At 62.4% G+C, this 56,571-nt stretch carries 54 protein-coding genes (1 of these 54 only partly in view); 19 read left to right on the top strand and 35 right to left on the bottom strand.

What is annotated here, in order from left to right; all coding sequences use genetic code 11:
* From atpD to rpmH, 18 genes are all read right to left on the bottom strand, one after another.
* Positions 1-1,346: the 5' portion of a F0F1 ATP synthase subunit beta gene (atpD, locus tag KUV81_RS19220; protein WP_222545523.1), read on the bottom strand. Its footprint begins 37 nt before the window's first position; only the first 1,346 of its 1,383 coding nucleotides appear in the window; it begins with the start codon at positions 1,344-1,346; its stop codon lies off the left edge, out of view.
* Positions 1,347-1,379: 33 nt separating this feature from the next.
* On the bottom strand, positions 1,380-2,243 hold the full coding sequence (gene atpG, locus KUV81_RS19215; protein WP_222545522.1) for a F0F1 ATP synthase subunit gamma: 864 nt from the start codon (positions 2,241-2,243) through the stop codon (positions 1,380-1,382).
* Positions 2,244-2,263: 20 nt separating this feature from the next.
* Positions 2,264-3,805, bottom strand: coding sequence for a F0F1 ATP synthase subunit alpha (atpA, locus tag KUV81_RS19210; protein WP_222545521.1), 1,542 nt, complete (start codon positions 3,803-3,805; stop codon positions 2,264-2,266).
* 14 nt (positions 3,806-3,819) lie between these two features.
* Positions 3,820-4,353 carry a F0F1 ATP synthase subunit delta gene (atpH, locus tag KUV81_RS19205; RefSeq protein ID WP_222545520.1) on the bottom strand — a complete coding sequence of 178 codons (534 nt, stop codon included), beginning with the start codon at positions 4,351-4,353 and terminating at the stop codon, positions 3,820-3,822.
* Positions 4,354-4,371: 18 nt separating this feature from the next.
* On the bottom strand, positions 4,372-4,842 hold the full coding sequence (gene atpF / locus KUV81_RS19200) for a F0F1 ATP synthase subunit B (RefSeq protein ID WP_222545519.1): 471 nt from the start codon (positions 4,840-4,842) through the stop codon (positions 4,372-4,374).
* A gap of 76 nt (positions 4,843-4,918) precedes the next feature.
* Complete coding sequence (gene atpE, locus KUV81_RS19195; protein WP_222545518.1) at positions 4,919-5,149, bottom strand: F0F1 ATP synthase subunit C; 231 nt, start codon at positions 5,147-5,149, stop codon at positions 4,919-4,921.
* Positions 5,150-5,195: 46 nt separating this feature from the next.
* Positions 5,196-6,017: a F0F1 ATP synthase subunit A gene (atpB, locus tag KUV81_RS19190; protein ID WP_222545517.1), complete on the bottom strand. Its 822-nt coding sequence runs from the start codon at positions 6,015-6,017 to the stop codon at positions 5,196-5,198.
* Positions 6,018-6,035: 18 nt separating this feature from the next.
* Positions 6,036-6,416 (bottom strand): ATP synthase subunit I, encoded by a 381-nt coding sequence (locus KUV81_RS19185; protein WP_222545516.1) that lies wholly within the window; start codon positions 6,414-6,416, stop codon positions 6,036-6,038.
* A gap of 284 nt (positions 6,417-6,700) precedes the next feature.
* Complete coding sequence (locus KUV81_RS19180; RefSeq protein WP_222545515.1) at positions 6,701-7,600, bottom strand: ParB/RepB/Spo0J family partition protein; 900 nt, start codon at positions 7,598-7,600, stop codon at positions 6,701-6,703.
* 10 nt (positions 7,601-7,610) lie between these two features.
* Entirely contained in the window at positions 7,611-8,408 is a 798-nt protein-coding gene (locus KUV81_RS19175; protein WP_222545514.1) for a ParA family protein, read from the bottom strand.
* Positions 8,409-8,418: 10 nt separating this feature from the next.
* Complete coding sequence (gene rsmG / locus KUV81_RS19170) at positions 8,419-9,051, bottom strand: 16S rRNA (guanine(527)-N(7))-methyltransferase RsmG (protein WP_222545513.1); 633 nt, start codon at positions 9,049-9,051, stop codon at positions 8,419-8,421.
* A gap of 87 nt (positions 9,052-9,138) precedes the next feature.
* A complete protein-coding gene (mnmG, locus tag KUV81_RS19165) occupies positions 9,139-11,028 on the bottom strand; it encodes a tRNA uridine-5-carboxymethylaminomethyl(34) synthesis enzyme MnmG (protein ID WP_222545512.1) in 1,890 nt (629 codons plus the stop codon).
* A 427-nt stretch (positions 11,029-11,455) separates the two neighbouring features.
* Positions 11,456-11,896, bottom strand: coding sequence for an FMN-binding protein MioC (gene mioC / locus KUV81_RS19160; RefSeq protein WP_222545511.1), 441 nt, complete (start codon positions 11,894-11,896; stop codon positions 11,456-11,458).
* A gap of 116 nt (positions 11,897-12,012) precedes the next feature.
* Positions 12,013-13,380, bottom strand: a complete 1,368-nt coding sequence (mnmE, locus tag KUV81_RS19155) for a tRNA uridine-5-carboxymethylaminomethyl(34) synthesis GTPase MnmE (protein ID WP_222545510.1) — start codon at positions 13,378-13,380, stop codon at positions 12,013-12,015.
* Positions 13,381-13,450: 70 nt separating this feature from the next.
* A complete protein-coding gene (gene yidC, locus KUV81_RS19150) occupies positions 13,451-15,070 on the bottom strand; it encodes a membrane protein insertase YidC (RefSeq protein ID WP_222545509.1) in 1,620 nt (539 codons plus the stop codon).
* Between the two features lie 3 nt (positions 15,071-15,073).
* Entirely contained in the window at positions 15,074-15,328 is a 255-nt protein-coding gene (gene yidD / locus KUV81_RS19145; protein ID WP_222545508.1) for a membrane protein insertion efficiency factor YidD, read from the bottom strand.
* Positions 15,292-15,651 (bottom strand): ribonuclease P protein component, encoded by a 360-nt coding sequence (gene rnpA / locus KUV81_RS19140; RefSeq protein WP_222545507.1) that lies wholly within the window; start codon positions 15,649-15,651, stop codon positions 15,292-15,294. Before rnpA ends, yidD begins: the two co-directional genes overlap by 37 nt.
* Positions 15,652-15,673: 22 nt before the next feature.
* Positions 15,674-15,808 (bottom strand): 50S ribosomal protein L34, encoded by a 135-nt coding sequence (rpmH, locus tag KUV81_RS19135; RefSeq protein ID WP_013347301.1) that lies wholly within the window; start codon positions 15,806-15,808, stop codon positions 15,674-15,676.
* A 428-nt stretch (positions 15,809-16,236) separates the two neighbouring features.
* On the opposite strand from rpmH, the gene dnaA reads away from it, so the two are divergent.
* Genes dnaA through gyrB form a run of 4 tightly spaced genes read left to right on the top strand, consistent with a single transcriptional unit; the run spans position 16,237 to position 22,222 of the window.
* Entirely contained in the window at positions 16,237-17,607 is a 1,371-nt protein-coding gene (dnaA, locus tag KUV81_RS19130; protein WP_409995578.1) for a chromosomal replication initiator protein DnaA, read from the top strand.
* A gap of 13 nt (positions 17,608-17,620) precedes the next feature.
* Complete coding sequence (gene dnaN, locus KUV81_RS19125; RefSeq protein WP_222545506.1) at positions 17,621-18,721, top strand: DNA polymerase III subunit beta; 1,101 nt, start codon at positions 17,621-17,623, stop codon at positions 18,719-18,721.
* On the top strand, positions 18,721-19,788 hold the full coding sequence (gene recF, locus KUV81_RS19120) for a DNA replication/repair protein RecF (RefSeq protein ID WP_222545505.1): 1,068 nt from the start codon (positions 18,721-18,723) through the stop codon (positions 19,786-19,788). The genes dnaN and recF overlap by 1 nt, the downstream gene beginning before the upstream one ends.
* A gap of 16 nt (positions 19,789-19,804) precedes the next feature.
* A complete protein-coding gene (gene gyrB, locus KUV81_RS19115) occupies positions 19,805-22,222 on the top strand; it encodes a DNA topoisomerase (ATP-hydrolyzing) subunit B (protein WP_222545504.1) in 2,418 nt (805 codons plus the stop codon).
* 63 nt (positions 22,223-22,285) lie between these two features.
* Here the strand turns inward: gyrB and KUV81_RS19110 are convergent, their stop codons facing one another.
* The 4 genes from KUV81_RS19110 to glyQ form a co-directional block, all read right to left on the bottom strand.
* A complete protein-coding gene (locus KUV81_RS19110) occupies positions 22,286-23,515 on the bottom strand; it encodes a cytochrome-c peroxidase (protein ID WP_261389516.1) in 1,230 nt (409 codons plus the stop codon).
* Positions 23,516-23,749: 234 nt separating this feature from the next.
* On the bottom strand, positions 23,750-24,787 hold the full coding sequence (locus tag KUV81_RS19105) for a GMP reductase (RefSeq protein WP_222545502.1): 1,038 nt from the start codon (positions 24,785-24,787) through the stop codon (positions 23,750-23,752).
* 228 nt (positions 24,788-25,015) lie between these two features.
* The gene (gene glyS / locus KUV81_RS19100; protein ID WP_222545501.1) at positions 25,016-27,109 is read right to left on the bottom strand and encodes a glycine--tRNA ligase subunit beta; all 2,094 of its coding nucleotides are present in this window, start codon (positions 27,107-27,109) and stop codon (positions 25,016-25,018) included.
* 7 nt (positions 27,110-27,116) lie between these two features.
* Positions 27,117-28,028, bottom strand: coding sequence for a glycine--tRNA ligase subunit alpha (glyQ, locus tag KUV81_RS19095; protein ID WP_222545500.1), 912 nt, complete (start codon positions 28,026-28,028; stop codon positions 27,117-27,119).
* Positions 28,029-28,146: 118 nt separating this feature from the next.
* Between glyQ and KUV81_RS19090 the strand changes: the two genes are divergently transcribed.
* On the top strand, positions 28,147-28,719 hold the full coding sequence (locus tag KUV81_RS19090; protein WP_222545499.1) for a DNA-3-methyladenine glycosylase I: 573 nt from the start codon (positions 28,147-28,149) through the stop codon (positions 28,717-28,719).
* Positions 28,720-28,766: 47 nt separating this feature from the next.
* Here the strand turns inward: KUV81_RS19090 and KUV81_RS19085 are convergent, their stop codons facing one another.
* The 4 genes from KUV81_RS19085 to fadB form a co-directional block, all read right to left on the bottom strand.
* Positions 28,767-31,976: an amidohydrolase family protein gene (locus KUV81_RS19085; protein ID WP_222545498.1), complete on the bottom strand. Its 3,210-nt coding sequence runs from the start codon at positions 31,974-31,976 to the stop codon at positions 28,767-28,769.
* Positions 31,977-32,093: 117 nt separating this feature from the next.
* Positions 32,094-32,339 carry a sulfurtransferase TusA gene (tusA, locus tag KUV81_RS19080; RefSeq protein WP_222545497.1) on the bottom strand — a complete coding sequence of 82 codons (246 nt, stop codon included), beginning with the start codon at positions 32,337-32,339 and terminating at the stop codon, positions 32,094-32,096.
* 148 nt (positions 32,340-32,487) lie between these two features.
* The gene (fadA, locus tag KUV81_RS19075) at positions 32,488-33,651 is read right to left on the bottom strand and encodes an acetyl-CoA C-acyltransferase FadA (protein WP_222545496.1); all 1,164 of its coding nucleotides are present in this window, start codon (positions 33,649-33,651) and stop codon (positions 32,488-32,490) included.
* 11 nt (positions 33,652-33,662) lie between these two features.
* Positions 33,663-35,816: a fatty acid oxidation complex subunit alpha FadB gene (gene fadB / locus KUV81_RS19070; RefSeq protein ID WP_222545495.1), complete on the bottom strand. Its 2,154-nt coding sequence runs from the start codon at positions 35,814-35,816 to the stop codon at positions 33,663-33,665.
* A gap of 174 nt (positions 35,817-35,990) precedes the next feature.
* Between fadB and pepQ the strand changes: the two genes are divergently transcribed.
* The 4 genes from pepQ to hemG (KUV81_RS19050) are packed head-to-tail and all read left to right on the top strand — an operon-like array spanning position 35,991 to position 39,977.
* Complete coding sequence (gene pepQ, locus KUV81_RS19065; protein WP_222545494.1) at positions 35,991-37,310, top strand: Xaa-Pro dipeptidase; 1,320 nt, start codon at positions 35,991-35,993, stop codon at positions 37,308-37,310.
* Positions 37,310-37,930 carry a YigZ family protein gene (locus KUV81_RS19060; RefSeq protein WP_222545493.1) on the top strand — a complete coding sequence of 207 codons (621 nt, stop codon included), beginning with the start codon at positions 37,310-37,312 and terminating at the stop codon, positions 37,928-37,930. Before pepQ ends, KUV81_RS19060 begins: the two co-directional genes overlap by 1 nt.
* A gap of 53 nt (positions 37,931-37,983) precedes the next feature.
* Entirely contained in the window at positions 37,984-39,441 is a 1,458-nt protein-coding gene (locus tag KUV81_RS19055) for a TrkH family potassium uptake protein (protein ID WP_222545492.1), read from the top strand.
* Between the two features lie 11 nt (positions 39,442-39,452).
* Complete coding sequence (gene hemG, locus KUV81_RS19050; RefSeq protein ID WP_222545491.1) at positions 39,453-39,977, top strand: menaquinone-dependent protoporphyrinogen IX dehydrogenase; 525 nt, start codon at positions 39,453-39,455, stop codon at positions 39,975-39,977.
* On the opposite strand, the gene KUV81_RS19045 is transcribed toward hemG (KUV81_RS19050), so the two are convergent.
* Positions 39,972-40,295 (bottom strand): ArsR/SmtB family transcription factor, encoded by a 324-nt coding sequence (locus KUV81_RS19045; RefSeq protein WP_222545490.1) that lies wholly within the window; start codon positions 40,293-40,295, stop codon positions 39,972-39,974. The genes hemG (KUV81_RS19050) and KUV81_RS19045 overlap by 6 nt on opposite strands.
* A 190-nt stretch (positions 40,296-40,485) precedes the next feature.
* Between KUV81_RS19045 and hemG (KUV81_RS19040) the strand changes: the two genes are divergently transcribed.
* Positions 40,486-41,031 (top strand): menaquinone-dependent protoporphyrinogen IX dehydrogenase, encoded by a 546-nt coding sequence (gene hemG / locus KUV81_RS19040; RefSeq protein WP_222545489.1) that lies wholly within the window; start codon positions 40,486-40,488, stop codon positions 41,029-41,031.
* Between the two features lie 7 nt (positions 41,032-41,038).
* Here hemG (KUV81_RS19040) and KUV81_RS19035 read toward each other — a convergent pair whose 3' ends face one another.
* Genes KUV81_RS19035 through def form a run of 5 tightly spaced genes read right to left on the bottom strand, consistent with a single transcriptional unit; the run spans position 41,039 to position 46,698 of the window.
* On the bottom strand, positions 41,039-42,481 hold the full coding sequence (locus KUV81_RS19035) for a TrkH family potassium uptake protein (RefSeq protein ID WP_222545488.1): 1,443 nt from the start codon (positions 42,479-42,481) through the stop codon (positions 41,039-41,041).
* 28 nt (positions 42,482-42,509) lie between these two features.
* Positions 42,510-43,910, bottom strand: a complete 1,401-nt coding sequence (trkA, locus tag KUV81_RS19030; RefSeq protein ID WP_222545487.1) for a Trk system potassium transporter TrkA — start codon at positions 43,908-43,910, stop codon at positions 42,510-42,512.
* A complete protein-coding gene (gene rsmB, locus KUV81_RS19025; protein WP_222545486.1) occupies positions 43,907-45,232 on the bottom strand; it encodes a 16S rRNA (cytosine(967)-C(5))-methyltransferase RsmB in 1,326 nt (441 codons plus the stop codon). Before rsmB ends, trkA begins: the two co-directional genes overlap by 4 nt.
* The gene (gene fmt, locus KUV81_RS19020; protein WP_222545485.1) at positions 45,229-46,173 is read right to left on the bottom strand and encodes a methionyl-tRNA formyltransferase; all 945 of its coding nucleotides are present in this window, start codon (positions 46,171-46,173) and stop codon (positions 45,229-45,231) included. The genes rsmB and fmt overlap by 4 nt, the downstream gene beginning before the upstream one ends.
* A gap of 9 nt (positions 46,174-46,182) precedes the next feature.
* Positions 46,183-46,698, bottom strand: a complete 516-nt coding sequence (gene def / locus KUV81_RS19015; protein WP_222545484.1) for a peptide deformylase — start codon at positions 46,696-46,698, stop codon at positions 46,183-46,185.
* A 135-nt stretch (positions 46,699-46,833) separates the two neighbouring features.
* On the opposite strand from def, the gene KUV81_RS19010 reads away from it, so the two are divergent.
* Genes KUV81_RS19010 through KUV81_RS19000 form a run of 3 tightly spaced genes read left to right on the top strand, consistent with a single transcriptional unit; the run spans position 46,834 to position 49,491 of the window.
* Entirely contained in the window at positions 46,834-47,931 is a 1,098-nt protein-coding gene (locus KUV81_RS19010) for a LysM peptidoglycan-binding domain-containing protein (RefSeq protein ID WP_222545483.1), read from the top strand.
* Positions 47,924-49,018, top strand: coding sequence for a DNA-processing protein DprA (gene dprA / locus KUV81_RS19005; protein ID WP_315900107.1), 1,095 nt, complete (start codon positions 47,924-47,926; stop codon positions 49,016-49,018). The genes KUV81_RS19010 and dprA overlap by 8 nt, the downstream gene beginning before the upstream one ends.
* Positions 49,018-49,491: a DUF494 family protein gene (locus KUV81_RS19000; RefSeq protein ID WP_222545482.1), complete on the top strand. Its 474-nt coding sequence runs from the start codon at positions 49,018-49,020 to the stop codon at positions 49,489-49,491. Before dprA ends, KUV81_RS19000 begins: the two co-directional genes overlap by 1 nt.
* A 36-nt stretch (positions 49,492-49,527) precedes the next feature.
* On the opposite strand, the gene KUV81_RS18995 is transcribed toward KUV81_RS19000, so the two are convergent.
* Complete coding sequence (locus KUV81_RS18995; RefSeq protein WP_222545481.1) at positions 49,528-51,216, bottom strand: collagenase; 1,689 nt, start codon at positions 51,214-51,216, stop codon at positions 49,528-49,530.
* A 113-nt stretch (positions 51,217-51,329) separates the two neighbouring features.
* Between KUV81_RS18995 and KUV81_RS18990 the strand changes: the two genes are divergently transcribed.
* Genes KUV81_RS18990 through hemF form a run of 4 tightly spaced genes read left to right on the top strand, consistent with a single transcriptional unit; the run spans position 51,330 to position 53,961 of the window.
* Positions 51,330-51,896: a type I DNA topoisomerase gene (locus tag KUV81_RS18990; RefSeq protein ID WP_222545480.1), complete on the top strand. Its 567-nt coding sequence runs from the start codon at positions 51,330-51,332 to the stop codon at positions 51,894-51,896.
* A 50-nt stretch (positions 51,897-51,946) separates the two neighbouring features.
* Positions 51,947-52,453 carry a 5-(carboxyamino)imidazole ribonucleotide mutase gene (purE, locus tag KUV81_RS18985; protein WP_222545479.1) on the top strand — a complete coding sequence of 169 codons (507 nt, stop codon included), beginning with the start codon at positions 51,947-51,949 and terminating at the stop codon, positions 52,451-52,453.
* 9 nt (positions 52,454-52,462) lie between these two features.
* The gene (locus KUV81_RS18980) at positions 52,463-53,026 is read left to right on the top strand and encodes an L-threonylcarbamoyladenylate synthase (RefSeq protein ID WP_222545478.1); all 564 of its coding nucleotides are present in this window, start codon (positions 52,463-52,465) and stop codon (positions 53,024-53,026) included.
* A gap of 20 nt (positions 53,027-53,046) precedes the next feature.
* Positions 53,047-53,961 carry an oxygen-dependent coproporphyrinogen oxidase gene (hemF, locus tag KUV81_RS18975; protein ID WP_222545477.1) on the top strand — a complete coding sequence of 305 codons (915 nt, stop codon included), beginning with the start codon at positions 53,047-53,049 and terminating at the stop codon, positions 53,959-53,961.
* On the opposite strand, the gene KUV81_RS18970 is transcribed toward hemF, so the two are convergent.
* Positions 53,958-54,401 (bottom strand): group II truncated hemoglobin, encoded by a 444-nt coding sequence (locus tag KUV81_RS18970; RefSeq protein ID WP_222545476.1) that lies wholly within the window; start codon positions 54,399-54,401, stop codon positions 53,958-53,960. The genes hemF and KUV81_RS18970 overlap by 4 nt on opposite strands.
* Before the next feature lie 26 nt (positions 54,402-54,427).
* Here KUV81_RS18970 and aroE point away from each other — a divergent pair, with 26 nt between their 5' ends.
* Together aroE and KUV81_RS18960 are read left to right on the top strand one after the other, a co-directional pair.
* The gene (gene aroE / locus KUV81_RS18965) at positions 54,428-55,252 is read left to right on the top strand and encodes a shikimate dehydrogenase (protein ID WP_222545475.1); all 825 of its coding nucleotides are present in this window, start codon (positions 54,428-54,430) and stop codon (positions 55,250-55,252) included.
* The gene (locus KUV81_RS18960; protein ID WP_222545474.1) at positions 55,249-55,524 is read left to right on the top strand and encodes a DUF1488 domain-containing protein; all 276 of its coding nucleotides are present in this window, start codon (positions 55,249-55,251) and stop codon (positions 55,522-55,524) included. The genes aroE and KUV81_RS18960 overlap by 4 nt, the downstream gene beginning before the upstream one ends.
* A gap of 1 nt (position 55,525) precedes the next feature.
* Here the strand turns inward: KUV81_RS18960 and KUV81_RS18955 are convergent, their stop codons facing one another.
* A complete protein-coding gene (locus KUV81_RS18955; protein ID WP_222545473.1) occupies positions 55,526-56,065 on the bottom strand; it encodes a gamma carbonic anhydrase family protein in 540 nt (179 codons plus the stop codon).
* Between the last annotated feature and the right edge of the window lie 506 nt (positions 56,066-56,571).

Here is a 56,571-nt window from a genome sequence, read left to right as displayed (position 1 = left end):
GAACCGACCATGTAGAAGGCCTGCTCCGGCAGGTGATCGTACTCACCGGCCAGGATGCCTTTAAAGCCACGGATGGTTTCCTTCAGCGGAACGTACTTACCGGGGGCACCGGTGAACACTTCCGCAACGAAGAACGGCTGAGACAGGAAACGCTCGATCTTACGGGCGCGGGCTACGGTCTGCTTGTCCTCTTCGGACAGTTCGTCCATACCCAGGATGGCAATGATGTCCTTCAGCTCTTTGTAGCGCTGCAGTACGGACTGCACGCCACGAGCCACATCATAGTGCTCCTGACCGATGACCAGGGGATCCAGCTGACGAGAGGTGGAATCCAGCGGGTCGATCGCCGGGTAGATACCGCGAGCGGCGATGTCACGGCTCAGTACCACGGTCGCATCCAAGTGGGCGAAGGTGGTGGCCGGAGACGGGTCAGTCAAGTCATCCGCGGGAACGTAAACGGCCTGTACGGAGGTGATGGAGCCGGTCTTGGTAGAAGCGATACGCTCCTGCAGAACGCCCATCTCTTCCGCCAGGGTCGGCTGGTAACCTACTGCGGAGGGCATACGGCCCAGCAGTGCGGATACTTCAGTACCGGCCAGGGTGTAACGGTAGATGTTGTCCACGAACAACAGTACGTCACGACCTTCGTCACGGAACTTCTCAGCCATGGTCAGACCGGTCAGGGCCACGCGCAGACGGTTACCCGGCGGCTCGTTCATCTGACCGTATACCAGAGATACTTTGTCCAGTACGTTGGACTCTTTCATCTCGTGGTAGAAGTCGTTACCTTCACGGGTCCGCTCGCCCACACCGGCGAATACGGAGTAGCCGGAGTGCTCGATGGCGATGTTCCGGATAAGCTCCATCATGTTAACGGTCTTACCCACACCCGCGCCGCCGAACAGACCAACTTTACCGCCCTTGGCGAACGGACAAACCAGGTCAATTACCTTAACGCCGGTTTCCAGCAGCTCAGTGGCGCTGGATTGGTCTTCGTAGCTCGGAGCCTCGCGGTGGATGGACCAACGCTCTTCTTCACCGATATCACCGGCTTCGTCGATGGGCTCACCCAGCACGTTCATGATGCGACCCAGGGTCGCAGTGCCCACCGGCACCTGGATGGTGTTACCGGTGTTGATTGCTTCCAGGCCGCGACGCAGACCTTCGGACGCACCCATTGCGATGGTACGGACTACGCCGCCGCCCAGCTGCTGCTGAACTTCCAGCACCAGGCTGGCACCATCATTGGATACGGTCAGGGCGTCATAGACCTGAGGAACGGCGTCTTGCGGGAATTCCACATCGACTACCGCCCCGATCACCTGAACAACAGTACCTGTGCTCATGATTAATCCTCTGATTCTGTCTTAACCGTTGCCTTAAACCGCTGCGGCACCGGCACAAATCTCGCTAAGCTCCTGAGTAATGGCAGCCTGACGAGCCTTGTTGTATACCAGTTGCAGATCGTCGATCAGGTTACCCGCGTTGTCGGTTGCGGCTTTCATCGCAACCATTCGGGCGGCCTGCTCAGACGCGACGTTTTCCACCACACCCTGATACACCACGGACTCCACGTAGCGAACCAGCAGCTTGTCCAGCATCGGCTGGGGCTCTCCGGGCTCGTACAGGTAGTCCCAGGTATGGGGCTTTTCGGGCGCGTCCATCTTGGGCAACGGCAACAGTTGATCGATCACCGGATCCTGTTTCATGGTGTTCACGAACTGGTTGTACACCAGATACAGGCGATCCAGCTTGCCCTCATCGAAGGCATCCAGCATCACTTTCACGGAACCGATCAGGTCGGTCAGGCTCGGCTCATCGCCGAGACCGGACACCTGAGCGGTGACTTTCCCGCCAAAGGTTTGGAAGAACTGGGCGCCCTTGGAACCAACGGCAGCGAACTGCACCTTGGCCCCTTTGGCTTCCCAGTCTTTGGCGGACAACATCACCTGCTTGAACAGGTTGACGTTGAGACCGCCACAGAGGCCACGGTCGGTGGACACGACAACGTAGCCCACGTTCTTGACCTCACGATCTTCCAAGTAAGGATGCTTGTACTCGAGAGAGCCCTGCGCGATGTGACCGATCACCTTACGCATGCTATCGGCGTAGGGACGGCTGGCGTTCATGCGCTCTTGCGCACGACGCATCTTGGATGCGGCCACCATCTCCATCGCAGAAGTGATCTTCTGAGTGTTTTTCACACTCGCGATCTTGGTACGGATCTCTTTAGCGCCGGCCATCTCTTACTCTCCTTGACCTGTTACCAGGTTTGGGTGGCAACGAACTTATCCAGAGCCGCCTGCATCTGACCTTCGATGTCACCGTTGTAGTCACCGGTCTCGTTGATCAGCTTCATCAGCTCAGCGTGTTCGCTGTTCATGTAGGAGAGCAGAGCGGCCTCGAAGTCACCGATCTTGGCCACTTCGATGGACTTCAGGAAGCCCTTCTCGGCGGAGAAGATGGAGACAGCCTGGTCGGCCACGCTCATCGGGGCGTACTGCTTCTGCTTCATCAGCTCGGTTACGCGCTCACCGTGCTCCAGCTGGGCGCGGGTGGCGTCATCGAGGTCAGAAGAGAACTGGGCGAAGGCCGCCAGTTCGCGGTACTGAGCCAGGGCGGTACGGATACCACCGGACAGCTTCTTGATGATCTTGGTCTGGGCCGCACCACCGACTCGGGATACGGAGATACCGGGGTTTACCGCAGGACGCAGGCCGGCGTTAAACAGGTCGGTTTCCAGGAAGATCTGACCGTCGGTAATGGAGATTACGTTGGTCGGTACGAAAGCAGATACGTCACCGGCTTGGGTTTCGATGATCGGCAGGGCGGTCAGAGAACCGGTCTGGCCTTTCACTTCACCCTTGGTGAACTTCTCCACGTAGTCCGCGTTCACACGGGAGGCACGCTCCAGCAGGCGGGAGTGGAGGTAGAATACGTCACCGGGGAAAGCTTCACGGCCCGGCGGGCGACGCAGCAGCAGGGAGATCTGACGGTAGGCAACGGCCTGCTTGGACAGGTCATCGTACACGATCAGAGCGTCTTCACCGCGGTCACGGAAGTACTCACCCATGGTGCAACCAGAGTAGGGCGCCAGGTACTGCAGGGCAGCCGCTTCAGAAGCGGAGGCCACCACCACGATGGTGTTCTGCAGGGCACCGTGCTCTTCCAGCTTGCGTACCACGTTGGCGATGGTGGAGGCCTTCTGGCCAATCGCTACGTAGACACACTTAATGCCGGAGTCACGCTGGTTGATGATGGCGTCGATGGCCATCGCGGTCTTACCGGTCTGACGGTCGCCAATGACCAACTCACGCTGACCACGACCGATCGGGATCATGGAGTCAACGGACTTGTAGCCGGTCTGTACCGGCTGGGCAACGCCTTCACGGTCAATTACGCCCGGAGCGATCACTTCGATAGGAGCGAAGCCATCGTTGTCGATGGGGCCCTTACCGTCGATCGCTTCACCCAGGGTGTTGACCACACGGCCCAGCAGGCCACGGCCAACCGGAACTTCCAGAATACGGCCGGTGGATTTAACTTTTACGCCTTCCGCCAGGTCGGCGTAAGGACCCATCACAACGGCACCTACGGAGTCGCGCTCCAGGTTCAGTGCGATGGCGTAACGGTTGCCAGGCAGCTCGATCATCTCGCCCTGCATCACATCGGCCAGGCCGTGGATGCGGACAATACCGTCGCTTACAGAAACGATGGTACCTTCATTGCGAGCTTCGCTGACAACATTGAACTGCTCAATACGGTTCTTGATCAGTTCGCTGATTTCAGTGGAATTCAGTTGCATGCTCACATCCCCAATTAGGATTGCAGCGTATCGGACAAGCGGCTGAGCTTGCCGCGTACCGATCCGTCGATAACCAGATCACCGGCGGTGATGATCACCCCGGCGATCAGGTCCGGATTGACGCTGCAGTTCAGCTTCACTTTACGTGCCAAACGTTGTTCCAGCGACGCTGCGATTTTGGCTTGTTGCTCGGCATCCAGTTCGGTGGCGGATTGCACATCCGCGGTCACCTCTTTCTGCCACTCTTCGCGCAGTTGCGCGAATTGTTGAGCAACGGCCGGCAGCGCGACCAGGCGTCCATTTTCTGCCATCACCTTGATCAGGTTCTGGCCATGCTCGTCGATCTGCTCGCCACCGATCTGGATAAAGATCTGGGCCAGCTGGTCGGCGTTAACCTGACCGGACAGCAGATTCGCCACGGTGTCATTTACCGTGACTTCGGCCAAGAAGGCCAGCATCTCTGCCCAGTGGTCAACCGCCTGCTTTTCGACAGCAAACTCGAAAGCGGCTTTGGCGTAAGGGCGAGCAACGGTGGTCAGTTCAGACATTTAGCCCTCTCCCTTTGCTTACAGCTCCGCAGCCAGCTTTTCGACAATGTCACTGTGCGCGTCGGCATCAATGGAACGCTGAAGGATCTTCTCGGCGCCCGCGACGGCCAGAGTGGCCACCTGTGCACGCAGTTGATCCCGAGCGCGGTTACGTTCGGCTTCGATTTCAGCTTCGCCTTGCGCGATGATCTTGGCGCGGACCGCCTCGGCTTCCGCCTTGGCTTCTTCCACGATTTGAGCGCCACGCTTGTTGGCTTGCTCAATGATCTCGGCCGCTTGCTGCTTGCCTTCCTTGATCTGGTCAGTCGCTTTCTGCTGAGCCAGATCCAGGTCCTTGCTAGCGCGTTCGGCGCTGGCCAGGCCGTCAGCAATCTTCTTCTGGCGCTCTTCGATGGCTGCCATCAGCGGCGGCCATACGTACTTCATGCAGAACCAGACGAAAATGATGAAGGCGATGGCCTGACCGATAAGGGTCGCGTTGATATTCACAACGGCATCTCCTCTCTAATCCAAAGCAAGTTTCGCTCTAGGCGAAACCCTTGATTGCTATTGCGGATCGGGGGCCTTACGCGAACAGCATGTACATGGAGATACCAACACCGATCATCGGTACGGCATCCAACAGACCAGCGACGATGAACATCTTGGTCTGCAGAGCAGGGGCCATCTCAGGCTGGCGAGCGGTTGCTTCCAGGAATTTGCCGCCCAGCAGGGCGAAACCAATAGCGGTGCCCAGGGCACAGAAACTCAGCAGTACAGCAACAGCGATGTAGGTCAGTTCCATGATTGTCTCCAAAATAAGCTTGAACTAACGATTAAAACTTTTTTTTCTTGCCAGATTCTTAATGGTCTTCGCTGGCCATGCTGAGATACACGATCGTCAGCATCATGAAGATGAAGGCCTGCAATACGATGACCAGGATGTGGAAGATCGCCCACAGGATGTGTAGAACCACACCCAGAGAACCGATCACCATGCCGCTGGCATAAAGAATGGCGATAAGAATAAAGATCAACTCACCGGCATACAGGTTACCGAACAGACGAAGCGACAGAGAGATCGGCTTCGCCAGCAGGGTGACTGTTTCCAGTACGAAGTTGAACGGAATCATTACCGGGTGGTTGAACGGGTGGAGTGTCAACTCCTTCACAAAGCCCTTCACCCCCTTCACCTTGATGCTGTAACCAATCATCAAGAAGAACACGCCCAGAGCCATCGCCAGGGTGATGTTCAAGTCGGTCGTCGGAACGATCTTGAAGTACTCAACACCGGAGAGGTAAGCGGCATGGGGGATAAAGTCCACGGGCACCAGATCCATCAGGTTCATCAGGAAAACCCAGACGAAGATGGTCAGCGCCAGCGGGGCGATGAGCTTGCTGCGGCCATGGAAGGTATCCTTCACCGTGCTATCTACCCATTCCACCATCATCTCGACAAAGCACTGAAGCTTGCCGGGAACTCCGGTGGTGGCGCGGGCACCTACACGGTAAAACAGCCACAAGAAGAGGACACCGAGACCAACCGAGAACAGTAATGAATCAAAATGCCAGGTCCAGAAACCAGCATCTGCACACTCGCCCATCCAGCCGATACCGTCTTCGGTAGAGCAGACTCGGGCGTTAGTGAGATGGTGGCGGATATATTCCTGCGGAGTGTCTGCCATTGTTCATCCCAATTGTTTTTATTTGAAAAACAAAGGTGCTGCCCAATGTGCCATCTGCGCCCCGATGTAGCCGACAAACAGAGCGCTCGGGGCGACAAGGTCAGTCGTGGCCAGCACGTAGGCGAACAGCACCATGGTTAGCATCAGTTTGATCGTCACGCCGAGGTAAAACAGGCCCAGAGCGGAAGCAGCGTCCCTGGCTCTGACCTTGTAAAACGCCAACGTGGCGAACACGAACCCGGGAATGACAGCGATTGAGCCGCCTTTGGCGATCATCAATGCCAGCTCTCGTCCCCAGATCAGGAAGCCCAGTCCACTGATTAGCAACGTGGTTCCCAGCTGTGCGAGTACTACTTTGTAGGCCGCACTCCGTCGCTGGCGAGCCAATTGGCTAATCAATGATTCAAGCTCCGCTGAGTTTTTATGGAAAAAAATCGGCGTTAGCCGACCTTCACCTTAAAAGCCTGCGAAAGTATACCGGGTTGGGGGTCGGATGCAACTTAACCGACGTGGCCTGACTGTGATCCGTGGCACGCCAGTGAGACATAATTCGACCTGGATATCACACCAAAACGCGGGCGTATGAATTGGTCGGCAGAAATGTCGATAAAGTTTCGAAAACTGAGGGGTTTTAACCAGGAGAGCGCAAAAAATCAACGCGCTCTCCCGGGGAATGCGGGGTGTTACTTCTCAATCAACTCCGGCGCAAGTTTGATCAAGATCCCATCCAGCTGGTCCAGGTCTGTGTAGTTGATCACCAGTTTGCCCTTGCCCTTGTTGCCATGGTTGATGGCCACTTCCGCTCCGAGGCGTTGAGTCAGCTGGTCCGCCAGACGGGCGATGTCCGGATCCGGCGCCTTGGGTGTCTTGGGCGGTTCGGGGTTGAGCAGCTTGTGGATCAGCTTCTCGGTCTCCCGCACCGTCAGCCCCTTGCCGGTCACCTGGCGGGCGGTCAGGGTCTGCTCATCCCCGGAGAGCGCCAGCAGGGCGCGGGCGTGGCCCATCTCCAGGTCCCCATGCTCCAGCAGGGTTTTGACCTCCTCGTTGAGGCTGTTCAGACGCAGCAGGTTAGTGACCGTGGTGCGGGACTTGCCTACCGCCTCCGCCACCTGGGCGTGGGTCAGCTCGAACTCGTCCGCCAGGCGCTTGAGGGCGATCGCCTCCTCCATGGCGTTGAGGTCTTCGCGCTGGATGTTCTCGATCAGCGCAATGGCCACCGCGGCGTTGTCTTCCACCTGCTTAACCAGGCAGGGCACCGTGGCCAGGCCGGCCATCTGGGCCGCCCGCCAACGGCGTTCGCCGGCGATGATCTCGTAGCGGTCGCCCGCCAGCTGTCGCACGATGATGGGCTGGATCACCCCCTGGGCCTTGATGGAACTGGCCAGCTCCTCCAGGGCCTCATCGGACATGTCCCGGCGCGGCTGGTACACACCGCGGCGCAGCACCTCCACCGGCAGTTGAGACAGGCCTTCGCGCTCGACGTCCACCGGCACCTCTTGCGACGGCTGACGCTGTGCCACCGCCTGACTGCCGCCCAGCAGGGCATCCAGCCCTTTACCCAATCCGCGTTTTTTCGGGGACATCGGTATCCTCTTATTCAGCCTGTTCGGTTTCGGTTACCCGGGCGGACTCGGCCCGGCGCAGCATCTCACCGGCCAGGGCCAGGTAGGCCTTGGCTCCGGCACTGCTCTTGTCGTAATACATGGCCGGCGCCCCGAAACTGGGGGCTTCCGCCAGGCGCACATTGCGGGGGATCACCGTGCGGTACACCTTGTCGCCAAAATGCTGCTTGAGCTGATCGGACACGTCGTTGGCCAGTCGGTTACGGGGATCGTACATGGTGCGGAGGATCCCCTCGATGGTCAGGGCGGGGTTCACCACCTGGGCCAGCTTGCCGATGGTGTCCATCAGGGCGGTCAGCCCCTCCAGCGCGTAGTACTCGCACTGCATGGGGATCACTACGGAGTCCGCCGCCCCCATGGCATTGACCGTCAGCATGTTCAGCGAGGGCGGGCAGTCGATGAAAATGTAGTCGTACTGGTCGAGGATCGGCGCCAGGGCGTTGCGTAGGCGCACCTCCCGGGCAAAGAACTCCATCAGCTTGATCTCGGCGGCGGTGACGTCGGCGTTGGCGGCGATGAGATCGTACTTGCCGCTGGTCTCACGAACGATCACCTCGTCCGCCGGCACCTCTTCCACCAGCAGATCGTAGGCGGTGCGGGGCACCTCGTACTTATCGACCCCGGATCCCATGGTGGCGTTGCCCTGGGGATCGAGGTCGATCAGCAGCACCCGGCGTCGGGTGGCCGCCATGGACGCCGCCAGGTTGATGCTGGTGGTGGTTTTGCCCACCCCGCCTTTCTGATTCGCAATCGCAATCACTTGTGCCACGGCTGTTCCCTCAATCCTCGGAGTCGCGGGTTTTCACCCGGACCAGATGGCGTTGTGCGTCCAGACCGGGCACCTGCAGCACCAGGGTCTGTTCGATCTCAAACTGGGGCGGGATGGACTGCAACTCGTCCGGGTCCAGTTGCCCCTTCAGAGCCAGAAAGCGACCCTGGGGGGCCGTCAGATGAGCGCACCAGCTCAGCATGTCCTCCAGGGAGGCGAAGGCACGGCTCAGCACGCCATCGAAGCCCTGCTCCGGCTGGTAGGCTTCCACGCGGCTTTCGACGGCGGTGACGTTGGTCAGCCCCAGGGTGTGGATCACCTGGCGGATAAAGCGGATCCGTTTGCCCAGGCTGTCCAGCAACACGAAGGTCTTGTCCGGATGACAGATCGCCAGAGGCAGCCCCGGCAGACCGGGGCCGGTGCCCACATCGATAAACCGCTGTCCCTGCAGGTGCGGCCCCACCACGATGCTGTCCAGGATGTGCTTCTCCAGCATCTCCATGGGATCCCGAACCGAGGTGAGGTTGTACGCCTTGTTCCATTTGTCCAGCAAGGTCACCAGCTGCAGCAGTTGGTCCTGTTGCTCGGCACTGACAGTCAGACCACTGTCGGCAATGAGGGTCGAAAGGCGTTTCGCCAGCACGGATGGGTCCCCTAAAAAGAATCAAAGAGTCATTATGAAGGCGGCGGCGGGGCATGGGAAGCCCCGCCGCCGTGAGAGGCGTTCAGCTTAGGCGCTCTTGCGAAGCAGGCCCTGTTTTTTGAGGTAAACCAGCAGCAGTGAGATGGCCGCCGGCGTGACCCCGGAGATTCGGGAGGCGCTGCCGAGGGTTTCCGGCTTGTGCTCCAGCAGCTTGGCCATCACCTCATTGGACAGGCCCTTCACCTGGCGGTAATCCAGGTCCAGCGGCAGCGGCGTCTGTTCGTGACGGCGGGTTTTCTCGATCTCGTCTTTCTGACGCTCGATGTAACCGGCGTACTTGACCTGGATCTCCACCTGCTCGGCGGCGCGTTCGTCCGCCAGGGCCGGGCCCAGTCCCTCCACCGTCATCAACTGGGCGTAGCCGAGCTCCGGCCGTCGCAGCAGCTCTTCCAGGTTCGCCTCCCGGGACAAGGGGGTCTTGAGCTGAGGATTGAGTGCCTCGGCCTGGGGGCTGTCTTTCTGCACCCAGGTGCCGCGCAGGCGCTGGCGCTCCTGCTCGATGGCCTCGACCTTGTCATTGAACTTGGCCCAGCGGTGATCATCCACCAGCCCCATCTCACGCCCAAGCTCGGTCAGGCGCAGATCCGCGTTGTCCTCCCGCAGCAGCAGGCGATGTTCCGCCCGCGAAGTGAACATGCGGTAGGGCTCCTGGGTGCCCAGAGTGGAGAGATCGTCCACCAGCACGCCCAGGTAGGCCTGATCCCGGCGGGGGCTCCAGCTGTCCTGTCCCCGGGTGCGGCGGGCGGCGTTGAGCCCGGCCAACAGCCCCTGCGCACCGGCCTCTTCGTAGCCGGTGGTGCCGTTGATCTGACCGGCAAAGTAGAGCCCCTCGATGAACTTGCTCTCCAGCGAGGCCTTGAGATCCCGCGGATCGAAGTAGTCGTACTCGATGGCGTAGCCGGGGCGCAAGATCTGGGCCTGTTCAAAGCCCTTGATGGAGTGCACCAGGGCCACCTGCACGTCGTAGGGCAGGGAGGTAGAGATCCCGTTGGGGTAGATCTCGATGCTGTTGAGCCCCTCCGGTTCAACAAAGATCTGGTGCGAGGTTTTGTCGGCAAAGCGCATCACCTTGTCTTCCACCGACGGGCAGTAGCGGGGACCGATCCCGTCGATCACACCGGTGTACATGGGGCTGCGATCCAGCCCCTGGCGAATGATCTCGTGAGTCCGCTCATTGGTGTGGGTGATGTAGCAGGAGATCTGGCGGGGCTGCTCGGCCCGGTCACCAATATAGGAGAACAGCGGCGTCGGTGAGTCACCGGGCTGCTCCTGCATCACCGAGAAGTCCAGGCTCCGGGCGTCCAGGCGGGCCGGGGTGCCGGTCTTCAGCCGGTCGATGCGCAGAGGCAGCTCGCGCAGTCGGTGGGCCAGGCGCACCGCGTTGGTGTCGCCAATGCGTCCGCCGGCGTAGTTGTCCAGACCGATGTGGATCTTGCCATCGAGGAAGGTGCCTACGGTCAGCACCACGGCGTCGGCATCGAAGCGGATCCCGGCGTCGGTGATCACCCCGACCACCCGATCCCCATCGAGGGCCAGATCGTTCACCCCTTGCTGGAATACGGTCAGGCCCGGCTGGTTGAACAGCATCTGCTGGATCGCCTGGCGGTAGAGGGCGCGATCCGCCTGGGCTCGAGTGGCGCGCACGGCTGGGCCCTTAGAGGCGTTCAGGGTACGGAACTGGATCCCGGCCCGATCCGCGGCCAGCGCCATGATCCCACCGAGGGCATCGATCTCCTTAACCAGATGCCCTTTGCCGATGCCCCCGATGGCGGGGTTGCAAGACATCTGACCCAGGGTGTCCAGGTTATGGGTCAGCAATAGGGTGCGGGCACCTGTCCGAGCGCTGGCCAAGGCCGCCTCGGTACCGGCGTGGCCGCCGCCTACTACGATGACATCATAATGTTCCTGAACTCGCATGGGTTGCTCACTCTGTCGGTTTCAAAAAAGCGCTGCATTCTATCACCGCTTATGCATCTAGAGAAGGTTACTTCTTAACCGTTCCCCACTCCCTCGATCCCTAATATTTAAAAGATCTATTTAAAGATCCTTTATTGTTCTTACTATTAGGGATCGCGATCTCTGTGGGTAACTGCCTGAAAGCCAGTAACACCAAGGGTTTTAGGCGGATCGTTTGCTGTGATCAACGGGCGATCATATGGGATCAAAAGGTGAGGATAGATCGCGATCTTATGCACAGGGGTGGATCCGGACTTCCTAGGAGTGGGAGTAAGTCCCAGTTAGATCACAGATGGATCCAACCTTATGCACAGATCCCTGTGGTTAGATCCTTGATCTGTGAATGACTCGCCTTAACCTGTGGAAGGATCGGATCCCATAGGTGCGATCAAAGCCGCTCCAGATAGCTTTCAATCCACCTTAGTGCTTGATCTTCTGGGATTTCAGGTGACTGAACGTCGATTTCGATCCTGTCCACAAGGGGGATCGCACCCAGGGATCGCATCAGTGGCTCCAGATGATCAAGCGCGCCACAAAAGGTGTCGTAACTGGAGTCACCGATCCCACACAGGGCCAACCGAGTGGTGCCGAGATCCGGTTTTTGCTGGGTCAATTCGGCCTGGAAGGGCACCAGGTTGTCGGGCAGATCGCCGGCGCCATGGGTGGAGGTCACCACCAGCCAGTGGTCGAATTGGCGAAGTGTGGTGAGCTCGGGGGTCAGGGTGGGGTGGCACTGGTGGCCGGCTTGCTCGAGCCGCTCCTGCAGCTCATCGGCGACCGCTTCTGCGCCGCCCATGGTGGTACCGATGATCAAGGCGATCTGGGTCATGGGGTGGTCCTCATCCGGGTGGGGCTCCGAGGGAGCCGGATGGGCACATTGTCCGAAGGGGGCGGGGGAAAAGCCAGGAAAAGCGACAGCCCGCCGAAGGGGGCGGGCTGAGGCGGTTACTTGCCGATGCAGAAGGAGGAGAAGATGGCCCCGAGCAGATCATCGGAACTGAACTCTCCGGTGATCTCGGAAAGGGACTGCTGGGCCAGTCTCAGCTCCTCTGCCAGCAGCTCTCCGGCCTGAAACACTTCGAGTTGCTCCTTGCCCTGGTCCAGGTGACGGGCGGCCAGCGTGAGCGCCTCCAGATGGCGCTGTCGGGCCATAAAGCCGCCTTCGGTGGTGCCCTGGTAACCCATGCAGGCTTTGAGGTGCTGCTTGAGGGCATCGACCCCTTCGCCGGTGCGGGCACTGAGACGGAACAGCGGGTGGCCATCGCTCTGGCCATGCTCCAACGGCTCACCTGTCAGGTCCGCCTTGTTGCGGATCAGAGTCAGGCCCATCTCCTTGGGCAGACGGTGGATCAGCTCCGGCCAGATGGTTTCGGCGTCGGTGGCGTCGGTCTCGGTGCCGTCCACCATCAACAGCACCCGATCGGCCTGCTCAATTTCGCTCCAGGCCCGCTCGATGCCGATCCGCTCCACTTCGTCGGAGGCGTCCCGCAGGCCGGCGGTGTCGATGATGTGCAGGGGCATGCCGTCGATGTGGATGTGCTCACGCAGCACATCCCGGGTGGTGCCGGCGATGTCGGTGACGATGGCGGACTCCCGCCCGGCCAGGGCATTCAGCAGGCTGGACTTACCGGCGTTGGGCCGACCGGCGATCACCACCTTCATCCCCTCGCGCATCAGGGCCCCCTGGCGGGCGCTGCGGCGCACCTCATCCAGCTGGCGCATGATGGCGTTGAGATCCCCGGCAATGCGGCCGTCGGAGAGGAAATCCACCTCTTCGTCGGGAAAGTCGATGGCCGCTTCGACGTAGATCCTCAGGTGAGTCAGCTGCTCCACCAGTTGATGGATCTGGCCGGAGAACTCGCCCTGCAGCGAATGCATGGCGCTGCGCACCGCCTGCTCGGAGCTGGCTTCGATAAGATCGGCGATGGCTTCGGCCTGGGTCAGGTCCAGCTTGTCGTTCAAAAAGGCGCGCTCGGAGAACTCTCCGGGCCGGGCGGTGCGCAGTCCCTCGATGGTGAGGATGCGGCGGATCAGCATGTCGATCACCACCGGACCGCCGTGGCCCTGAAGCTCCAGCACATCCTCGCCAGTGAAGGAGTTGGGGCCTTTGAACATCAAGGCGATGCCCTGATCCAGGGTGGCGCCGCCCAGGTCCTTGAAGGGCAGGTACTCGGCGTAGCGGGGTTTGGGCACCTTGCCCAGCACCTGCTGCGCCACAGAGGCCGCCAGAGGGCCGGAGACCCGCACGATCCCCACCCCGCCCTGGCCGGGCGCGGTGGCCTGGGCCACGATGGTGTCCTGATGATCAGTCATAGAAACGAATTCGAAGTGATTGAGCCAAGTGTAATAAAAAAGAAGGCGGCGCAAGCGCCGCCTTCTGGGATTATTTCAGTCCCTGTTTTTCCAGCGACCGGTAGATGATCACCTGCTGGGCGATGGACACCAGGTTACCCACCAGCCAGTAGAGCACCAGACCGGACGGGAACCAGAGGAAGAAGATGGTGAACATCACCGGCATGTACTGCATGATCTTCTGCTGCATCGGGTCCATGGTGGCCATGGTCGGCTGCATCTTCTGCATGATGAACATGGAGGCGCCCATCAGCAGGGGCAGCACGTAGAAGGGATCCTTCACGGAGAGGTCGGTGATCCAGCCGAAGAAGGGCGCGTGACGCAGTTCCACACTCTCCAGCAGCACCCAGTAGAAGGCGATGAAGATGGGGAACTGCAGCAGCAGCGGCAGGCAGCCGCCCATGGGGTTCACCTTCTCCTTCTGGTACAGCTCCATCATCGCCTGGCTCATGCGCTGGCGATCGTCACCGAAGCGCTCTTTCAGATCCGCCAGCTTGGGCTGCAGCTTGCGCATCTTGGCCATGGAGGTGTACTGCGCCTTGGTCAGCGGGTACATGAAACCACGGATGATCAGCGTCATCAGGATGATGGCCACACCCCAGTTGACCACCAGGCCCTGGAGGAACATCAGCAGGCTGTGCAGCGGCTGGGCAATGAACCACAGCCAGCCGTAATCCACCACCAGGTTCAGGGTGGGGGAGAGGGCGGACAGGGCTTCCTGGTTCTTGGGACCCACGTAGAGGGTGGCCCCCAGGGTCTGCTCGGTACCGGCGGCGATCTGATGATTGGCCTGCTTCACACCGATGATGGCGTCATTGCCCACCACGCGGGAGTAGATCTCGTTCTGCGCGTTGGCTTCCGGCACCCAGGCGGAGACAAAGTAGTGCTGCAGCATGGCGATCCAGCCACCCTGGGTGGTCTGGTTCAGGTTGCTCTTCTGCATCTTGTCGAAGGCATACTTCTCGTAACGGGCGTCAGCGGTGCTGTAGGCGCCCCCACGGTAAGTCGGCATCATCATGCTGCCTTCGCTCTGGCCGATGGTCTGCTTCAGCTGACTGTACATCTGAACCTGGATGGCGTCATCGCTGCCGTTGCGGATCAGGTAGTCGACGCGCACGTCGTATTCGCCGCGGGTAAAGGTGAAGCGCTTTTCAAACACCACGCCCTGATCATTGGTGTAGGTCAGGGGCACCACCAGTTGGTCTTGACCCTGGGCCATCTCGTACTGGGTTGCTTGGACCTGGTACACCGGGCGTTCGCCGCTGGCGTGGGGGCCCTGGGCGCCAATCAGACCGCTCTGGGCCACGTAGGCGAAACCGGGCTCGTTCTCCAGGATGGTCAGCGCCTCTTCACCGCCTTGCTCCAGCTTGTGCTCGGGCAGGGCTGCGAAGATGACGTCGCCGCCGGTGGCGTCGATGGTCAGGGTCAGGGTGTCGGTCTGGACCTGGATCAGGCGATCAGAGATCTCGGACGCCGCCGGGGCCTGGGTGTTGGTCGCGGATTGGGGCACATCGCTGACGCTTCCGGAGGCGGTCGCGGTCGGAGTGGCCGGCGTCTCGGCTTGCGGCGCTTGGTCCAGCGTCCACTGTTGCCACAGCAGGAAGCTGACAAACAACAGGCCGATAAGGATTAAATTACGTTGAGAATCCATAGGTTATTGATCTCTGCCTCGTTTGGCGGGTGGTACCGGGTCTGGGCCGCCCGGATGCAAAGGGTGACATTTTAGTATGCGGACGATTGCTAACCAACACCCATATGCCACTCCGTGACGAGAAATCGCCTCGATGGCATAGCTTGAGCAGGTCGGATGAAAGCGGCAGTTGGGGCCGAGCAAGGGACTGATCAGCTTGCGATAGCCCTTGACCAGCGCAATCAGGACGCGTTGCAGCGGCGAGAGAGCTTGCGCCATAACTTTTCGACCAGCTTGTGCAGGGCGGCATTGTCCAGCTCATCCAGCCCCTTTTTGCCGATCACAACAATGTCGACGGCGGGGAGTTCATGCTGGTGCAGACGGAAACTGTCTCTGACAACGCGCTTGATGCGGTTGCGCTGACACGCTTTTTTGACGTGTTTCTTGGCGATGGTCAGTCCAATGCGCGGGTGAGAGTGCCCAGTTGGCGTGGCCAGTAACGTCAGTTGAGGGGAGGCTGCCCGGACGGGGTTAGCAAAGACGGGTTTGAAATCGCCGGGAGTCAACAGACGTTGCTCCCGGCTGAAAGCGTATTGCACCATTGCGGCGCTCCGAAGATCGGAATTACGCGGACAGGCGAGCACGGCCTTTGGCGCGGCGACGGGCCAGAACCTGACGACCGTTTTTAGTGGCCATACGGGCACGGAAACCGTGGTTACGCTTGCGCTTCAGTACGCTCGGTTGAAAAGTACGTTTCATGGCTTTTACCGTTCAGTTAACTGTACAGATTAACTTTCGACGCCAGAGCTAAAGCGCTTGGCGGGTCAAAAAAGAGGCCGAATTCTAATAAAAGTCGACCCACTGCGTCAATGAAAAAGTTGACGGCGTCCAAAATAAGGGGCGAGAGCACCAGTTATTGTGGATAACATTGTGCATCAGCCCCTAGATATAGACAGGCCGATCCAGATCGGATCGGCGCTGGCCCAATTATAGGGATCTCGGCGATCCCTTTCCAGCCCTTTTATATCGCGGATTTGCGCCGCCCCGGCGGAGGATCGCCCGATCGGATCGCAAATCGACGATCAAAGATCCTTTCTGGGGATAACCTCTCTATTGGCTATAGCGATCCCGCCCCAAGGGGAGTAAAATTGACCCTCTTTGGGACTGATAAATCTGGGACAATCGCGGTGAGCTTACCGGTATGGCAGCAGTGTGTGGATCGACTCCGGGAGGAGTTGCCGGCACAGCAATTCAGCATGTGGATTCGCCCTTTGCAGGCGGAGCTCATGGGTAACACCTTGGTACTCTACGCGCCGAACCGGTTCGTACTCGATTGGGTACGGGACAAGTACCTCAACTCCATCACCGCATTTCTGTCCGAAACCCTGGGCGACCAGGCCCCCTCTTTGCAGTTCGACATCGGCAGCAAGCCCGAGGTGCGTCCCAAGGTGGACATCGGCACCCAGCGCCCGGTGACGGCGGCGGCCCCGGCGGCCCCGGTGCGCACCGAAGCCCCGGCCAGCCCAAGCCAGGGGACACGCAGCAACATCAATCCCAACTACCAGTTCGATAACTTTGTCGAGGGTAAGTCCAACCAGCTGGCCCGGGCCGCGGCCAGCCAGGTAGCGGACAACCCCGGCGGGGCGTACAACCCGCTGTTCCTCTATGGCGGCACCGGCCTGGGTAAAACCCACCTGCTGCATGCGGTGGGCAACGGCATCATCAACAAGAAGCCAAACGCCAAGGTGGTGTACATGCACTCCGAGCGCTTTGTCCAGGACATGGTCAAGGCGCTGCAGAACAACGCCATCGCCGAGTTCAAACGCTACTACCGCAGTGTTGATGCCCTGCTGATTGATGACATCCAGTTCTTTGCCAACAAGGATCGCTCCCAGGAGGAGTTCTTCCACACCTTCAACGCGCTGTTGGAGGGCAATCATCAGATCATCCTGACCTCGGATCGTTATCCCAAGGAGATCGATGGGGTAGAGGACCGGCTCAAGTCGCGATTCGGCTGGGGTTTGACCGTGGCCATCGAGCCGCCGGAGTTGGAAACCCGGGTGGCGATCCTGATGCGCAAGGCCGAGGAGAGCAGCATTCACCTGCCGGACGAGGTGGCTTTCTTTATCGCCAAGCGGCTGCGCTCCAACGTCCGCGAGCTCGAAGGGGCACTGAACCGGGTGATTGCCAACGCCAACTTCACCGGCCGCCCCATCACCATCGATTTTGTCCGCGAGGCCCTTCGTGACCTGCTGGCTTTGCAGGAAAAGCTTGTTACGATTGACAATATTCAGAAAACGGTGGCGGAATACTACAAGATTAAAGTCGCCGACTTGTTGTCAAAACGTCGTTCGCGTTCCGTCGCCCGTCCCCGTCAGGTGGCCATGGCCCTGGCCAAGGAGCTGACCAACCACAGTCTTCCCGAGATCGGGGATGCTTTTGGGGGCCGCGACCACACTACGGTGCTTCATGCCTGTCGCAAAATCGAGCAGCTGCGGGAGGAGAGTCATGACATCAAGGAAGACTACGCGAACCTGATCCGAACCTTATCCTCCTGACGGGTGAGTACGCATGCTATTTATCATCAACAGGGAAACCCTGCTGAAGCCGTTGCAACTGGTCTCCGGGGCCGTGGAACGTCGTCACAACCTGCCTATCCTGGCTAATGTCCTACTGGAAGTGAGTGGTAACTTACTTAAAGTGACCGGCACCGATCTGGAAGTGGAACTGATCGGCCAGGTGGAAGTGGAAGGGGAAGTGCGTCCCGGCCGCACCACGGTGCCCGCCCGCAAGTTTCTCGACATCTGCAAAAGCCTGCCAGACCAGTCCGAGCTGCGCATCGAACAGCAGGACAACCGCCTGCTGATCAAGTCCGGGCGCAGTCGCTTCTCCCTCTCCACCCTGCCGGCGGACGAGTTCCCCGAGATCGGCGACTGGAAAGGGGATCTTCAGTTCACCCTGCCCCAGGGCGTGCTGAAGTCGCTTATCGAAGCCACCCAGTTTTCCATGGCCCATCAGGACGTCCGCTACTACCTCAACGGCATGCTGTTTGAGACCGAAGGAAACGTGCTGCGCACCGTGGCCACCGACGGGCACCGCCTGGCGGTCAGTTACCGGGTGATCGAAGCCTCTCTGCCGGAGAAGCAGGTGATCGTGCCCCGCAAAGGGGTGGTGGAGCTCAGCCGCCTGTTCGAGGATGAGCAGGAGGAGATCACCCTGTGCATCGGTGACTCCAGCATCCGCGCGGTGACCCGGGACGCCATTTTCACCTCCAAGCTGGTGGATGGTCGCTTCCCCGATTACCGCCGCGTCCTGCCCAAAGACGGTGACAAGGTGGTACTGGCGGAGCGGGATACCCTGCGTCAGGCCTTTGCCCGGGCCTCCATCCTCTCCAACGAGAAGTTCCGCGGGGTGCGCTTGCACCTAGAGGACGGCCGGCTGACCATCACCGCCAACAACCCCGAGCAGGAGGAGGCGGAAGAGGTGCTGGACGTGGCTTACCCCTACCCGTCGCTGGAGATCGGCTTCAACGTATCCTATGTGCTGGATGTGCTCAACGCACTCAGGCAGGAGCAGGTCAAGATCATCCTGGGGGAACCCAACAGCAGTGCGCTGTTTGAGAACGGCGACAACGACGAGTCACTCTACGTGGTGATGCCGATGCGCCTCTGATGGGCATCGACCGTCTGCAGATCCAGAATCTGCGCAACGTTCAGGCCGCCACGCTGCAACCAGCCGGTGGCCTGAACCTTATCTACGGCGATAACGGCAGCGGGAAAACCTCGGTGCTGGAGGCGATCTGGTTTCTCAGCGTCGGTCGATCCTTTCGTACCCACCTGGCGCCCCGGGCCATTCGACATGAGTCGCCGGACATGGTGCTCTTCGCCCGCACCCAGGCAGGAGAGAAGCTGGGGCTGCGTCGCGGTCGCGAGGGGGAGAGCGAGGTGCGGATCAACGGTGAGCGGCCGGAGCGGCTCGCGGACCTGGCCGCCTGCCTGCCCCTGCAATTGATCAGCCCCGAGAGCTTCGCTCTGTTGCTCGAGGGCCCCCAGGCCCGCCGCGAATTCATCGACTGGGGGGCCTTTCACAGCGACCCTCAGTTCATCGGGATCTGGTCCCGTTACCGCCGTTTGCTCAAGCAGCGCAACCAGTTGCTGCGCCAGCAGGCGCCCAATGCCCAGTTCGCCATTTGGGACAAGCAGTTAAGCGAATACGGTGAAGCGCTGACGGCGATAAGGAAACGCTGGGTAAGCTCGTTAAATGCGACGTTGACGGGTATAATAAGTCAGTTTTTGCCCGACCTGCCGATCCGGGTCAATTTCAGCCAGGGATGGGACGCCAAAACCCCCTTGTCCGAAGTGATCCACGGCCAGCTCGAGCGCGACAAACAGCTGGGCTACACGGTGTCCGGCCCCCATAAAGCGGATCTGCGCCTTCGGGTGGGTAACCTCCCGGTGCAGGACGGCTTGTCCCGGGGGCAGCTGAAGCTGCTGGTGTGTGCGCTCAAGATCGCCCAGGGCCGGATCCTGGAGGAGAAGGAGGCGGGGCGGGGTTGCGTCTACCTGGTGGACGATCTGGCTTCCGAGCTGGATGAGAGCCACCGAGCGCTGTTGCTCGACCAGTTGAAGTGCACTGGCGAGCAGGTGTTCGTGACCGCCATTGAGCCTTCGCAGTTGGTGATGGTGCAATGGAACAAGCGGTTCCACGTGGAACAGGGTCGGGTAACCGAACAGAATTAATCAACGAGACAGGCGTATGGCAGAAAATAGCTACGATTCCTCGAGTATTAAGGTACTCAAAGGCCTGGACGCGGTGCGTAAGCGCCCTGGCATGTACATCGGTGATACCGACGACGGTACCGGTCTGCACCACATGGTGTTTGAGGTCGTGGATAACTCCATCGATGAAGCCCTGGCGGGTTACTGCAACGACATCGTGGTGACCATCCACGCCGATGGGTCTGTTTCCGTGAAAGACGACGGCCGGGGGATCCCGGTCGACATGCACCCCGAAGAGGGGGTGTCTGCGGCACAGGTGATCATGACCGTGCTGCACGCCGGCGGTAAGTTTGACGACAACTCCTACAAGGTTTCCGGCGGTCTGCATGGGGTGGGGGTGTCCGTGGTGAACGCCCTGTCCGACAAACTGGATCTGACCGTGCGTCGTCAGGGGCACATCCACGAGCAGACCTACCACCTGGGTGATCCCGCGGCCCCGCTGAAAGTGGTGGGGGATTCCGAGAAGACCGGCACCATGATCCGTTTCTGGCCGAGCTCTCAGATCTTCTCCGACACCACCTTCCACTACGACATCCTGGCCAAGCGCCTGCGGGAGCTCTCCTTCCTGAACTCCGGCGTCTCCATCCGTCTGGTGGACGAGCGGGACGGCAAGGAAGACCACTTCTGTTACGAGGGCGGGATCCACGCCTTTGTTGAGTTCCTGAATCAGAACAAGACCCCGGTCAACCAGCAGGTGTTCCACTTCACCACCGAGCGGGAAGATGGCATCGGTGTGGAAGTCTCCATGCAATGGAACGACGGCTTCCAGGAGAACATCTACTGCTTCACCAACAACATCCCGCAGCGGGACGGCGGGACTCACCTGGCCGGTTTCCGTGCGGCGCTGACCCGTACCTTGAACAGCTACATGGACAAGGAGGGCTACAGCAAGAAGGCCAAGACCAGCGCGTCCGGCGATGACGCCCGGGAAGGTCTGACCGCGGTGGTTTCCGTGAAGGTGCCGGATCCCAAGTTCTCCTCCCAGACCAAGGACAAGCTGGTCTCCTCCGAAGTGAAGACCGCCGTCGAACAGGCAATGGGTGAGAAGCTGCAGGAGTTTTTGCTGGAGAACCCCGGCGACGCCAAGATCGTGGTCAACAAGATCATCGACGCGGCCCGGGCCCGGGAAGCGGCGCGCAAGGCGCGGGAGATGACCCGACGCAAAGGCGCCCTGGATCTCGCTGGCCTGCCCGGCAAGCTGGCGGATTGCCAGGAAAAAGACCCGGCGTTGTCTGAACTCTACATTGTGGAGGGTGACTCCGCCGGCGGTTCGGCCAAACAGGGCCGTAACCGGAAGTTCCAGGCGATCCTGCCGCTGAAGGGTAAGATCCTCAACGTGGAGAAGGCCCGCTTCGACAAGATGCTCTCCTCCCAGGAGGTGGCCACCCTGATCACCGCCATGGGCTGTGGCATTGGCCGCGACGAATACGATCCGGACAAGACCCGCTACCACAACATCATCATCATGACCGATGCGGATGTGGACGGCTCCCACATCCGGACTCTGCTGCTGACCTTCTTCTACCGTCAGATGCCGGAGCTGATTGAGCGGGGTTACGTCTACATCGCTCAGCCGCCGCTGTACAAGGTGAAGAAGGGCAAGCAGGAGCGCTACATCAAGGATGACCTGGTCCTGACCGAGTACCTGACCACCCTGGCCCTGGACAACTCGGCGCTGTACGTCAACGCCGACGCCCCGGGGATCGGCGGTGAGCCGCTGGAGAAGCTGGTGCACCAGTTCCGCGCCGTACAGGACGTGGTGGAGCGTCAGAGCCGTCGCTACCCGACCAGCCTGATCAACCAGCTGATCTACGTGCCGGCCATCGGTGAAGGTGAGCTCAAGGACAAGGCCCAGATCACCCAGTGGAGCGAAGGCCTGGTGGCCAGCCTCAATGAGCTGGACCTGGATGGTGCCACCTACCGCTTCGAGCTGGAAGAGGATGAAGAGCGTGGGCTCTGGCAGCCCAAGCTGGTCCTGCGTCAGCACGGCGTGGAGAGCGAGTACGTCCTGACCTACGACTTCCTGCACTCCAGCGACTACGGCCGCATCAAAGCCCTGGGTGAAGCCATCGGCGATCTCATCGAAGAGGGCGCCTACGTGCGCCGGGGTGAGCGTACCCGCCCGGTGGACACCTTCGAGCAGGCCCTGGAGTGGCTGATGAACGAGTCCAAGCGTGGCCTCTACATTCAGCGTTATAAGGGACTGGGCGAGATGAACCCGGATCAGCTGTGGGAAACCACCATGGATCCGGAGACCCGCCGCATGCTGCAGGTGACCATCGAAGACGCCATCGGCGCCGACCAGCTGTTCACCACCCTGATGGGCGACCAGGTGGAACCCCGCCGCGACTTCATCGAGAAGAACGCCCTTCTGGTGGCCAATTTGGACGTGTAAACCTCCGGGCCAAGCCAACAAAAACGCCGCTCCCAGGAGCGGCGTTTTTTTGTCTTTGGCAGATCACGGGGCGATAAAGGGATCGGCGAAACGGGGGTCGGTAAGGAACTGGGGATCGGTCAGGGTGCGCAGGAAGGCGACCAGGGCCTGCACCTCCTGGTCGCTGAAGCCGAAGCGTCGGGGGGCACCGGAGGCCTCCTGCAGCACCGCCGCCAGATTGGCGTGGGGCTGGATCCCCTCGTTGTAGAAAATGACCACCGACTCCAGGGTGGCGAAGCGACCATCGTGCATGTAGGGCGCGGTCACCTCGATATTGCGCAAGGAGGGCGCCTTGAAGCGGCCTTCGTGAAGGGGGTTGCCCGTGGTCTCGGCCAGGCCCAGGTCGTCGCTGGAGACCGCGTCCAGGCCATTGTTGGTGGCGTTGCTGATGATGTTTGGCGCCTCTCGCAGCGGGGTGGGGCCCACAAAGGCCTCGCTGATGTGGCAGGCGCCGCAGCTGGCGGCCCGCATAAACAGCGCCTTACCCTGATTCTCCTGGTCGGAGAAATTGGGGAAGGGATCCAGTGGGCTTGTCACCTGGGCTCGGCCCAGGTCATAGCGGGCATTGAAGCTGACCAGGCTGCGAACAAACTGCGCCAGGGCACGACCGATCCGCTCCGCGGTGATGGCCTCATCGCCAAAGGCGTCGGCAAACAGCGGCGGGTAGAAGGGGTCGCTCTGAAGACGCTCGACCAAGTCGTCCAAGGTCATCCCCATCTCCACGGGATCCTCGATGGGCATCAACACCTGCTGCTCCAGGGTCTCGGCGCGCTCGTCCCAGAAGAACTTTCCGCTTTGGTAGAAGCGGGCATTACCCAAGCCCATGGCGTGGCGCCGGGTCTCCCCGCCATCCACTCCCAGGCTCAGGGTTCTCGGGTCCGAAAAGGCGACGGCCTGCTGGTGGCAGTTGGCGCAGCTTATGCTGCGGTTCTCGCTTAACCAGGGGTCGTAGAACAACACCCGGCCCAGAGTGGCCCCTGCGTCCGTAATGGGGTTGGTATCGGGGGTATTGTCGTTATCGATGGCGGAGTTTTGGAACTGGAAGCCCTCGGCAAAATCGTTGACCTCGAAGTGGCGGGGCAGGGGTTGATCCGCGTAGGACAGTAACGCGTCCGGCAGGGTCCAGCGGGAGGAGGGTGGGGTCGGCTCGGGGGCCGGATCCCCTTCAGGAAGGCTTGAGGTTGAATCGCTGCCGCCGCAAGCGCCGAGCAGCACCAGGGCCAATAGCAGGGTTGGGTAGTATTGAGTTTTCAAAGGCGCAATCCGTTGTCGCGAGTGAATGTGCCCATTGATGCTAGCGCCCACAGCCAGTCGATTCAGTAAAGACGCCGTAAAGCTTTGTAAAGCCATTCTATGTTTCACGTGGAACATCGCGAACAGGCCGACGCTTGACGTCCTTACAAAGGTTCCACGTGGAACCTTACCTGCGTTAGGCCACGAAAAAGGGGAAGGCCGATGCCTTCCCCCTCATTTTATGGAGCGTCCAGTTTAGCCGAAGACCCGGTTCTCCTGCTCTTGAACGCGAATGAAGGTGGTGCGCTTGGTCAGCTCCTTGAGCTTGGCGGCACCCACGTAGGTGCAGGTGGAGCGCACGCCCCCCAGGATGTCCTGGCAGGTGTACTCCACCGGCCCCCGGAAGGGCACCAGGACGGTTTTGCCCTCGGAGGCTCGGTAGTTGGCCACGCCCCCGGCGTGCTTGTTCATCGCGGTGTCGGAACTCATGCCGTAAAACTGCATCATGGCTTTGCCGTCCCGCTCGACGCGCTCCCCACCAGACTCTTCGTGGCCGGCGAACATGCCGCCGATCATCACAAAATCCGCGCCGCCACCAAAGGCCTTGGCGACGTCGCCGGGGCAGGTGCAGCCGCCGTCGGAGATGATCTGACCCCCCAGGCCGTGGGCCGCGTCGGCACACTCGATGACCGCGGACAGCTGAGGGTAGCCCACGCCGGTTTTGACCCGGGTGGTGCAGACGGAACCGGGGCCGATCCCCACCTTGACGATGTCCGCTCCGCTGATGATGAGTTCCTCAACCATCTCCCCGGTCACCACGTTGCCGGCCACGATCACCCGTTTGGGGTGGGCCTGGCGCACCTTGCGGACAAAGTCCACGAAGCTCTGCTGGTAACCGTTGGCTACATCGATGCAGATAAAGTGCAGCTGGGGGTTGGCGTCGAGGATGGCGTTGAGCTTCTCAAAATCGGCCTGGGAGGTGCCGGTGGACACCATCACGTGGTCGTAGATGCTCTGGGGCTGGGTGGACAGCCATTGCTGCCACTGCTGAGGACTGTAGTGCTTGTGGACGGCGGTGAGCATCAGATGTTGAGCCAGGGCTTCGGCCATGGCGAAGGTGCCGACGGTGTCCATGTTGGCGGCGATCACCGGAACACCGGTCCAATCGCCTTCGGCGTGTTTGAACTGGAAAGTGCGCCGGATGTCCACCTGGGACCGGGAGGAGAGGGTGGAACGTTTGGGACGGAACAGGACGTCTTTGAAGCCCAGCTTCAGATCCGCTTCGATATGCATGGAGTTACCCTATTTCAACAAAAACCACGGTGAAATCAGGGCAGACGAACGGGGAATAGGGAGGCTATTCAACCGGTACATCTGACCTAACAGAATGAGCACGCGCACCGGTTTTCGGCATTCTAACGGGACATTGGGCGGAAACAACAGATAAGTACAGAACACTGTGTTTCATTGGCCAAACAAAAGAGGCCACCTTGCGGTGGCCTCTTTTCGATGGTTCGGCAATTACTGCTGCAGCAAAGAGATGTCGCCCACCTGCATAAAGAGGTGGCGCAGCTGCTTGAGCAGGGCCTGACGATTGGCCCGCAGGGCCGGGTCTTCGGCATTGACCATTACCGCTTCGAAGAACACGTCCACCGGTTCGCGCAGCTGCGCCAGGGCCAGCAGGGCATCCTGGTAGTCGCCGCTGTTGAACATCGGCTGTACCTGGGCCGTCACCTTGGACACCACTTCGGCCAGGGCGCGCTCCGCGTCCTCTTGCAGCAGGGCGGGGTTCACCTCGGCGGGGATGTCGCCCTCCACCTTGGCCAGAATGTTGCCCACCCGCTTGTTGGCCGCGGCCAGGGCCTCGGCCGCATCCAAGGAGCGGAAGTGCTGCACCGCCTTGATGCGGCGATCGAAGTCCACCGGGCGGGTGGGGCGCACCGTCAGCACCGCTTGGATGACGTCCACCGGGAAGCCCTCCTCCTGGTACCAGGCGCGGAAACGGCCCAGCATGAAGTCCACCACCTGGTTGCACACCTCGGCGCCTTTCTTGCCGTCGGCGTCCAGCTTCTCCTGTTCGGCGAACAGGCTGTAGCTGAAGGCCGCCAGATCGAACAGATCCAGGGGCAGGGACTTCTCCACGGCGATGCGCAGCACACCGATGGCGGCACGGCGCAGAGCGAAGGGGTCCTTGTCCGCCTTGGGGGCCTGGCCGATGCCGAAGATCCCCACCAGGGAATCCATCTTGTCGGCAATGGCCAGGGCCTGGGCGACGCCGGAGGAGGGCAGCGCATCACCGGCGTAGCGTGGCTGGTACTGCTCGTTCAGCGCCAGGGCCACGGCTTCGGGCTCGCCGTTGTGGCGGGCGTAGTGCATCCCCATGATCCCCTGGGTGTCGGTGAACTCGAACACCATGTTGGTCATCAGGTCGCACTTGGACAGCAGGCCGGCACGGGCAGCATGGCCCTGGTCGGCGCCGATCAGTCCGGCGATGTGCTCCGCCAGGGCCTGGATCCGGTCGGTCTTGTCCTTAAGGGTGCCCAGCTGCTTCTGGAATAGCACGCTGTCCAGGCGCGGCAGCAGGGACTCGAGAGTCTGCTTCTTGTCGGTCTCGAAGAAGAACTCGGCATCGGCCAGGCGGGGGCGCACCACCTTCTCGTTGCCGGTGATCACCACCGCCGGGTCCTTGGACTCGATGTTGGAGACGAAGATGAACTTGGGCAGCAGCTGACCGTCGGCGTCGTACACCGGGAAGTATTTCTGGTCACCCTTCATGGTGTAGACCAGGGCCTCGGCGGGCACCGCCAGGAACTTCTCTTCGAACGACGCGGTGAGCACCACCGGCCACTCCACCAGGGAGGTCACCTCCTCCACCAGCTCGTCATCTAGATCGGCTTGGCCACCGATCTCGGCGGCGGCGGCCTGGATGTCGGCGAGGATCTTAGCCTTACGGGCCTCGTAATCGGCCAGCACCTTGCCCTCCTGCTCCAGCAGGGCGGGGTACTGGTCGGCGTGGGCGATGGTCAGGGATTGCTGACCCATAAAGCGATGGCCCAGCAGGGTGTTGCCGCTGGCCTTGCCCAGAATGGTGGCGGGGATCAGCTGATCGCCCATCAGCAGGGTGACGGTCTGCACCGGTCGGATGAACTGGGTGTCGTAGGCTCCCCAGCGCATCGGTTTGGGGATGGGCAGCTTGGACAGGGCATCGGCGACCAGTTGGGGCAGCAGGACCGTTGCCTCCTGGCCCTTCACTTCGGCCTTGTGCAGCAACCATTCGCCCTTGTCGGTGGCCAGGCGGTCCGCCTCGGCTACGGTGATGCCGTTGGAGCGGGCCCAGCCCTCGGCAGCCTTGGTGGGGTTGCCGTCGGCATCAAAGGCCGCTTTGACCGCAGGACCACGCTTCTCCACCACTTTGTCCGCCTGCTGGGCGGCCAGTGCGCTGACCTTGATGGCCAGGCGACGGGGAGAGGCAAACCAGGTCAGGGTACCGTAGGGCAGTTCGGCCTTGGCCAGGCCGTCGGTCAGGTTGGCGGCAAAGGACTCCGCCAGGGTGCGCAGTGCCTTCGGCGGCAGCTCTTCGGTGCCGATCTCTACCAGGAAAGTCTGTTGTTCCATTACTGCCTCATTTCGCCGGTTTGCACATGGGGAAGCCCAGGGCTTCGCGGGAGGCGTAGTACGCCTCGGCGACCGCCTTGGTCAGGGTACGGATCCGCAGGATGTAGCGTTGGCGCTCGGTAACCGAGATCGCCTTACGGGCGTCCAGCAGGTTGAACGCGTGGCCGGCGTCCAGGATCCTCTCGTAGGCCGGCAGCGGCAGCGGGGTGTCCAGCGCCAGCAGGTGCTGACACTCCTTCTCACACTGGTCGAAGTAGCTGAACAGGAAGTCCACGTCGGCGTGCTCGAAGTTGTAGGTGGACTGCTCAATCTCGTTTTGCAGGAATACGTCACCGTAGGTGATGGTGCCGAAGGGGCCGTCACACCACACCAGGTCGTAGACGTTGTCGACGCCCTGGATGTACATCGCCAGGCGCTCGATGCCGTAAGTGATCTCACCGGTCACCGGCTTGCACTCGAGGCCACCGACCTGCTGGAAGTAGGTGAACTGGGTCACCTCCATGCCGTCCAGCCAGACTTCCCAGCCCAGACCCCAAGCACCCAGGGTGGGGTTTTCCCAGTTGTCTTCGACGAAGCGGATGTCGTGCACTTCGGTGTCGACGCCCATGGCGCGCAGGGAACCGAGGTAGAGTTCCTGGATGTTGTCCGGGCTCGGCTTGAGCATCACCTGGAACTGGTAGTAGTGCTGCAGACGGTTGGGGTTTTCGCCGTAGCGGCCATCGGTGGGACGGCGGGAGGGCTGCACGTAGGCCGCGGCAAAGGGCTCCGGGCCCAGTGCGCGCAGGCAGGTGAGGGGGTGGGAGGTGCCGGCCCCCACCTCCATGTCCAACGGCTGGACAACGGCGCAGCCTTGCTGGGCCCAATAGTCCTGCAGGGCAAGGATCATGCCCTGAAAGGTCTTGGTATCGTACTTCTGCATGGGATCTGACCTGAATGCGGTAAGAGATTTACGTAAATGGGGGTGATTATACCCTGTGCCCCTGGGCGAATGTAGGTTAAATTTTACGCCCAGAGCCGTTGAGCAATAAGGAAAAGCGATGAGTGAAGGACGTTGCACCTGGTGTGGTGAGGATCCCCAGTACGTGGCCTATCACGACCAGCAGTGGGGCCGCCCGGTGCGGGACAAACTCGAACTCTTTGAGAAGCTGTGCCTGGACGGTCAGCAGGCGGGCCTCTCCTGGCTCATCATTCTGCGCAAGACGGAAAGCTACCGCGCTGCCTTTGACGGGTTTGATCCGGTGAAAATTGCCCAGTACGACGAGGCCAAGGTGGAGAGCTTGCTGCAAGACCCCGGCATTGTCCGCAACCGGCTCAAGGTCAACTCCATCATCCGCAACGCCAGGGCCTATCTGGCGCTGGAAGCGCAGGGGATCGACTTTGCCGACTTCCTATGGGGCTTTGTCGATCACCGGCCCATCGTCAACCAGTGGCGGGAGACCCGGGAGTTGCCCGCCACTTCACCCCAGTCCGATGCCATGAGCAAGGCGCTGAAAAAGGCCGGCTTCAACTTCGTTGGCTCCACCATCTGTTACGCCTTTATGCAGGCGGTGGGCATGGTGAACGATCATCTGGTCAGCTGCCCACAATATCGGGCCTGCCAGGAAAGCTAAAAAAAGGGGGAGCCGTCGGCTCCCCCTTTTTCCTTCGCGCGACGCGCTTACAGCTTCACTTTTTCGAAGAAGAACGCCTGGCGCGCTTCGCCTTTGCCGTCGATGCGATCCATGCTGGCGGCGTCGTAGAGCCGGCCGTTCACCATGGTGTAGCGCACCCGGTCGCTCTGGCGAATGTCCTCCAGCGGGTTGCCGTCGATGACGATGAGATCCGCCAGCTTGCCGGGGGTGACGCTGCCCAGCTGGTGATCCATGCCGAAGTGGATGGCCGGGTTGAGGGTGGCGGTCTTGAGCGCTTCGAGATTGCTCATGCCACCCTGGGCGAACATCCAGATCTCCCAATGGGCACCCAGGCCCTCCCGCTGACCGTGGGCACCAATGTTGCTGCGAACGCCGAGCTCACCCACCACCTGGGCTTCCCGGGCCACGTTGAAGTGGTTGTAGTGCTCCTCCGGGGCAGTGGGGCGACGCATGGACCGGCTGCGCAGGATGTCGTTGGGCACGTAGGCGGACAGGCGAGGGTGGTTCCACACCTCGGTCTTGTCGTACCAATAGTTCTCGCCCCAGATCCCACCGTAGGCCACCACCAGGGTCGGGGTGTAGCCCACCTCGGTCTGGGACCAGAACTGCTGCACATCGGCGTACAGCTTGGCGGCGGGCAGCGCGTGCTCGATGCCGGTGTGGCCGTCGGCGATCATGCTGAGGTTGTGCTGCAGCAGGGATCCCCCTTCCGGCACCACCATCATCTCCAGTTCGCGGGCGGCGTTGATCACCTGCTGGCGCTGGTTGCGACGCGGCTGGTTGTAGCTCTTGACGCTGAACGCGCCCACCGCCTTGAGGCGCTCCAGGTGGAACTTGGCGTCTTCCAGGCTGTCGATGTGGGCGGTGTAGCCCGGGCTGTTGGCGCCGTAGAGGATGGTGCCGGTGGAGAAGATCCGCGGACCGGCGATCACCCCGGCTTTCTGCATCTCGCTGGCGGCGAACACCTCGGTGGTGTCGTTGGAGGGGTCGTGGATGCTGGTCACCCCCAGTGCCAGGCCGGCGTAGTTGATCCAGTTCTGCTGCGGGATGATCTCATCCTGTCCCTGGGCGCCGTGGGCGTGGGCATCGAAGATGCCGGGCATCAGGGTCTTGCCCTGGATGTCGATCACTTGGACTCCCTTGGGCAAAGACACCTCGTCACGAGGGCCGACGGCGGTGATCTTGTTGTCGCTAACCACCACCACGGCGTCTTCCAGCACCTTGTCGCCCTCCATGGTGATCACCCGGCCGCCGACAAAGGCGATGGTTCCACGTGGAACATCGGCATCGGCCTGGAAGCCGATCTCGGTGATGCTGGGGCTGACCTCCAGTTCGCTGCCCGGGTTCATTACCCCTTCCAGGGCCACCTGGTAGAGGCTGGGGCCCAGGCTCCAGTAGAGCTCCTGACCATCCAGGCGCCAGCTGATGTTTTCGCCGGCACGCTGGGACAGCTGCTTGACCGGCAGGCTGCCGCCATTGGGCCCGATGTGCAGGGTTTCACCGTGCTGGGCCAGCGGGGTGACGAACACCTTGAAGCGCTCGGCAAAGGCCAGGTGCTGACCGTCCGGGGAGACGTGCCACTCGCTGGCGTGATCCGAGGTGAAGTGCACCCGCTCCTCGAAGCCATGGGTACCGACGCTGGCCAGGGCCGGTTTGCCCTCCTGCAGGGTAGAGAAGTAAACCCGGTCGCTGCGCCCGCCGAAATGGGGGGTGTGACCGCGCTTGCTGATGCGCTGGGGCTCGGCCTTCTTCTCGGTCAGGTCAACCCAGTAGATCCCCGGCTCGCGGTTCCAGCTGCGGGGGGTGATGTAGTAGCCGCGGGCTTTGCGGAACACCAGGGCCTCGCCGTCCGGCGAGAACGCCGGCTCCACGTACTTGCCGGGCTCCAGGGTGACTACGGTGTCGCGTTTGCGGCGCAGGTCGCGGACCACCACCTTGCCCTGCTCCTTGTCGGTCCAGGTGACGTAGGCCACCTTGCGGCCATCTCGGGACCAGGTGGGGAAAAGCTCGAAGGTATCGTCCTGTTTGGTGAGGCGCTGGGGTTTGCCGTCCGGCAGGCTGCGCAGCCAGATCTTGCCCAGGGCCTCGAACAGCACCTGGTCCCCCTTGGGGCTGATCTGCACCTGGCGCAGCATCTTCAGGTCCACCTTGTCCTGATCCAGATCCTGCTGGAAACGCACCGCCGGCTGCACCTGCTTCTCGACGTTGACCTGGAAGGGGATGGTGGCAACTTCACCACTGTCCAGGGTGAGCTTGCGGATCTCCCCGCCGGCCCAGAACAGGATGGCGTCGTTGTCCGGGGTCCAGGCCATGGTGGGGTACACCCCATGAATGGCCCAGGTCTCCTGCATATCACGGTCCAGCTGGTCGTAGACCTTGCGCTGCTCTCCGGAGGTCAGGTCGTACAGGTAGAGGGCGCTCTGGAAGCCGTCACGGGCGATGTAGGCCAGGTAGCGGCCATCCGGGCTGGGGGTGGGGCGGATGGCGCCACCGCTGCCCTCCAGCAGCACCTCGATCTCGCCGGTTTCGCGGTCGTAGCGCTTGATCTTGTAGATCCCCTTCACCGAATCCTTGGAGTAGTGGAAGGTCTTGCCGGGGGTGGCGTCCTGGGAGAAGTAGATGTAGCGGCCGTCCGGGGAGAAGGCCGGCTCACCGAGATCCTTCTGGTCATTGGGGCGCTCGGTCAGCTTGATCCCTTCGCCCCCGGCAACGTGGTAGAGCCACACCTCCCCGGCCCCCAGGCTGCGCTGGGCGGTGAAGTGTTTGCGACCCACCAGGTACTGACCATCGGGGCTCCAGGCCGGGCTGTTGAGCAGGCGGAAGGTTTCCTTGGTGACCGGCTGCAGGTCGGAGCCGTCGGGCTTAACCGTCCAGATGTTGTCGCCGCCGTCCTGATCCGAGGTGAAGGCGATGCGGCTGCCATCGGGGCTGAAGCGGGGCTGCATGTGCCAGGCGATGCCATTGACCAGCGGCGTGGCTTCCCCGCCCTCGATGGGCAGGGTGTAGAGATCACCCAGCAGGTCGAACACCAGGGTCTTGCCGTCGGGGCTGATGTCCAGGTTCATCCAGGTGCCCTGGCTGACGTTGATCTGGATGGTCTCCAGGGGCGCGTCCAGGGGGGCGTTAACGTCCCAGGCGGGGGCTTTGTCGGTGTTGTCGTCCGCGGCCCAGAGGGGCGCACTGAAGCAGAGGCCGGCGCTGAGCAGCGCGGCGGTAACGGGGGATTTGGTAAACATGACGATCCCTGTGGTGTTGTTGTTATGGAGATGTGGCGGATTCCATAGTACCAATTTCACCAGGGAAACGAAGAGGGGGCGCCATGCGCCCCCTGCGGAAAACGTTTAAAAAGTGTGTCAGGCGCCTTTGCGGATCAGGTAGCGGAAGGGGGCCTGTTCGGTGTCGCTGGCCACCAGGGTGTGGTCCATAAAGCGACAGAAGCTGGGGATGTCCCGGGTGGTGGAGGGATCATCGGCGGTCACCAGCAGGGTCTCGCCCTCGGCCATCTTGCGCACGGTCTTGCGCACCATCATCACCGGCTCGGGGCAGCGCAGCCCGATGGCATCCAGGGTGTGTTGGGCGGAAACGAAGAGATCAGACATGGGGTGTACCGGTGACAAACTCAGGAAGCGGCTATGATACGCCGCCGTAACGGGGGATCAACCGTTGCTCATTTTTCGAGCTTAGCAGAGTGATCCGGGTATCAAAAAGGGCAGCGTGTGCTGCCCTTTTTTGCAAGGTTCAGAGCGGTCAGACTCGCTCGAATACCGTGGCGATCCCCTGACCCAGGCCGATGCACATGGTGGCCAGCCCCAGGGTGGCGTCCTTGTGCTCCATCAGGTTCAGCAGGGTGGTGGAGATCCGGGCCCCGGAGCAGCCCAGGGGGTGCCCCAGGGCGATGGCGCCGCCGTTGAGGTTCACCTTGTCGTCCACCTGATCCATCAGGCCCAGATCCTTGACGCAGGGCAGGGACTGGGCGGCAAAGGCCTCGTTCAGCTCCACCAGGTCAATGTCCCGAATGGTCAGTCCGGCGCGCTTGAGTGCTTTCTGGGTGGCGGGCACCGGGCCATAGCCCATGATGGAGGGATCGCAGCCGGCGATGGCCATGGACTTGATGCGGGCGCGGATGGGCAGCCCCAGTGCCTTGGCCTTGGCCTCGCTCATCACCAACATGGCCGCCGCGCCGTCGGACAGGGCGGAGGAGGTGCCGGCGGTCACGGTGCCATTGATCGGATCGAATACCGGGCGCAGGCCCGCCAGACTCTCGGCGGTGGTTTCCGGGCGGATCACCTCATCGTGGCGCACCTGGATCAAGCTGCCGTCAGCGTCGTGGCCTTCGATGGCGACAATCTCGCGGTCAAAGCGTCCCTCCAGGGTGGCGGCGTGGGCGCGCTGATGGGAGCGGGCACCGAAGGTGTCCTGCTGCTCGCGGGTGATACCGTGCATCTTGCCCAGCATCTCCGCGGTCAGGCCCATCATGCCGGCGGCCTTGGCCACGGACTTGGCCAAACCCGGGTGGAAGTCCACCCCGTGGTTCATCGGCACATGGCCCATGTGCTCCACCCCGCCGATGATGAAGGCGTCACCGTCGCCAACGGCGATGGCCCGGGTGGCGTCGTGCAGCGCCTGCATGGAGGAGCCGCACAGGCGGTTGATGGTAACGGCGCCAACCTGCTTGGGCAGCCCTGCCAGCAGGGCGGCATTGCGGGCGACGTTGAAGCCCTGCTCTAGGGTCTGCTGAACACAGCCCCAGATCACGTCTTCCAGCTCGTTGGGGTCCAGCGCCGGGTTGCGCACCAGCAACTGGCTCATCAGGTGGGCAGAGAGGGTCTCGGCCCGCACATTACGGAATACCCCGCCCTTGGAACGGCCCATGGGGGTACGGATGCAATCGACAATTACAGCCTGGTTCATCTTCTCGCTCCTCACTGTCCTTGATAGAAACGGGCGCCTTGGGCGGCCATTTCGCGGAGTTTATCGGTGACCTGGTACAGCGGGCCCAGGTGGGCGTACTGGTCGGCCATGGCGACGAAACGGTCGAGGCCGATGGTGTCCAGGTAGCGGAAGATCCCACCGCGGAAGGCGGGGAAACCGATGCCGTACAGCAGTGCCATGTCGGCTTCCGCCGGAGAGGCGACGATGCCTTCCTCCAGGCAGCGGACGGTTTCGTTGATCATCGGCACCATGGTGCGGGCGATGATGGTCTCTGCGTCGAAGGCCTGGGGCGCGCCGTAGGCGTCCGCCAGCAGAGCCAGCGCGGCCTCGTCGACGGTTTTCTTCGGCTTGCCCTTGCGGTCCGGGGCGTACTGGAAGAACCCTTTGCCGTTCTTCTGGCCGTAGCGGTCCGCCTGGAACATCAGGTCCACCGGGTCGTTGTCCAGCTTGCCCATGCGCTCGGGGAAGCCGGCGGCCATCACATCGAGGCAGTGGTGGGCGGTGTCGATCCCCACCACGTCCAGCAGGTAGGCAGGGCCCATGGGCCAGCCGAACTGCTTGCTCATCACCTTGTCGATCTGCTGGAAGTCGGCGCCCTCTTTGAGCAGCAGGCTGAAGCCGGCAAAGTAGGGGAACAGCACGCGGTTGACGAAGAAGCCAGGGCAGTCGTTCACCACAATGGGGGTCTTGCCCATCTTGGCGGCGTAGGCCACCACCTTGGCCACGGTCTCGTCGGAGGTCTTGGCGCCGCGGATCACCTCCACCAGGGGCATACGGTGCACCGGGTTAAAGAAGTGCATGCCGCAGAAGTTTTCCGGGCGCTTGAGGCTCTGGGCCAGCAGGTCGATGGAGATGGTGGAGGTGTTGGAGGCGATCACCGCGTCTTCGGCCACCACCGCTTCCACTTCGGCCAGCACCATGCCTTTCACCTTGGGGTTCTCCACCACCGCTTCCACCACCACGTCGGCGTGGGCCACCGGGGCGTAATCCAGGCTGGGCACGATGCCGTTAAGCACCTTGGCCATGCCGTCCGGCTTGAGGCGACCGCGCTCCACCTGCTTGCCCAGCAGCTTGGCGGCTTCGTTGAGGCCCAGATCCAGCGCCGGTTGGGCGATGTCTTTCATCACCACAGGCGTGCCTTTGACGGCGGACTGGTAGGCGATGCCGCCACCCATAATGCCGGCGCCCAGGACCGCCGCCTGCTCCACCGGTTTGGCCAGTTTGGTGGCCTTCTTGGCTTTGCCCTTAACGAACTGGTCGTTGAGGAACAGGCCGATCAGCGCGGTGGCGACCTCGGTTTTGGCCAGCTTAATAAAGGCGGCGTGCTCGCCGAGCAGCGCTTCGGTACGACCCTGACCGGCCACCTGCTCAATCAGGGCCACGGCGGCGTGCGGGGCGGGGTAATGAGGACCCGCCTTCATCGCCACCATGCCTTTGGCGGTGGAAAAGGACATGGCCGCTTCAATCTTGGACAGGGTGAGCGGCGCCTGTTTGCGGGCTCGACGGCCTTGCCAGTCGATCTCGCCGGCGATGGCGCGCTTGAGCATGGCCACGGCGGCGGCGGAAAGGGCGTCCGGAGCCACTACGGCGTCGACGGCTCCTACCTGCAGGGCGGCGTCGGGGCGGTGCTCCTTACCCGTGGTGATCCACTCCAGAGCGTTGTCGGCGCCGATCACCCGGGGCAGGCGGACGGTACCGCCAAAGCCGGGGATCAGCCCCAGCTTGGTTTCCGGCAATCCGATGCGGGCGGAGGTGTCCGCGACCCGCAAGTCACAGGCGAGGATGGCTTCGCACCCGCCGCCCAGGGCATAGCCATTGACGGCGGCGATGGTGGGAACCGGCAGATCTTCGAGCTTATTGAAGATGAGGTTGGTCTCTTCCAGCCAGTGCTGCAGGACCGATTCCGGCTCGGCAAACAGGGTCAGAAACTCGGTGATGTCCGCACCGACAATAAAGGCACCCTTGGCGGAGGCCACCACCAGGCCCTGAAGGTCGGGCAGATCGTGGAGGACGTTAAGGGCGTTGTGGAATTGCGTCAGGGTGTTGCGATCGAACTTATTGACGGAGCCTTCGGCATCGAAGGTCATCTGGGCGATGCCGGGTTCCAGCCAATCGACGCTGAGGGCATTACTCTCAAAGATCATGGTTGGGTTCCTTATTTACCACATCCGAGTGATGGCATTGTGAGCAAGTGTGAGGCGGGTCACGGTAAATTGCAACACCTATTTAAAACGGGTGTTTGAACCTCGTTATGTGATCTGCCTCAGGGCCGGTGATACACTGCCGAGCACTCAATGCCGAACGACGTGAAGATTGCCATGGAACGACTCGCCCACACCTATCCGGACCACCTGCAGACCCTGCGCCAGCGGGTGGATGAGATCCTGCCGCGCCTGGGCCTGGAGGGGATGATCATCCACGCCGGTGAACCGCACCGGATCTTCCTGGATGACATGGACTACCCCTTCAAGGTCAATCCCCATTTCAAGCATTGGGTTCCGGTAGTAGACAACCCCCATTGTTACCTGGTGGTGACCGTGGGGGAAAAACCCCGCTTGCTGTTTTATCGTCCCGTGGATTTCTGGCACAAGGTGCCGCCGCTGCCCACCGAATACTGGGTGGACGGGGTCGAGCTGGTGCCCTTCGAGCGGCTGGACCAGGTGCCCGGCCTGCTGCCGGCGGAGCGAAGCCGGTTTGCCTACCTGGGGGAGCACCCCCAACGGGCCTGCGAGCTGGGCCTCAACCAGGTGAACCCCCAGGCGCTGCTGGATTACCTGCACTTCCACCGCAGCATCAAGACCGACTACGAGATCGCCTGCATGGACGAGGCCAATCGCATCGCGGTGTTGGGCCACAAGGCGGCCCGGGACGCGTTTTTCCAGGGCGAGTCCGAGTTTGCCATTCAGCAGGCGTACCTGGCGGCCACCGAGCACGGTGAAAACGAGGTGCCCTACGGCAACATCGTCGCCCTTAATGAGCATAGCGCCATCCTGCACTACACCAAGTTGGAGCGTCGGGCCCCTGCGCAGCGTCGCAGTTTCCTGATCGACGCCGGGGCCTCGGTCAACGGCTACGCCGCCGACATCACCCGCACCTACGCCTTCGACCAGACCACCCGGTTCGGTGAGCTGGTCCAGGCGATGGACATGGCTCAGCGCGATATTATCGCCGCCATCCGTCCCGACCTGCGCTACACCGACCTGCACCAGCAGATGCACCACAAGGTGGCGGAGCTGATGGCCCGGTTTGAACTGGTCAAGGGCGGCGCCGAAGCGGCCTTCGACAGCGGGGTGACCCGCGCCTTCTTCCCCCACGGCCTGGGCCACCCCATCGGCCTGCAGGTTCACGATGTGGCCGGCTTTATGCAGGACGAGCAGGGCACCCACCTAGCGGCCCCCGAGGCCTACCCGGCCCTGCGCTGTACTCGGGTGATCGAGAGCGGCATGGTGCTGACCATCGAGCCGGGCCTGTACGTCATCGACAGCCTGATCGCCGATCTGTCGGACGCGGCTCGGGCGCTGCTGAACACCCCGGTGATCGACGAGCTGCGTCCCTTTGGCGGGATCCGCATCGAAGACGACGTGGTGGTCACCGACGACGGCACCCGCAACCTGACCCGGAAGCACGACCTGGCCTGATGAGCGGCGACTTTGTGGTGCCCGCCGGGCCGGTCCAGGTGGAGGAGGTGATCAAACGCAGTCGCTTCCTGACGGTGATCGAGCGGATCACCAGCGGCGCCGAGGCCCGGGCCCTGCAGGCCCGGCTGAGAAGCGCCCACCCGGAAGCCAGCCACCACTGCCTGGCCTTTGTGGCCGGTCCACCGGGTTGCACCCGGGAGATCGGGGCCTCCGACGATGGGGAGCCGGCAGGCTCTGCTGGTCGCCCCATGCTGAACGTGCTGCTGGGCAGCGAGGTGGGCCAGCTGGCGGCGGTGTCGGTGCGCTTCTATGGCGGCACCAAACTCGGAGTTGGGGGCCTGGTGCGCGCCTACGCCGGCGGCGTCAAGCTGGCGCTGGAGTCCTTGGACACCACACCCTACGTGGCCCTGACTCAGGTCGAGGTGCGGGGCGAATACGGCGATCTGCCCCTGCTAGAGTACCTGGTAACCCAGCACCGTGGCACCGTAGTAGACCAGCATTACGACAGCGCCGTGCGCCTGACTTTATCCCTGCCCCAGTCGGCCCTGGCGGCCTTCGAAGGGGACCTGCGACAGCGCAGCGGCGGTCGCCTGAGCCTGTCTCGCCCCCCAAAGGGGTGAAATTATGGCCCGCTGTCGAGTATCCTAGCCCAAATTAATTCATCGAACTGTCAATGGAATACCGGACCATTACCCGGATTATCGGCCTGCTGGTGGCGCTGTTCAGTATCACCATGCTGCCGCCGGCCCTGATCGCCGTGATCTACAAGGACGGCGGAGGAACCACCTTTGTGCAGGCCTTCGTGGTCAGCCTGACGCTGGGCCTGTTGCTCTGGTATCCCAACCGCTACGCCAAGCAGGAGCTGCGCTCCCGGGAAGGCTTCCTGATCGTGGTGCTGTTCTGGACGGTGCTGGGCTCCATCGGCGCCATCCCCCTGCTGCTGGCGGATTCCCCCAACCTGAGCTTCTCGGACGCCATGTTCGAGTCGTTTTCGGCACTGACCACCACCGGGGCCACGGTAATCACCGGCCTGGATGAGCTGCCCAAGGCGATCCTGTTCTACCGCCACCTGCTGCAGTGGCTGGGCGGCATGGGGATCATCGTCTTGGCCGTGGCGGTGTTGCCCATGCTGGGGATCGGGGGGATGCAGTTGTACCGCTGCGAGACCCCCGGGCCGGTCAAGGACAACAAGATGACGCCGCGGATCGCCGAGACCGCCAAGGCGCTGTGGTACATCTACCTGACCCTCACCATCGCCTGTGCCCTGGCCTACTGGCTGGCCGGGATGAACCTGTTTGATGCCATCGGTCACGCCTTCTCCACCGTATCCATTGGTGGCTTCTCCAGTTACGACGGCAGCATGGGGGCCTTCGACAGCCGCCTGATCAACGCCATCTGCGTGGTGTTCCTGCTGATCGCCGGCATCAACTTCACGCTGCACTTCACCGCCTTCGGCCGGCGTAACATCAACCTGAAGACCTATTTTCGGGACACCGAGGTGCGGGTGTTCCTGGGCTTCCAGCTGGTGCTTACCGGCATCTGCTTCCTGGTGCTGCTCAACAGTGGGATCTACGACTCGCCGGAGTCGACTCTGGACCACGCCATGTTCCAGGCAGTGTCCATCTCCACCACCGCCGGTTTCGGCACCCAGAGCTTCTCCGAGTGGCCGTTGTTCCTGCCCATGCTGCTGATCCTCTCGAGCTTCGTGGGGGGCTGTGCCGGCTCCACCGGCGGGGGGATGAAGGTGGTGCGCTTCGTGCTGCTGCTCAAGCAGGGGGGACGGGAGGTGAACCGCCTGATCCACCCCAGGGCCATGTACTCCATCCGGCTGAACAACAAGGCGGTGGCCGATCGGGTCATCGACGCGGTCTGGGGCTTTTTCGCCGCCTACGCCGCCATCTTTGCCCTGTGCCTGGTGATCCTGATGGCCACCGGGCTGGATGACATCACCGCCTTCAGCGCCACCGTGGCCTGCCTCAACAACCTGGGGCCCGGGTTGGGGGCGGTGGCCAGCCACTACGGTGAGATCAACGACGCCGCCAAGTGGGTGCTGGTGGTGGCCATGCTGTTCGGCCGACTGGAGATCTTCACCCTGCTGGTGCTGTTCTCGCCGGCGTTCTGGAAAAGTTAAGAGGGAAGACGATGAAACGGGTGCTGATCCTTTACTCCACGGTGGATGGCCAGACTCGGCACATCGCCGAACGCCTGCAGGCCCGGCTGGAAGCCCAGGAGCATCAGGTGACGGTGGCGGACCTGGCCCGCGGTGGGGCGCTGCTGGCGGAAGCCGACGCGGTGATCATCGGCGCCTCCATCCGCTACGGCAAGTTCCGCCCGGCGCTGTTTGATTTTATCCGTCGTCACCAGGGCCACCTGGAGCGGTTGCCCAGTGCGTTTTTCAGCGTCAACTTGGTGGCCCGCAAGGCCAACAAGAACACCCCGGACACCAATCCCTACATGACCAAGTTCGCCAAGCTGAGCCCCTGGCAGCCCAATCTGCTGGGGGTGTTTGCCGGCAAGCTCGACTACCCGGCCTACGGGTTCTGGGACAAGCAGGTGATCCGCTTCATCATGTGGATCACCAAGGGCCCCACGGCGCCGGATGCGGTGGTGGAGTATACCGACTGGGGGCAGGTGGAGCTGTTCGCGGATCGCTGCGCGGACTTATGAGGCGGTGGCCGCCGGGGCGCAGTAGATCTGATGCAGGGTGGCCAGGATCGCTTCCACCTCGGCGCTGGCCAGGCGATACCACACCATCTGCGCCTCCTTGCGGGTGCTGACTAGGCCCTCTTTGCGCAGCACCGCCAGGTGCTGAGACAGGGCCGACTGACTCAGGGGCACCTTGTCGTTGAGCTCACCCACGGTCAGCTCGTTGTCCAGCAGCAGACAGAGGATCATCAGGCGGTGGCCATTGGAGATGGACTTGAGCAGGCGGGAAGCCGCCTCGGCGTTGTCCGCCATGTTTTCAATGTCGATTTGGGGCGTCATTACGACCTCGCCGAAAAATTAGTCAGAACTAATATTAATTCTATCTGTTGGGATTGTTAATACTTAGAGGTGGATCCCGTTTTTTCACCCTTCCATCCCGCAGGCGGGGGCTTTGTGATCATCGGCCCGGTAACGGCGTCGCGCGCCGGTCACACTGGGCCATCCCTTTGCGCAATTCACAGGAGCGACAATGAAACGGACCTTGGTGTTGTACATGAGCCGAGGCGGCCACACCGCCAGGGTGGCCCGCACCATCATGGAAACCCTGCAGGAGGCGGGGCAGGCCTGCGACATGATGGATCTCCTGGAAGCGGAGCGTGAGGGGGTCGACTGGGATCGCTACCACCTGGTGGTGATGGGCGCCCCGGTGCTCTACGGCACCTACGACAAGTCGGTGTTTGCCTTTATCGAGGCCAACCGAGCCGAGTTGGAGGCCCGACCCAGCAGCTTCTTCAACATCTCCGTTGTCGCCCGCACTCCGGAAAAGGCCACGGTGGAGGGCAACCGCTACATGCAGAAGTTCCTGGAACTCTCCCCCTGGCGCCCCGGTGATCTCAAGGTGATCGCCGGCAAGGTGGATTACCCCAACTGGGGGTTCTGGGACAGCCTGGCGATCCGCCTGATCATGAAAATGACCGACGGGCCGACGGATCCCAAGACGGTGCTCGACTACACCGATTGGGACGACGTGCGGGATTACGCCCGCCACCTGGTGACCCTGCTGCCGGCGGCGTAACGCCGGGTCAGTATCCCCAGAAGGTGCGCAAAAAGAGCACCGCCACGGTCACGATCTCCAGCCTTCCGAGCAGCATCCCCACGCTCAGGGCCCACTTGGCGCTGTCCGGCAACGACGCAAAGTTGCCGGCCGGCCCGATCACCTCACCCAGCCCGGGCCCCACATTGGTCACCGCCGTCACCGCACCGGTCAGACTGGACACCGGATCCACCCCCACCAGCACCAGAAACAGCGACAGGGCCGCGATGGTGGCCATAAATAACATGGTGAAGGCCACCAGGGAGCGCAGGATCCCCTCGTTGATGGTGCGCCGGTTGTAGCGCTGAGGCACCACGGCGTTGGGGTGGATGTGTTGACGCAACGCCTTGATCACCACCGCCCCGGCCAGTTGGAAACGGAAAATCTTGATGGCCCCGGAGGTGGAGCCGGAGCAGGCCCCGACGAACATCAGCAGAAAGAAGATGATGCTGGCCGCCGGCCCCCACTGGCTGTAGTCGGTGGAAGCAAACCCCGTGGTGGTGACCACGGAGACCAAGTTGAAGGCGGCCAGGGTCAGTGCCGGCAGGAAGGCCATCTCCTGCGCCTCCATCAGCCACAGGGCCAGCAGCAGTGCGCTGATCAACACGAAACGGGCGTAGCCAATCACCTGCTGGTCCCGCCAGGGGGCCCAGGAGCGCCGGTACAGGCTCTGTACGTAGAGCAGCATCGGCAAGCCGCTGAGAAACATGAACAGGGTGCCATTCCAGTGGGCCGCGGTGCTGAAGTGGGTCATGGAGCTGTCGGTGGTGGAGTAGCCGCCGGTGGAGATGGTGGTCATGGCGTGGTTGAGCGCCTCGAACGCCGTCATCCCCGCCAGGTAATAGCCGATGCCGCACAGGGCGGTCAGTGACAGGTAGACCTTCACCAGCCCCTGGCCGATCGCCTTGGTGCGCGGCAGGGATTTGTCCGACCAATCCGACGATTCGGTGCGAAACAGGCGCATCGCCCCGACGTTGATCATCGGCAGGATCGCCACCCCGACGGCGATAAAGCCGATCCCCCCCAGCCACTGCAGCAACGAACGCCAGATCAGAATTGACCAGGGGGCCTGATCCAGGCCGCTGAGCACCGTGGAGCCGGTGGTGGTGATCCCCGACATGGTTTCGAAGAAGGCGTCGGTGTAGCTGATGGCGTGGAAAAAGGTGAAGGGCAGGGCGGCGAACAGGGCGACCACGAACCAGGTCAGGGTGGTAAACAGGTAGAAATCGCGGGTGTGCAGGGTGATTTTGCAGCCCCAGCTGCTGCCTAGGGCAACAAAGGCGACGCCGCCGGTGAGGGCGGCGGCGAGCAGGAAATCCTGCACCAGGCCTTCGTTGTGGTAGAGGGAAAAGCCCACGGGGATCAGCATCAACCCCGCCAGCACGGCCAGGAACAGGCCGAGCAACAGCAGCAGGGGGCGGACGTTGATCATCCCGGTCTCCTTAGGCGCGTTTCTCGCGTCAGATAAAGAGGGCGCTGGGCTGGAACAGTTTTTCCACTTCTCGAATGTGTTTCTTATCCACCAGGAACAGGATGACGTGGTCGTCCTGCTCGATGACGGTGCGGTCGTGGGCCATCATCACTTCATCGCGCCGCACGATGGCGCCGATGGTGGTGCCCGGCGGCAGCTTGATCTCCTGCACCTGGCGGCCCACCACCTTGGAGGTGCTGGGATCGCCATGGGCCACCGCCTCGATGGCCTCCGCCGCCCCCCGACGCAGGGAGTAGACATTGTTGATGTCCCCCTGGCGCACGTGGGTCAGCAGCGCCGAGATGGTGGCCTGCTGAGGGGAGATGGCGATGTCGATGTTGGCGTCCTGCACCAGGTCAACGTAGGCTTCGCGCTGGATCAGCACCATCACCTTCTTGGCCCCCATCCGCTTGGCCAGCAATGCGGACATGATGTTGGCCTCGTCGTCGTTGGTGACGGCGATGAACACGTCCACCTGGCTGATCTGCTCGTCGCTCAGCAGCTCCTGGTCCGACGCATCCCCGTGGAACACCGTGGTGTCCTCCAGGTACTCCGACAGCTGGTTGGCCCGCTCCAGGTTGCGCTCGATGAGCTTCACCTCGTGGAAGGGCTCCAGCGCCTTGGCCAGGCCGAAGCCGATGTTGCCGCCGCCGGCGATCATGATGTTGCGGTAGCTGGACTCCAGCTTCTGCATCTCACTCATCACCGCCCGGATGTGCTTGGAGTCGGCAACGAAGAACACCTCGTCGTCCGCCTCGATCACCGTGGTGCCCCGGGGCATGATGGGCCGACCCTGACGGAAAATTGCGGCCACCCGGGTGTCGATGTTGGGCATGTGCTCTTTCAGGGCGGACAGGGCGCTGCCCACCAAAGAGCCGCCGTAGTACGCCTTCACCGCCACCAGGCTCGCTTTGCCGCCAGCAAACTCCAGCACCTGCAAAGCCCCCGGATATTCCACTAACCGGCGTATGTAATTGGTCACTAACTGCTCGGGCGCGATCAGCTCGTCGATAAAGAAGCGACCCCGGCTGTCGGGATCGGCGCTGCCGCTTTGAAACAGTTCGTCCTGCTTGGTCAGGTAGGCGGGGCTGCGGATCCGGGCGATCTTGGTGGGGGTGCCGTAGAGGGTGTAGGCCAGGTGGCAGGCCACCATGTTGGTGTCGTCGGAGTTGGTGACCGCGATCAGCATGTCCGCATCCTCGGCCCCGGCGTCCCGCAGCACATGGGGGTGCCCCGCATGGCCGTGCACCACCCGAAGATCCAGCTTGTCCTGGAGGTTGCCCAGGGAGCGGAGGTTGTTGTCGACGATGGTGATGTCGTTGTTTTCCCCGACCAGGTTCTCCGCCAGGGTGCCGCCGACCTGGCCGGCGCCGAGAATGATGATTTTCATGCCGTGTGCGTGGGTCCATCCTGCCGCTTCACTAAGCGGGCGTAGTAGAAGCCATCTCCCCCCTCCGGGGTGGGCAACAGCTGCCACCCCGGGCGAGTCTCATCCTCACCCTCAAGGATGGGATCGAGCATAGCATCGGGGTTTTCCTTTAGAAATGCTTGGATCTGCTCAACATTTTCGTCCGGAAGAACGGAGCAGGTGGCGTACACCAGGGTGCCGCCGGGCTTCAGGGCCCGCCAGCAGGCCGCCAGGATCCGGCGCTGGAGCTGAGCCAGCTGGTCGATGTCCTCGTCCCGGCGCAGCCATTTGCTGTCCGGGTTGCGGCGGATCACCCCGGTGGCGGAGCAGGGGGCGTCCAGCAGGATGCGATCAAAGGCTTCGCCGTCCCACCAGCTGTACAGCTCGGCGCCATCGCCCTGCACCAGGGTGGCCTCCAGACTCAGGCGGTCCAGGTTCTGGCGCACCCGCGTCAGGCGGCTCGGGTCCACATCCATGGCCACCAGCTGCGCCATCTGAGGTTGCAGCTCTAGCAGGTGACAGGTTTTGCCGCCGGGGGCGGCGCAGGCATCCAGCACCCGCTCACCCGCCTGCGGGGCCAGCAAACGGGCACTGCTCTGGGCGGAGAGATCCTGCACCGACACCGCGCCAGCAGCGAAGCCGGGCAGGGTGGTGACATCGCAGCCTTTGAGCAAGCGCAGGGACTCGGGTTCGTCACCGGCCACCGCTTCGATGCCCGCCTCGGCCAGCTGCGCCAGGTAGGCGTCGCGACTCTGCTGGAGGACGTTGTTGCGCAGCCACAGGGGCGGTTGCTGGTTGTTGGCCTCGAGTATGGCTTCCCACTGGGCCGGGTAGGCGGCCTGGAGGCGGCGAACAAACCAGCCAGGGTGGCGATGGTGCAGCGCCGGGGCGTCGAACTGCTCCGCTTTGAGAGCATCGAGATCCCGGTCCAGTGCACGCAGCACGCCGTTGACCAGACCGGTCATCCCCGGGGCGCCGATCTCACGACAGGCGTTGACCGATTCGGCCACCACCGCGTGGGGGGCCACCCGGGTGTGCTTGAGTTGATACAGCCCGGCCAGCAGCAGTCCATGAATGATCCGTTTCTTGCCGCTAAGGGGCTTTTGCAGGCAGCGACGGACCTGGGTGTCCAGTTGAGGTAACTGGCGCATCACGCCGTAGGCGATCTCCGCCAGCAGAGCCTTGTCACGGGAGTCGGTCAGCTTGGTTTGGGCCTTGGGCAGGGCCTGGGACAGGGAGTGACCCTGATCGATCACCTGGATGATCACCGAGGCGGCCAGGGCGCGCAGATTGGGTTGGCTCATGACAGTTGGCTTCCCACCTCAAACCACTCTTTGCGGGCATTGAGGATGTCCGCCACCGCCATCGCTTTCTTGCCCGGCAGTTGAAGGTTGGTGAGCACCAGAACGCCGTCGCCGGTGGCCACGCGGATCCCCCGCTTGTCGGCGGACAACACGGTGCCCGGTGCGGCGTTGTGGGCCTCGTCGGCCACTTCACAGCCCCACAGCTTGATGGTCTGCTCGGCCACCTGGAAATGGCTGGCGGGCCAGGGGTTGAAGGCGCGGCACTCGCGCCACAGGGCCAGGGCGCTCTTGCGCCAGTCCACCGCCGCTTCCTCCTTGGAGAGCTTCTCGGCGTAGTTGGCCAAAGCGTTGTCCTGCACCTCGGCGTGCGCGGTGCCCGCGGCCAAAGGCTCCAGGGCTTCCAGCAGCGCCTTGGGACCCAGCTCAGCCAGTTTGGTGTAGAGGCTGGCGGAGGTGTCGCTGTCCTCGATGGGCAGGGCGGCCTTATGCAGCATTGCCCCGGTGTCGAGCCCCTCGTCCATCTGCATGATGGTTACGCCGGTTTCGGTGTCGCCGGCCCAGATAGCACGTTGAATGGGGGCGGCGCCCCGCCAGCGGGGCAGCAGGCTGCCGTGGACATTGATGCAGCCCAGTCGCGGCAGTTCCAGGACCGCCTTGGGCAGGATCAGGCCGTAGGCCACCACCACCATCAGATCGAACTCGATGTTGGCCAGGGTCTGCTGGGCCTCGGGCTTGCGCAGGGACTGGGGCTGGTGCACCGGCAGGTCATGACTCAGGGCCAGCTGCTTCACCGGGCTGGCGGTGAGTTTCTTACCGCGACCGGCGGGCCGGTCCGGCTGGGTGTAGACGGCCACCACCTGGTGGGGCGAGTCTAACAGTGCCGCCAGGTGCTGAGCGGCGAAATCCGGGGTCCCGGCAAATACGATTTTGAGTGCAGTCAAGGTGGCGTCCTAGGAGGCGTGTTTGGCGTCGAGGCGGGCCTGCTTTTCCAGCTTTTGCTTGATGCGCTGGCGCTTCAGCGGGGACAGGTAATCGACAAACAGCTTGCCCTGGAGGTGGTCCATCTCGTGCTGGATACAGATGGAGAGCAGCTCGTCGGCTTCCACGGTAAAGGGATTGCCTTCACGGTCCTGCGCTTCGAAGGTGACGTGCTCGGCCCGCTCCACCTTGGCGTAGATCCCCGGGACGGACAGGCAACCCTCTTCGTTGGTGAAGTGGCCACGCTCCTCCACGATCTTCGGGTTGATGAACACCTTGGGCGCGCTGCGGTCTTCGGAGTGGTCCATGACGATCACCTGCAGGTGTTCGTCAATCTGGGTGGCCGCCAGGCCGATGCCCCGCTCCTCGTACATGGTGTCAAACATGTCGTCCACCAGCTGCTGAAGCGCCGGACCAAAATCGGTGACCGGTTTGGCCAGGGTGCGTAAACGTTCATCAGGAAAACGCAGGACTTCTCTTACAGCCATTGCTAATCTCATTCATATCTATAGGGATTTTGGTAACAACCTGCCTATAATTAGGTTGCTTTGAGGTAATTTTAACCCTTTGCTTCCCCCTTTTACAGGAAAGGCGGGGAGGCGGCATTTTGACAAGGATGTGGGATGAGAATCGTGACCCTCTTGCTGGCGGGCTTGCTGAGCCTGCCGCTGTTCGCCGATACCCTGACGCTCAAGCCCGGCCACCCCCAGACGTACGTGGTGAAAAAGGGCGATACCCTGTGGGACATCTCGGCCCTGTTTCTCGACGATCCGTGGCGCTGGCCTAAATTGTGGGGCGCCAATCCGCAGATCGCCAACCCTCACCTTATCTACCCCGGTGATCGCCTGACCCTGGTCTACCTGGACGGCGAGCCCCGACTGGTGCGCAAGCCGGTCAAACGGATGTCGCCCGAGATGGGGATCCAGTCCAAGGGGGGCGCCATCCCGGCGTTGCCGCTGTCGGTGATTGAACCCTACCTCAGCTACCAGCAGGTGCTGGGGGAGGAGGCGCTGCTGGACACGCCCCAGGTGATCGGCGGTGAGCGCGACGCCACCCGTTACACCATGGGGGACGTGGTGTTCATCAACGCCCAACTGCCCCTGGGGGAGAAGTACGGGGTCTACATGCTGTCCCGCCGTTTCAACGACCCGGACACCCAGGAGTTTCTCGGCCAGGAGGCGCTGATGACCGCCACCGGCCGGGTGATTGAGTCCGGTGAGGTTTCCCGCATCGAGCTGCTCAGCATGCGCCAGGAGGTGAAGCCGGGCCAGCGGGTGATGCCCATCCAGGAAGATCTCATGATGCCCGCCTACATGATGCCCACCGCCGCGCCCGAGGGCGCCGACGGCCGGGTGATCGCTTCCGATGCCATGGTGCGGGAGATCGGGCCCCTGGAAGTGGCCATCATCAACCGGGGCACCCAGGACGGCGCGGCCGCCGGTCAGGTGTATGCCATCCACAAGGAGGGCACCGAGGTGGTGGAGCACAAGGACGGCACCTTCGTTGAACCGGTGGACCGTCGGGCCTACGACAACATGGTGGCGATGATCTCGGATGGGCGCACCATCAAGCAGCCAGAGGTGTACCGGGGAGAGCTGATGCTGTTCAAGACCTACGACCGGGTCAGCCTGGGCCTCATCGTCAACGGCCGTCGCCCGGTGCGGGTGCTGGACCTGCTGGCCCGACCCGAGCCCATGGTGTTCGGCAGTCGCAGTGACTGACACCCTGATGCGCTGGCTGGCCCTGGACGCCGTGTCCGGGCTGGGCCAGCGCAAGAAGCTGGCGCTGCTGGCGGCCCATTCCCTGGAGGCGATATGGGAAGGGGCGGCCCAGGGCCGGTTACCCGGGTTGTCGGCGGCCCAGCAGCGGTCGCTGATCCGGCCGGACCGGGACAGCATCGACGCCGCCCTGGCCTGGCTCAATGCCCGCCCCGACCACCACCTGCTTACCCTCTCCGACCCCCGATACCCCCCGCTGCTCAAACACCTTCCCGACGCTCCCCTGCTGCTGTTTGTGGCCGGCGATCCGACGCTGCTCAGTCGGCCTGCCCTGGCCATGGTGGGCAGCCGCAACGCCTCGCCCGCGGGTCGGGAACTGGCTCAGCACTGGGCGCGCCTGTTGACCGAGCAGGGTTGGCTGGTGATCTCCGGGCTGGCGGAGGGGATCGACGGCGCCGCGCACCTGGGGGCGCTGGAGACGGGGGCCACGGTGTCGGTGGAGGGCAGCGGCCTGGCGGGCGTCTACCCCAGACGTCATCAGTCATTGGCGCAGCGGATCCAGCAGCAGGGCGCCCGAGTCTCCGAGTTCTGGCCCGGGGCCGGGGTTCGCCGTTCCCACTTTCCCCGGCGCAACCGCATCGTCAGCGGTTTGAGCCTTGGAACCCTGGTGGTGGAGGCCAGCCTGCGCAGCGGCTCGCTCATCACCGCGCGCCTGGCTGCGGAACAGGGTCGTGAGGTGTTTGCCGTACCCGGCAGTGTGCTCGATCCCAATCGCGCGGGTTGCCACTATCTGATCCAGCAGGGTGCCAAATTGGTCACTGAGCCGGTCGATATCCTTGAGGAGCTGCTGCCGCAGTTGCCCGAGCCTCTGACGGCGGGGGTGATCGCCCCCTCCGGGGGGGACGTAGAAAATTTGCCAGTCCCCACGTTGTTGGATAGTGTGGGTTATGAAGCGACACCGGTAGATGATGTGGTTGCACACAGCAGGATGCCGGTAGATGTAGTGCTTGAGCAACTGACCGAGATGGAACTGGACGGGTGGGTTGCAGCTGTACCCGGTGGCTATGTTCGGCTTAGGGGGAAACGATGATGTTCGACATTTTAATGTACCTGTTTGAAACCTATGTACAGAGCGATGTTGAACTTTTGTTCGACCGCGAAGAGTTAACCGACGAACTGAGCCGTGCTGGCTTCCGCTCCGATGAGATTGGCAAAGCCCTCATCTGGATCGAGAAACTGGCGGAGCTTCAGGACTCCGACCGCCAACCCTACCTGGTGGGCAACAACCAGGATGGCTTTCGGGTCTTCAATGCCAAGGAGATGGCCCGCCTTGATACCGAGTGCCGCGGCTTTTTGATGTTCCTCGAGCAGGTCCAGGTGCTCTCGCCCACCACCCGGGAGATGGTGGTGGACCGGGTGATGGAGCTGGACGGCGAGCCGCTCTCCCTGGATGACCTCAAATGGGTGGTGCTGATGGTGCTGTTCAACGCCCCGGGCAACGAACAGGCCTACACCCAGATGGAGGACCTCATCTTCGAGGAGCCGGAAGGGCTGCTGCACTGACCCACTGATAAGGGCGCCGATGGCGCCCTTGCTGTTTCAGAAGTGCAGGTGACCTTCGGTGTTGGCCAGTTGGGAGGGTCTGAGGTAATCCCGGTAGCTGTAGCGGTCCAGCTTGCGCGGGTAGGGGGAGGCCGCTTCTTCCTCCGGTAGGGGCTCGGCGGCCAGGGCGTCCAGCCAGCGGGCAAAGCCCGCCTGATGCTGCTCGGCGGTGCTGGCCAGAGCCTCCAGGTAGCCCTGGTTGTGATCCCGCTTTAAGGGCTTGGCGATGGCCTGCAGGCTGGCCGGGTCCGTCTCCGCCAGATAGCGCACCGCCAGGTAGCTCCAACGGTAGGTGCGCTCCAACCCATCGGCATACTCGGTGGCGAACACCCGGGTCAGACTGGGCCGCTTTTCCGCCGGGGTCGTTTGTAGCAGTTCCAGAGCCTGGCGATTCTCCGCACCCTTGGCGATGTACTCCGCCAACCCCTCTGCCCACCACACCATCTGCGCCGGAAAATGGCCAAAGCCTCCGTACTTCACGTATCGCCCATCCAGGTAATGCACATACTCGTGGTTGAGGTTCCAGACGGTAAACTCCGGCAGCCACCAGCCACGAAAGGCAAAGAAGCGCGCCTGGTTGCCCTCAGCCTGGGGCGTCCCCTCGATGTACATGCCGCCGTTATCGGTGCCGATGTCGAACAGCAGTTGGCCGTAGGCGTTGTACTGGCTCCAGTTACGAAACACCACCACTTCCAGATTGTGGTTATGATCATTGGCCACCGGGGTCCGGTCGGTGGCCAGCAGTTGATGGAAGTGATCCTCCTGGGCGGTCAGCCGGGCGCAGCTGTCGGCCAGCTCCGCCTCGGCCAGGTCCTGGGCCCGGATCACCAGGCGCGCACTGCAGCGATGAAGGATGGGCAGAACCGCCTCAGGCGCCGGTACCGTGCAGAGATCCGGGTAGTCCCGGGTGCAGGCCTCCTGCCCCAGGAAGGCGTTCACCAGATAACCCAGGGTGAACGCCTCACCGGCCGCGTCGGCCCGCGTGATCGCATCCTGGCGGGCGATGGCGGCCACCTGGCTGTCCTGGGCTTGGCCAGCCTCGTCATCCAGCAGCAGACGCTGGTGGGCCAGCACCCAGTAGAGGTTTTTCAGTGGCCAGTCCTGGGCGTCGTAACGGGCCTGTGTGCTGGCAGCGAAGGTCATCAGGGTCTGGGTCAACGCCGGTTGGGTCAGGGCCGGGCGCAGCGCACTGGCCTCACCCTGGCGCCGGGCGGTGTGCATCAGCAAACCCGGGGCGCGCAGCAGCTCCCACAGGGCGTACTCCTGGGCCAGGTTGGCCGGCGCGCGCTGGGTGAAGGCGTTGAGCTGACGGACGAGGGCCGGCTGGAGCTCGGCATAGTGTTCGGCCAGATTTGCCTCACCGTAGTAGCGATAGAGGGTGACGGCCCACTGCTCCGCCAGACGGGGGGTGACGTGGGGATCCAGGGTATTGCCCAGGGCGAGCATCCCCCGGTGCAGCTGGGCCCGCTGGGCGCTGCCCAGTTGTTCAGGGTCACCGAAATAGGAGTAGGCCCGCAGGTAGTCAAGCGCCTGCTCGGTGTCTCCCCGTTGCAGGTGGGCCAGGGCCAGAGGCAGCTGCTGGGGATCCGGCGTGCGCCAGTCGTTCAGGGTCAGCGGCGGTGGGGGCGCCACGCTGGAGCAGGCGACCATCAACGCGGTCAGGACTAGCAGGGGGAGTAAACGCATTGTCATTCCTTTGTTTGTTTTTGTATACAATATTCTAGCAATCCCAGGCGATGCAATCTCAGCGGCAGAACTGGTAAAATTCGCTCACACCGCCTTGTGGTTTGGGGGAGTCCATGTCCAAGATCGACCATCAGCTGTTCACTACGCACGAACACGCGCTGGAGCGCGAGTATGAGGTCTGCCCGGAGTGCGGCAGCGAACTGACGATGCGTCACAGCAAGCATGGCCCCTTCCTCGGCTGCCAGAGCTACCCGACCTGCCAATATCGCCGCCCCCTGGTGGAGAAACCGGTGGTGGAGGAGGAGCTGATGGAGGGCACCGAGTGCCCGGAGTGCGGCCACACCCTGGCCCTCAAGTCGGGTCGATACGGCTTCTACATCGGTTGCAGCGATTATCCCCGCTGCCACTACATCGCCAAGGAGGAGCCGAAGGAGCCGACCCAGGAGGTGGCTTGCCCCAGCTGCCGCAGCGGCCACCTGGTGGAACGGACCAACCGCTTCGGTAAGCGCTTCTTTGCCTGCTCGGGCTACCCTAAGTGCAAATACCTTCTCAATTTCCCGCCAGTGGCCCAGCCCTGCCCAGACTGTGGGTGGCCCCTGCTGGTGGAAAAAAACGTGCGCGGACAGCGCCGCTGGCTTTGTCCACAGCGGTCATGCAAATACCAGTCAGAGGCGATATAATCCGCGCCACAAAAACAAAACTTCTGTGACCTACAACAAGGAACTACACCATGAGCACCCCTTTCGTTGCCGTACTGATGGGCTCCGATTCTGATCTCCCGACCATGCAGAGCACCCTTAACGTCCTGAAGGGCTTTGGTATTCGCTATGAAGCCAAGGTGACCTCTGCCCACCGTACTCCGGCCGCTACCCACGCCTACGTCAAAGACGCCGAAGAGCGTGGCTGCAAGGTCTTCATCTGCGCCGCCGGTCTGGCCGCTCACCTGGCCGGTGCCGTTGCCGGCATCACCACCCGTCCGGTTATCGGTGTGCCGGTGGACAATGGTCCGCTGCAGGGCCACGACGCGCTGCTCTCCACCGTTATGATGCCCGGCGGTGTGCCGGTGGCGACCGTGGCCATCGGCAGCGCCGGTGCCAAGAACGCCGGTTACCTGGCGGCCCAGATGCTGGCGGTCGGCGATGATGAGCTGGCGGCAGCGGTGAAAGCTGAGCGTCAGAAGAGCGCCGAAGCCGTTCAAGCCAAGGACGCCGCCCTGCAAGCTAAGCTGGCAGGTTAAGGAGCGGGCGTGAGCCGACTGGTGACCATCAACCAGGCCGCCCAGATCATCGCCGAGGGCGGTGTGGTGGCTTACCCCACCGAAGCGGTATTTGGCCTGGGGTGCGATCCCCGCCACCCGGACGCGGTCCAGCGATTGCTGGCGATCAAGCAACGTCCGGTGGAGAAGGGACTGATCCTGATCGCCGCCAGTTACGGCCAGCTGCTCCCCTACGTGGATGACACCGCCCTGACGCCCCAGCGGCGCCGGGCGGTGCTGTCCCGTTGGCCGGGCCCCACCACCTGGGTGATGCCCGCCAAAGCCAGTGTCCCCGACTGGGTCACCGGCCAATTCGAATCCCTGGCCGTGCGGGTGACCGAACACCCGGTCGCGGCCGACCTATGCTGCGCCTTTGGCGCCCCGCTGGTCTCCACCAGCGCCAACCTGACCGGTGAACCCCCCGCCCGCACCGCCGACGAGGTGCTTCAGGCCCTGGGCGACCGGATCGACGGCGTGGTGATCGGCGACGTTGGGGGGCGGGAAAGCCCCTCCACCATCCTCGACGCCCTGACCGAACAGGTGTTGCGCTCTTAACCCAATCACAAGGAAAGCCCATGGCCCCGGATGCACAGGCGGTAAAAGCCTTCTTACTCGATCTCCAGGACCGGATCTGTCGCGCGCTGGAGGCCGAAGATGGCGGCGCCCAGTTCCAGAAGGATCAATGGCAGCGGGCGGAAGGGGGCGGCGGCGAAAGCCGGGTGCTCAGAGAGGGGGCGGTGTTCGAACAGGCAGGGGTCAACTTTTCCCATGTGATGGGGGCTCAGATGCCGGCCTCCGCCACCGCGCACCGTCCTGAGCTGGCGGGCCGCCGTTTTGAGGCCATGGGCGTGTCCCTGGTGATCCACCCCCACAACCCCCATGTGCCCACCACTCACGCCAATGTGCGCTTCTTTATCGCCGAGAAGGAAGGTGAGGCGCCGGTGTGGTGGTTTGGTGGAGGCTTCGATCTGACCCCCTTCTACCCGGTGGATGAGGACGTGCTGCACTGGCACCGGGTGGCGCAGTCGGTGTGTGAGCCCTTCGGCGCTCAGGTCTATCCCGAGTATAAGCAGTGGTGCGATCGCTACTTCTACCTGAAGCACCGGGACGAGACCCGCGGCGTCGGTGGCCTGTTCTTCGATGACCTCAATGCGCCGGGCTTCGATCAGAGCTTCGCCCTGATGCAGGCGGTGGGTAACGGCTTCCTGGAGGCCTATCTGCCCATCGTGGCTCGGCGCAAGGCGGACGAATACGGTGAGCAGGAGCGGCAGTTCCAGCTCTACCGCCGGGGTCGCTACGTGGAGTTCAACCTGGTGTACGACCGGGGCACCCTGTTTGGTCTGCAGACCGGGGGCCGCACCGAGTCCATTCTGATGTCCATGCCGCCGCTGGTGCGCTGGGAATACCAGTACCAGCCGAGCGCCGACAGTGCCGAGGCGCGGCTCTACGACTACCTCAAACCTCGGGACTGGCTGGCGGAGCTGGCTTAAGAGGGCGCTCTCACCGGGCACCCCTCTTCACGATTACGCATGTGATCCGCCAGGGGGATCAGGGCCTCCAGCATGGCCCGCCGCACCTGGCGATCGCGGACCTCCACCTCCAAAGCGCGTTTCATGCAGTGCAACCACAGGTTGCGCTGGCGCTTGTCGATGGGGAAAGGCAGGTGACGGGCGCGCAGCATGGGATGACCATGGCGCTGCTCGAACAGCGGGGGGCCACCCAGCCAGCCGCTGAGAAACTCAAACAGCTTCTGCTCACTGCCGCCGAGATCCTCCGGATGCAGGGCACGCAGTTCGGCGTAGTCCGAGTCTTGCGCCATCAACTGGTAAAAACGGTGGGCCAACGCCCGCACCACCGGCTCGCCGCCCATGCGCTCGTAGGCGCTCTGCGGTTGCTTAGGACTCAGGTGTCGGCGTATAAGTGACAGCATCTACTTCCCTTCAATCGTTTGGACCCATGGATCAATACGCGGTATTCGGCCACCCCATCGCCCACAGTCAATCTCCGTTCATCCACCAGGCCTTCGCCGAGCAAACCGGCCAGGCGATGGTCTACCGCGCCATCCTAGCACCCAAGACGGGCTTTGCCGACGCCGTGGCGGCCTTTCGCGCCGAGGGCGGGCGGGGCGCCAACGTGACCCTGCCGTTTAAGGAGGAGGCGGTGGCCCTCTGTGACCAACTGACTGAGCGGGCGCGCCTGGCCCAGGCCGTCAACACCCTGCATTGGCAGGAGGACGGCAGCTTGCTGGGGGACAACACCGACGGCGCGGGTCTGGTGGCGGATCTGCTGGCTCAGGGCGCGCCTTTGGCCCAGGCCCGCGTGCTGCTGCTGGGCGCGGGGGGCGCCGTGCGTGGGGTACTGCTGCCTCTGCTGGCCTGTCAGCCCAGTGAGCTGGTGATCGCCAACCGCACCGCCGACAAGGCGCACCAGCTGGCGGCGCAGTTTGCCGGGCTGGGACCGGTACGCGGTGTGGGGCTGGACGGCATCGAGGGTACCTTCGATGTGGTCATCAACGGCACCTCCGCCTCCCTCAGCGGCGCGCTGCCGCCGTTGCCACCGGCCTGTCTGAAGTCCGGTGGTGTCGCCTATGATATGGCTTATGGCACTGAAGCGACGCCGTTTCAGCGCTGGGGCCGGGCGCAGGGGGCCGGCCAGAGCCTGGCGGGGCTGGGCATGCTGGTGCAACAGGCCGCCGAAAGCTTTGCGTTGTGGCGAGGGGTGCGTCCCAAGGTGCAGCCGGTCTACGACCGCTTGATGCGTCGGCTTCAGGAGGGAGAATGAATCAACAGATCCTGTTTAACGATCATGTGGAGATCCAGTGGGAGCAGGGGTGGGCCCAGTTCGACGCCATGGTGGCCGGCCAACGGGTGCCCTGCCTGGTGGGGCTGAATACCCTGGCTAATAAGCTGGACAGCACCCTGACCACGGCGGAAGAGGCCGCCGCGGCCTTTGAGCAGCTGCGCTTCGATCTTGAAGCGGAAGCGGAGCGGCTGATCGAGGACGACGCCTTCGACGCCCAGGGGCGGATCTGGCTCGGCCACCCGCCCATCTGAGTCAGCCTTGGCGCTCCGCCAAGTACTGGTTTTTCAAACGCACGTAGTGGGCAGAGGATTCCTTGAGGAAAGCCCGCTCCTCTTCGGTCAGCGGACGAGCCTGCTTAACCGGGCTGCCAATATAGAGAAAGCCACTCTCCAACCGCTTGCCCGGAGGCACCAGGGCCCCGGCCCCGATGATCACCTCGTCTTCAATCACGGCGCCGTCCAGCAGAATGGCCCCCATGCCCACCAACACCCGGTCACCGATGATGCAGCCGTGCAGCATCGCCTTGTGCCCCACAGTCACATCCTCGCCGATGATCAGTGGAAAGCCATCGGGATGACCGTTCCCCGGACGGGATACGTGCAGCACGCTGGCATCCTGGACATTGGTGCGCGCGCCAATGCGGATGAAGTTGACGTCCCCCCGGGCCGCCACCAGGGGCCAGACGCTGCTGTCGTCGCCCAGGGTGATGTCGCCATAGAGCACGGCGCTGTCTTCGATAAAGACCCCTTCGCCCAGTTCTGGTGTGTTACCCATATAGCTGCCTACGGTCATGGCGGACTCCTCAATGCAATGAATGGCGGCCATTATACCCGCCATTGATGGCTTTCCGAGCGGTTGGGCTCATCGCGGTGAAAAAGCCTTGCGCTGTCGGCCGCCCTCCCTATAATGCGCCCTCACGTTAACGGCGCAGGGCGGGTCGCAAGGCCAAACCCCTAACCGGTTAACTCGGCGTCAGCCGCTCAATAAACTTCATCGAAAAAGGCCTTGACCTGATGAGTTTGCTGAGTAAAATGGCGCTCCGCTTTGAGAGTTGAGCCGAAAGGCACAAAACTTAAAGTTTTGAAGAATGGCATTCGCTTCGAAAGAACGAAAAAATTGCTTGACTTCACTAAGGGACAGCGTAGAATGCGCATCCCGCTTCGGTAAGAATTCGAAGCGCGCTCTTTAACAATTAGTCAGACAATCTGTGTGGGCACTCACGCGGGATTGAGATTTCATCATTTATCTCAATGCTAACTGAGTGACACCAAGTTAATTCAGTATTCATTGAGTAGGTC

It is taken from the genome of Ferrimonas balearica (genome assembly GCF_019802085.1).
In the GTDB taxonomy this organism is placed as follows: domain Bacteria; phylum Pseudomonadota; class Gammaproteobacteria; order Enterobacterales; family Shewanellaceae; genus Ferrimonas; species Ferrimonas balearica_B.
Note: the sequence above shows the minus strand (reverse complement) of the source record. Positions and strands in the feature narration are given on the sequence as shown.

Bases quoted from the DNA above. Each gene is read 5' to 3' on its own strand.
- gyrB (WP_222545504.1), top strand. From the start codon at position 19,805: ATGGCAGAAAATAGCTACGATTCCTCGAGTATTAAGGTACTCAAAGGC.
- KUV81_RS18960 (WP_222545474.1), top strand. From the start codon at position 55,249: ATGAATCAACAGATCCTGTTTAACGATCATGTGGAGATCCAGTGGGAG.
- KUV81_RS19000 (WP_222545482.1), top strand. From the start codon at position 49,018: ATGTTCGACATTTTAATGTACCTGTTTGAAACCTATGTACAGAGCGAT.
- yidC (WP_222545509.1), bottom strand. From the start codon at position 15,070: ATGGATTCTCAACGTAATTTAATCCTTATCGGCCTGTTGTTTGTCAGC.
- trkA (WP_222545487.1), bottom strand. From the start codon at position 43,910: ATGAAAATCATCATTCTCGGCGCCGGCCAGGTCGGCGGCACCCTGGCG.
- KUV81_RS18990 (WP_222545480.1), top strand. From the start codon at position 51,330: ATGTCCAAGATCGACCATCAGCTGTTCACTACGCACGAACACGCGCTG.
- KUV81_RS19090 (WP_222545499.1), top strand. From the start codon at position 28,147: ATGAGTGAAGGACGTTGCACCTGGTGTGGTGAGGATCCCCAGTACGTG.
- def (WP_222545484.1), bottom strand. From the start codon at position 46,698: ATGGCTGTAAGAGAAGTCCTGCGTTTTCCTGATGAACGTTTACGCACC.
- KUV81_RS19060 (WP_222545493.1), top strand. From the start codon at position 37,310: ATGAGCGGCGACTTTGTGGTGCCCGCCGGGCCGGTCCAGGTGGAGGAG.
- hemF (WP_222545477.1), top strand. From the start codon at position 53,047: ATGGCCCCGGATGCACAGGCGGTAAAAGCCTTCTTACTCGATCTCCAG.
- atpH (WP_222545520.1), bottom strand. From the start codon at position 4,353: ATGTCTGAACTGACCACCGTTGCTCGCCCTTACGCCAAAGCCGCTTTC.
- atpA (WP_222545521.1), bottom strand. From the start codon at position 3,805: ATGCAACTGAATTCCACTGAAATCAGCGAACTGATCAAGAACCGTATT.
- KUV81_RS19055 (WP_222545492.1), top strand. From the start codon at position 37,984: ATGGAATACCGGACCATTACCCGGATTATCGGCCTGCTGGTGGCGCTG.
- recF (WP_222545505.1), top strand. From the start codon at position 18,721: ATGGGCATCGACCGTCTGCAGATCCAGAATCTGCGCAACGTTCAGGCC.
- glyQ (WP_222545500.1), bottom strand. From the start codon at position 28,028: ATGCAGAAGTACGATACCAAGACCTTTCAGGGCATGATCCTTGCCCTG.
- rnpA (WP_222545507.1), bottom strand. From the start codon at position 15,651: ATGGTGCAATACGCTTTCAGCCGGGAGCAACGTCTGTTGACTCCCGGC.
- aroE (WP_222545475.1), top strand. From the start codon at position 54,428: ATGGATCAATACGCGGTATTCGGCCACCCCATCGCCCACAGTCAATCT.
- fadB (WP_222545495.1), bottom strand. From the start codon at position 35,816: ATGATCTTTGAGAGTAATGCCCTCAGCGTCGATTGGCTGGAACCCGGC.
- KUV81_RS19105 (WP_222545502.1), bottom strand. From the start codon at position 24,787: ATGCATATCGAAGCGGATCTGAAGCTGGGCTTCAAAGACGTCCTGTTC.
- mioC (WP_222545511.1), bottom strand. From the start codon at position 11,896: ATGACCCAGATCGCCTTGATCATCGGTACCACCATGGGCGGCGCAGAA.
- atpB (WP_222545517.1), bottom strand. From the start codon at position 6,017: ATGGCAGACACTCCGCAGGAATATATCCGCCACCATCTCACTAACGCC.
- fadA (WP_222545496.1), bottom strand. From the start codon at position 33,651: ATGAACCAGGCTGTAATTGTCGATTGCATCCGTACCCCCATGGGCCGT.
- yidD (WP_222545508.1), bottom strand. From the start codon at position 15,328: ATGGCGCAAGCTCTCTCGCCGCTGCAACGCGTCCTGATTGCGCTGGTC.
- KUV81_RS18955 (WP_222545473.1), bottom strand. From the start codon at position 56,065: ATGACCGTAGGCAGCTATATGGGTAACACACCAGAACTGGGCGAAGGG.
- KUV81_RS18995 (WP_222545481.1), bottom strand. From the start codon at position 51,216: ATGCGTTTACTCCCCCTGCTAGTCCTGACCGCGTTGATGGTCGCCTGC.
- KUV81_RS19085 (WP_222545498.1), bottom strand. From the start codon at position 31,976: ATGTTTACCAAATCCCCCGTTACCGCCGCGCTGCTCAGCGCCGGCCTC.
- KUV81_RS18970 (WP_222545476.1), bottom strand. From the start codon at position 54,401: ATGCTGTCACTTATACGCCGACACCTGAGTCCTAAGCAACCGCAGAGC.
- glyS (WP_222545501.1), bottom strand. From the start codon at position 27,109: ATGGAACAACAGACTTTCCTGGTAGAGATCGGCACCGAAGAGCTGCCG.
- rpmH (WP_013347301.1), bottom strand. From the start codon at position 15,808: ATGAAACGTACTTTTCAACCGAGCGTACTGAAGCGCAAGCGTAACCAC.
- purE (WP_222545479.1), top strand. From the start codon at position 51,947: ATGAGCACCCCTTTCGTTGCCGTACTGATGGGCTCCGATTCTGATCTC.
- atpG (WP_222545522.1), bottom strand. From the start codon at position 2,243: ATGGCCGGCGCTAAAGAGATCCGTACCAAGATCGCGAGTGTGAAAAAC.
- hemG (WP_222545489.1), top strand. From the start codon at position 40,486: ATGAAACGGACCTTGGTGTTGTACATGAGCCGAGGCGGCCACACCGCC.
- rsmB (WP_222545486.1), bottom strand. From the start codon at position 45,232: ATGAGCCAACCCAATCTGCGCGCCCTGGCCGCCTCGGTGATCATCCAG.
- dnaN (WP_222545506.1), top strand. From the start codon at position 17,621: ATGCTATTTATCATCAACAGGGAAACCCTGCTGAAGCCGTTGCAACTG.
- mnmE (WP_222545510.1), bottom strand. From the start codon at position 13,380: ATGACTGATCATCAGGACACCATCGTGGCCCAGGCCACCGCGCCCGGC.
- tusA (WP_222545497.1), bottom strand. From the start codon at position 32,339: ATGTCTGATCTCTTCGTTTCCGCCCAACACACCCTGGATGCCATCGGG.
- KUV81_RS19045 (WP_222545490.1), bottom strand. From the start codon at position 40,295: ATGACGCCCCAAATCGACATTGAAAACATGGCGGACAACGCCGAGGCG.
- hemG (WP_222545491.1), top strand. From the start codon at position 39,453: ATGAAACGGGTGCTGATCCTTTACTCCACGGTGGATGGCCAGACTCGG.
- KUV81_RS19180 (WP_222545515.1), bottom strand. From the start codon at position 7,600: ATGTCCCCGAAAAAACGCGGATTGGGTAAAGGGCTGGATGCCCTGCTG.
- mnmG (WP_222545512.1), bottom strand. From the start codon at position 11,028: ATGCGAGTTCAGGAACATTATGATGTCATCGTAGTAGGCGGCGGCCAC.
- KUV81_RS19035 (WP_222545488.1), bottom strand. From the start codon at position 42,481: ATGATCAACGTCCGCCCCCTGCTGCTGTTGCTCGGCCTGTTCCTGGCC.
- KUV81_RS19010 (WP_222545483.1), top strand. From the start codon at position 46,834: ATGAGAATCGTGACCCTCTTGCTGGCGGGCTTGCTGAGCCTGCCGCTG.
- pepQ (WP_222545494.1), top strand. From the start codon at position 35,991: ATGGAACGACTCGCCCACACCTATCCGGACCACCTGCAGACCCTGCGC.